Origin of the sequence: Stenotrophomonas sp. PFBMAA-4 (assembly GCF_030053215.1) — a bacterium.
Lineage (GTDB): Bacteria > Pseudomonadota > Gammaproteobacteria > Xanthomonadales > Xanthomonadaceae > Stenotrophomonas.
On the sequence record NZ_JASGBW010000036.1, the window covers coordinates 1 to 50,457 of the forward strand.

General features: G+C 68.1%; 45 protein-coding genes and 1 tRNA gene. 30 read left to right on the forward strand and 16 right to left on the reverse strand.

The genetic code is table 11. The features are described 5' to 3' along the window. From QMZ26_RS18305 to QMZ26_RS18330, 6 genes are all read left to right on the forward strand, one after another. Positions 1-414, forward strand: a 414-nt coding sequence (locus QMZ26_RS18305) for a DUF2345 domain-containing protein (protein ID WP_283222267.1), incomplete at its 5' end; no start/stop codon positions are given. Further along, positions 407-2,026, forward strand: coding sequence for a hypothetical protein (locus QMZ26_RS18310; RefSeq protein WP_283222268.1), 1,620 nt, complete (start codon positions 407-409; stop codon positions 2,024-2,026). The genes QMZ26_RS18305 and QMZ26_RS18310, both read left to right, overlap by 8 nt. A 2-nt stretch (positions 2,027-2,028) precedes the next feature. Then, on the forward strand, positions 2,029-3,138 hold the full coding sequence (locus tag QMZ26_RS18315) for a hypothetical protein (RefSeq protein WP_283222269.1): 1,110 nt from the start codon (positions 2,029-2,031) through the stop codon (positions 3,136-3,138). Between the two features lie 246 nt (positions 3,139-3,384). Beyond that, positions 3,385-3,951: a hypothetical protein gene (locus QMZ26_RS18320; RefSeq protein ID WP_283222270.1), complete on the forward strand. Its 567-nt coding sequence runs from the start codon at positions 3,385-3,387 to the stop codon at positions 3,949-3,951. A 204-nt stretch (positions 3,952-4,155) separates the two neighbouring features. Then, positions 4,156-4,713 (forward strand): hypothetical protein, encoded by a 558-nt coding sequence (locus QMZ26_RS18325; RefSeq protein ID WP_283222271.1) that lies wholly within the window; start codon positions 4,156-4,158, stop codon positions 4,711-4,713. A gap of 82 nt (positions 4,714-4,795) precedes the next feature. Further along, positions 4,796-5,101 carry an I78 family peptidase inhibitor gene (locus QMZ26_RS18330; protein ID WP_200734294.1) on the forward strand — a complete coding sequence of 102 codons (306 nt, stop codon included), beginning with the start codon at positions 4,796-4,798 and terminating at the stop codon, positions 5,099-5,101. 9 nt (positions 5,102-5,110) lie between these two features. On the opposite strand, the gene QMZ26_RS18335 is transcribed toward QMZ26_RS18330, so the two are convergent. The 7 genes from QMZ26_RS18335 to QMZ26_RS18365 all read right to left on the reverse strand — a co-directional run bounded on the left by QMZ26_RS18335 (position 5,111) and on the right by QMZ26_RS18365 (position 12,697). Further along, complete coding sequence (locus QMZ26_RS18335) at positions 5,111-5,776, reverse strand: hypothetical protein (RefSeq protein WP_283222272.1); 666 nt, start codon at positions 5,774-5,776, stop codon at positions 5,111-5,113. A gap of 61 nt (positions 5,777-5,837) precedes the next feature. Continuing rightward, complete coding sequence (gene dld / locus QMZ26_RS18340; protein WP_283222273.1) at positions 5,838-7,544, reverse strand: D-lactate dehydrogenase; 1,707 nt, start codon at positions 7,542-7,544, stop codon at positions 5,838-5,840. Then, positions 7,541-8,680, reverse strand: a complete 1,140-nt coding sequence (gene lldD, locus QMZ26_RS18345) for an FMN-dependent L-lactate dehydrogenase LldD (RefSeq protein ID WP_283222274.1) — start codon at positions 8,678-8,680, stop codon at positions 7,541-7,543. Before lldD ends, dld begins: the two co-directional genes overlap by 4 nt. Positions 8,681-8,698: 18 nt before the next feature. Continuing rightward, positions 8,699-9,463 carry a transcriptional regulator LldR gene (gene lldR, locus QMZ26_RS18350; RefSeq protein WP_200734290.1) on the reverse strand — a complete coding sequence of 255 codons (765 nt, stop codon included), beginning with the start codon at positions 9,461-9,463 and terminating at the stop codon, positions 8,699-8,701. Between the two features lie 53 nt (positions 9,464-9,516). After that, complete coding sequence (lldP, locus tag QMZ26_RS18355; protein ID WP_283222275.1) at positions 9,517-11,175, reverse strand: L-lactate permease; 1,659 nt, start codon at positions 11,173-11,175, stop codon at positions 9,517-9,519. A gap of 189 nt (positions 11,176-11,364) precedes the next feature. Further along, on the reverse strand, positions 11,365-11,814 hold the full coding sequence (locus tag QMZ26_RS18360) for an MgtC/SapB family protein (RefSeq protein WP_079222238.1): 450 nt from the start codon (positions 11,812-11,814) through the stop codon (positions 11,365-11,367). Positions 11,815-11,938: 124 nt separating this feature from the next. After that, on the reverse strand, positions 11,939-12,697 hold the full coding sequence (locus QMZ26_RS18365; protein ID WP_283222276.1) for an SDR family NAD(P)-dependent oxidoreductase: 759 nt from the start codon (positions 12,695-12,697) through the stop codon (positions 11,939-11,941). Between the two features lie 188 nt (positions 12,698-12,885). Here QMZ26_RS18365 and QMZ26_RS18370 point away from each other — a divergent pair, with 188 nt between their 5' ends. Together QMZ26_RS18370 and QMZ26_RS18375 are read left to right on the forward strand one after the other, a co-directional pair. Beyond that, positions 12,886-13,977 carry an alkene reductase gene (locus tag QMZ26_RS18370; RefSeq protein ID WP_108758577.1) on the forward strand — a complete coding sequence of 364 codons (1,092 nt, stop codon included), beginning with the start codon at positions 12,886-12,888 and terminating at the stop codon, positions 13,975-13,977. Positions 13,978-14,074: 97 nt separating this feature from the next. Then, a complete protein-coding gene (locus QMZ26_RS18375; protein WP_283222277.1) occupies positions 14,075-15,031 on the forward strand; it encodes an AraC family transcriptional regulator in 957 nt (318 codons plus the stop codon). A gap of 282 nt (positions 15,032-15,313) precedes the next feature. On the opposite strand, the gene QMZ26_RS18380 is transcribed toward QMZ26_RS18375, so the two are convergent. The 3 genes from QMZ26_RS18380 to QMZ26_RS18390 form a co-directional block, all read right to left on the reverse strand. After that, a complete protein-coding gene (locus QMZ26_RS18380; RefSeq protein ID WP_283222278.1) occupies positions 15,314-17,224 on the reverse strand; it encodes a CocE/NonD family hydrolase in 1,911 nt (636 codons plus the stop codon). 199 nt (positions 17,225-17,423) lie between these two features. Further along, positions 17,424-17,810: a DUF4440 domain-containing protein gene (locus QMZ26_RS18385; RefSeq protein ID WP_283222279.1), complete on the reverse strand. Its 387-nt coding sequence runs from the start codon at positions 17,808-17,810 to the stop codon at positions 17,424-17,426. Continuing rightward, the gene (locus tag QMZ26_RS18390; RefSeq protein WP_283222280.1) at positions 17,810-19,168 is read right to left on the reverse strand and encodes an MFS transporter; all 1,359 of its coding nucleotides are present in this window, start codon (positions 19,166-19,168) and stop codon (positions 17,810-17,812) included. The genes QMZ26_RS18385 and QMZ26_RS18390 overlap by 1 nt, the downstream gene beginning before the upstream one ends. Before the next feature lie 105 nt (positions 19,169-19,273). Here QMZ26_RS18390 and QMZ26_RS18395 point away from each other — a divergent pair, with 105 nt between their 5' ends. Then, positions 19,274-20,179, forward strand: a complete 906-nt coding sequence (locus QMZ26_RS18395) for a LysR family transcriptional regulator (RefSeq protein WP_283222281.1) — start codon at positions 19,274-19,276, stop codon at positions 20,177-20,179. A gap of 239 nt (positions 20,180-20,418) precedes the next feature. On the opposite strand, the gene QMZ26_RS18400 is transcribed toward QMZ26_RS18395, so the two are convergent. Then, positions 20,419-23,214 (reverse strand): glycoside hydrolase family 3 C-terminal domain-containing protein, encoded by a 2,796-nt coding sequence (locus tag QMZ26_RS18400; RefSeq protein ID WP_283222282.1) that lies wholly within the window; start codon positions 23,212-23,214, stop codon positions 20,419-20,421. 334 nt (positions 23,215-23,548) lie between these two features. On the opposite strand from QMZ26_RS18400, the gene QMZ26_RS18405 reads away from it, so the two are divergent. Both QMZ26_RS18405 and QMZ26_RS18410 read left to right on the forward strand, forming a co-directional pair. Further along, positions 23,549-23,983, forward strand: coding sequence for a glyoxalase (locus QMZ26_RS18405; RefSeq protein ID WP_079222247.1), 435 nt, complete (start codon positions 23,549-23,551; stop codon positions 23,981-23,983). A gap of 307 nt (positions 23,984-24,290) precedes the next feature. Further along, positions 24,291-24,995, forward strand: a complete 705-nt coding sequence (locus tag QMZ26_RS18410; RefSeq protein WP_283222283.1) for an AraC family transcriptional regulator — start codon at positions 24,291-24,293, stop codon at positions 24,993-24,995. 9 nt (positions 24,996-25,004) lie between these two features. Here the strand turns inward: QMZ26_RS18410 and QMZ26_RS18415 are convergent, their stop codons facing one another. After that, entirely contained in the window at positions 25,005-25,892 is an 888-nt protein-coding gene (locus tag QMZ26_RS18415) for a sterol desaturase family protein (RefSeq protein ID WP_200734546.1), read from the reverse strand. Between the two features lie 85 nt (positions 25,893-25,977). Between QMZ26_RS18415 and QMZ26_RS18420 the strand changes: the two genes are divergently transcribed. From QMZ26_RS18420 to QMZ26_RS18450, 7 genes are all read left to right on the forward strand, one after another. Then, complete coding sequence (locus QMZ26_RS18420) at positions 25,978-26,928, forward strand: LysR family transcriptional regulator (protein WP_345782697.1); 951 nt, start codon at positions 25,978-25,980, stop codon at positions 26,926-26,928. Positions 26,929-27,020: 92 nt separating this feature from the next. Continuing rightward, the gene (locus QMZ26_RS18425; protein ID WP_283222285.1) at positions 27,021-27,671 is read left to right on the forward strand and encodes a DsbA family protein; all 651 of its coding nucleotides are present in this window, start codon (positions 27,021-27,023) and stop codon (positions 27,669-27,671) included. Between the two features lie 35 nt (positions 27,672-27,706). Then, positions 27,707-28,714: a cyclase family protein gene (locus QMZ26_RS18430; RefSeq protein WP_283222286.1), complete on the forward strand. Its 1,008-nt coding sequence runs from the start codon at positions 27,707-27,709 to the stop codon at positions 28,712-28,714. 436 nt (positions 28,715-29,150) lie between these two features. Further along, positions 29,151-29,771 carry a translesion DNA synthesis-associated protein ImuA gene (gene imuA / locus QMZ26_RS18435; protein WP_283222287.1) on the forward strand — a complete coding sequence of 207 codons (621 nt, stop codon included), beginning with the start codon at positions 29,151-29,153 and terminating at the stop codon, positions 29,769-29,771. Positions 29,772-29,780: 9 nt separating this feature from the next. Continuing rightward, a complete protein-coding gene (locus QMZ26_RS18440; protein ID WP_283222288.1) occupies positions 29,781-31,190 on the forward strand; it encodes a DNA polymerase Y family protein in 1,410 nt (469 codons plus the stop codon). 6 nt (positions 31,191-31,196) lie between these two features. Beyond that, positions 31,197-34,307, forward strand: coding sequence for an error-prone DNA polymerase (locus QMZ26_RS18445; RefSeq protein WP_283222289.1), 3,111 nt, complete (start codon positions 31,197-31,199; stop codon positions 34,305-34,307). Positions 34,308-34,372: 65 nt separating this feature from the next. Further along, complete coding sequence (locus tag QMZ26_RS18450) at positions 34,373-34,879, forward strand: hypothetical protein (protein WP_283222290.1); 507 nt, start codon at positions 34,373-34,375, stop codon at positions 34,877-34,879. 139 nt (positions 34,880-35,018) lie between these two features. Here QMZ26_RS18450 and ptsJ read toward each other — a convergent pair whose 3' ends face one another. Continuing rightward, entirely contained in the window at positions 35,019-36,305 is a 1,287-nt protein-coding gene (ptsJ, locus tag QMZ26_RS18455) for a transcriptional regulator PtsJ (RefSeq protein ID WP_283222291.1), read from the reverse strand. A gap of 74 nt (positions 36,306-36,379) precedes the next feature. On the opposite strand from ptsJ, the gene QMZ26_RS18460 reads away from it, so the two are divergent. The 9 genes from QMZ26_RS18460 to QMZ26_RS18500 all read left to right on the forward strand — a co-directional run bounded on the left by QMZ26_RS18460 (position 36,380) and on the right by QMZ26_RS18500 (position 44,286). Continuing rightward, positions 36,380-37,153 carry a YggS family pyridoxal phosphate-dependent enzyme gene (locus QMZ26_RS18460; RefSeq protein WP_283222292.1) on the forward strand — a complete coding sequence of 258 codons (774 nt, stop codon included), beginning with the start codon at positions 36,380-36,382 and terminating at the stop codon, positions 37,151-37,153. Next, positions 37,150-37,863: a glutamine amidotransferase gene (locus tag QMZ26_RS18465; protein ID WP_283222293.1), complete on the forward strand. Its 714-nt coding sequence runs from the start codon at positions 37,150-37,152 to the stop codon at positions 37,861-37,863. The genes QMZ26_RS18460 and QMZ26_RS18465 overlap by 4 nt, the downstream gene beginning before the upstream one ends. Then, positions 37,863-38,087 (forward strand): hypothetical protein, encoded by a 225-nt coding sequence (locus tag QMZ26_RS18470; protein ID WP_283222294.1) that lies wholly within the window; start codon positions 37,863-37,865, stop codon positions 38,085-38,087. Before QMZ26_RS18465 ends, QMZ26_RS18470 begins: the two co-directional genes overlap by 1 nt. 10 nt (positions 38,088-38,097) lie before the next feature. Next, positions 38,098-38,685 carry a hypothetical protein gene (locus QMZ26_RS18475; protein WP_283222295.1) on the forward strand — a complete coding sequence of 196 codons (588 nt, stop codon included), beginning with the start codon at positions 38,098-38,100 and terminating at the stop codon, positions 38,683-38,685. A 130-nt stretch (positions 38,686-38,815) separates the two neighbouring features. Beyond that, positions 38,816-39,325, forward strand: a complete 510-nt coding sequence (locus tag QMZ26_RS18480) for an RNA polymerase sigma factor (RefSeq protein WP_283222296.1) — start codon at positions 38,816-38,818, stop codon at positions 39,323-39,325. Continuing rightward, positions 39,322-40,248, forward strand: a complete 927-nt coding sequence (locus QMZ26_RS18485; protein ID WP_283222297.1) for a FecR domain-containing protein — start codon at positions 39,322-39,324, stop codon at positions 40,246-40,248. Before QMZ26_RS18480 ends, QMZ26_RS18485 begins: the two co-directional genes overlap by 4 nt. Before the next feature lie 64 nt (positions 40,249-40,312). Further along, the gene (locus QMZ26_RS18490) at positions 40,313-42,784 is read left to right on the forward strand and encodes a TonB-dependent receptor (protein WP_345782698.1); all 2,472 of its coding nucleotides are present in this window, start codon (positions 40,313-40,315) and stop codon (positions 42,782-42,784) included. Further along, complete coding sequence (locus QMZ26_RS18495; protein ID WP_283222299.1) at positions 42,771-43,571, forward strand: ChaN family lipoprotein; 801 nt, start codon at positions 42,771-42,773, stop codon at positions 43,569-43,571. Before QMZ26_RS18490 ends, QMZ26_RS18495 begins: the two co-directional genes overlap by 14 nt. After that, on the forward strand, positions 43,564-44,286 hold the full coding sequence (locus QMZ26_RS18500) for an energy transducer TonB (RefSeq protein WP_283222300.1): 723 nt from the start codon (positions 43,564-43,566) through the stop codon (positions 44,284-44,286). Before QMZ26_RS18495 ends, QMZ26_RS18500 begins: the two co-directional genes overlap by 8 nt. Positions 44,287-44,354: 68 nt before the next feature. Here the strand turns inward: QMZ26_RS18500 and dsbG are convergent, their stop codons facing one another. The 3 genes from dsbG to QMZ26_RS18515 are packed head-to-tail and all read right to left on the reverse strand — an operon-like array spanning position 44,355 to position 47,132. Beyond that, entirely contained in the window at positions 44,355-45,194 is an 840-nt protein-coding gene (gene dsbG / locus QMZ26_RS18505; RefSeq protein WP_283222301.1) for a thiol:disulfide interchange protein DsbG, read from the reverse strand. 30 nt (positions 45,195-45,224) lie between these two features. Beyond that, positions 45,225-46,028 (reverse strand): TlpA disulfide reductase family protein, encoded by an 804-nt coding sequence (locus QMZ26_RS18510; protein WP_283222302.1) that lies wholly within the window; start codon positions 46,026-46,028, stop codon positions 45,225-45,227. 36 nt (positions 46,029-46,064) lie between these two features. Next, on the reverse strand, positions 46,065-47,132 hold the full coding sequence (locus tag QMZ26_RS18515; protein ID WP_200733993.1) for a helix-turn-helix domain-containing protein: 1,068 nt from the start codon (positions 47,130-47,132) through the stop codon (positions 46,065-46,067). A 181-nt stretch (positions 47,133-47,313) separates the two neighbouring features. Between QMZ26_RS18515 and QMZ26_RS18520 the strand changes: the two genes are divergently transcribed. The 3 genes from QMZ26_RS18520 (at position 47,314) to QMZ26_RS18530 (ending at position 50,456) form a co-directional block, all read left to right on the forward strand. Then, positions 47,314-47,712, forward strand: a complete 399-nt coding sequence (locus QMZ26_RS18520; protein WP_283222303.1) for a heavy metal-responsive transcriptional regulator — start codon at positions 47,314-47,316, stop codon at positions 47,710-47,712. Beyond that, positions 47,709-50,291: a heavy metal translocating P-type ATPase gene (locus tag QMZ26_RS18525; protein WP_283222304.1), complete on the forward strand. Its 2,583-nt coding sequence runs from the start codon at positions 47,709-47,711 to the stop codon at positions 50,289-50,291. Before QMZ26_RS18520 ends, QMZ26_RS18525 begins: the two co-directional genes overlap by 4 nt. An 89-nt stretch (positions 50,292-50,380) precedes the next feature. After that, positions 50,381-50,456: transfer RNA gene (locus tag QMZ26_RS18530), tRNA-Ala, on the forward strand. The last annotated feature ends 1 nt before the right edge of the window (position 50,457 follow it).

A 50,457-nucleotide genomic window follows, 5' to 3' on the forward strand; every position in this document is an offset into this window, starting at 1 on the left:
GTGCTGCAGGCCGGCAGCAGTGCGATCACGCTGGAAGGCGGGAACATCACGTTCAGCTGCCCGGGCGAGTTCAAGGTCAAGGCGGGTGAGCATCCGTTCATGGGGGGAGAGAGCTCTGCCCCGTTCATTCCTCCGCTTCCTGGAGGGCTTCAGGACATTCCCGACTGGATCGCGTTGGATTACCGCGATGTGGAGACACAACAGGCCATGGCAGGCACCCCTTACGAAATTCACTTCAAGAACGGCTCCGTCATCAAGGGCGAGCTGGATGATCAGGGCAAGGCCCACCACGAGCCCATCCAGAAGCAGGAAGTGGAAAAGGTTGTGTATGAACCCCGCAAACCTGACCCGGAAGACAAGTGGCCTGACCTGGAGTTGATCGTCTCTCCCCAGCAGGGCACCGGTCATGGGTGATCCGCGCGCAGATCTCCCGAACCAGGCAGCCCCCGTCTCACTCCAGCAGCTTCGCGAAGCACTTGCCTTCATCAGCGAGCAGTACAAGAGCGCTGTAGATGGCGGCAAGAATGTCTTCGTGTGGCTGTGGGAATCAATCCAGGGTGATTTCAACCAGGAACGCACCACCGGACAGATCGTATTTGATACCGCCATATCCATGATCCCCGGCGTGGACCAGGTCTGCGACGTCCGGGACATCATTGCCAACTGCAAGCAGATCAACGACGACAAGAGCAACTCATGGGCGTGGATCGCGCTTGTCCTGACCCTGATCGGCCTGATCCCCACTCTGGGCTCTCTGCTGAAGGGTGTGCTGAAGATCTTCTTCCTCTTCATCCGCCGCTTCGGCTTGAACCATCTTGTCCGCGCCGTCGATGAGGCCATGAGCTGGGTCATCACGCTTCTGCGCCGACGCGAGGTCGCAAAGTATTGGAAAGCCATGCGCTGGGACCGCGTGTTCCATGAGCTGGCAAAGCAGACCCGTGTCGTGCGTGGACTGGTGACCAAAGCACAGCTGCTGAAGGCCTTTGATCGTGCGGTACTGCTGATGCGCAACCTGCTGGGCAAGGTCGCCGATATCCCGCTGGTGGGGCGCCGCGCACAGGAGACCATCGACCTCGTCGTTGGCATCCGGAAGATTGCAGACAACTACATCGGCCAGGTGCTGGCGCCCGTACAGCACATTCTCGATGCCATCATCAAGCGCCTTGAATTCGAAGACCTGGTGCAGCGCCGCGGCATCGTCAACGCGGGCAACTTCCATTTCACCGGCACGCTGCCCGAGGCGCATGCCGTTTCATTGATGCGGCGGGTTGATCCGTCCCCGTCGTGGCTTGGCAAGGGGAAGCCGACGAAGAATCTGCCGTTGGATCCCTCCGACTATCGTGCACGTGTCGACGAGATGGCGGACAAGGGCTTCCCGAAATTGACCAATGGCCAGATCGAAAGCTTCGCCAAAGGCATGCGCGCCGATACCATCAAGGGACCAGCAAAGCTCTATCGCGTGGTCTCACCGGCGAACTTCAGCGCCGGTGCGGACTGGGTTACCGAAGAAGTCTTCAATACGATCATGAAGTCAGCCGACCCGAGGGCCACCTGGCGAAAGAATCTGGCCGTCTGGCCTGACTGGAACCCCAATGGGCAGTTCGTCGTCTATGAATTGAAGGCAGGTGAAGAACTGAAGGTATGGCGCGGCCCGGCATCTGCGCAAGTCAAGAAAGAGCTGAAGGATCACCACCTTGAAGGCGGCTACGAGCAGATCAAGTTCGATGCGGCCTTTGAGTACGACGCTGCCGGAACGCCGGGAAAGAGGACGTTGGCCGACAGTTCGGAGTACTACGCGGTCAATGAAACGACTGGCGCCATGACCAAGAGCAGCATGACCTATGACAAGTGGAAGCTGCTGCCTCCGCATGAGCAGGTGAAATACGTCAGCCTGCGAACCAAGATCAACAACCCCCGCATTCTCGGCCCAATGGACACCGGCTGGGGGACAACCGACTTTGGCACTCAAATGAATGATGTGAAGCTGGGCCTGCCGAACATCTCCGGCCAGAAAATGAACCGCTGAACATGAAAATTCAATATCTGGAACTGAATCCGTGGCACAAGCGCCAAGCCGCCCTTATCCATCATTTCACCTCGATGGAGTACCTGAAGGGCCTGCTGCCGCAGATCGATGGCCTGCTGGCCATGACCGACCAGATGCTTGATGAGCGCTCGCATCTGGATACAGCTGGCAGAGCCATGGCGGGTTGGGAGTCCCAGGATACGGCCTCGCACTTCTCGACGTACGCCTTTCCAGCTCTGATGGAGTTTCGTGAAGGCATCGTCAAGGACATAGCACTGCGCTCAATCGAGCAATACAGTGTCGCAGGCGAGCACCAATGTGCTCGCATGCTGGAGGAGTACGCCTACCAGATGGCGTGGGCGACACCGGAACAGGAAAAATTGTTCCGCGACAGCGCCGAAAGCGTCTTCGCCTATGCACGGGAGATCTCCGGCATAGTCGCTCGCCCCCCCGTCAAGAATGACTTCTCATTTTGGCTGCTCTGGAACAAGGGCGTGATCGACTCACATCGAATTCCCAAATTCCGTGTCCGTACAGATTTTGTCGTGCGGACCAATCAGGTTCCTCCGCGCACGGGTATCTACGTCGCCAAGAACGACCCCATGGCTTCGCTTCAGTTTGCATGGACCGGTGGGTACGGAGAACTCTGCCCGGCCATGGCCCCCAACGATATTGGACGAGCCGTTCTGAAGCAGATCGGTCGAGAGCGCATGTGGGGGGATACCGAAGCCTTCTATCGCTTCCTAGATGCAAACCGGCACCTGGATCCCTACGGCTGGTCCGACGTCCAGGCTGACGTGGCGAAAGTGGCACCCTCAGTCATCGCTTCCGAGTCCTTCGATCAGCAGGATTGCGAATGGTATTTCGTCGAACGCATTGCCGATGAATTCGAGGATATCGACGGCAGCTACGCCGGCACGGATCGACCGGACCGCCGGCCGGACCGAGTCGCCGCCGGCAAGCCGGTGCCTGTGGCCGGCTGGTGGTACACGCCTGCACAAGGCAGTCGGCGCTTCTTCAAGGAAGGCGATGTGTTCCCCGCCATCAACAGCGACTGGGGTGACACCTTCTGGATCTGGGCCGCAGACCAGACACCGCCGGCATTGGGTTGACGTTCTGCTGCCAACCCACCAGTGGAAACGGCAACCGCATGGCCAAACCGGCGGCGCAGCAGCAGGTCACTACTGCGCTTCTCCTTGGTCGTACGCTGAGTCAGACATGACACGCCAAATGGACTCAACGGACGGCAGGCTGCATCGAGGGTGCGGCTACCATCCTTGTGGACACACCAGGACGACGTCGCCATCAGTCAGGCTTGGCCGCAGCGCCTTCCACTTGGGTACCACGGGAGTATGACAATGCCTTCCGTCCTTCAAGCCGCCCCGCTGCTGGCCGGTCTTTGCCTGGCCGCCACCTGCGCTGCCAAGCCGCCTGCCGCCGAAGCCCTGGACCGCGCCTGCGCAGCGGTCGCCCTTGATGATCGGATCGAGCTGCTTCCCCTGGAAGGGAAACACGTCAGCGCCTGCCCGCCCGGCGACGATGAAGGCTGCCCGTACAGCGGCCAACAGGGAAAGACCTCGCTGAGCGATACGCCGGATCTGGACAAGGATGGGCGCAAGGATGCCATCCTGACCTACGCCGGCAGCAGCAATGGCGATATCGACGTGACCGACAAGCTGGTCCTCGCCCAATGCAGGGACGGAACCTACATCCGGCTCCTGGAAGGAAAGTTCACGACACTGACCGCTCCGGCCATGCCGCATGCCACGTGGCCGGTTCTGGAAGCGACGCGGAACTGCCCGCAAAGCCGCGGCGATGCGGTCCGCACCGAAAAGATCCAGCTGAACTTTGATCCCAGCACGGCGACGTATCGCGGCCCGGCCGGACTGGATCCGGCCGTGGCCTGCAGGGCCCAGGATGAATGACAGAAGCGTGGTGCCTGTTCGATGATCGCCGATATGACAGCTCCCTCAATGAAATCGAGTCCGGGCCAGGACGTGATGGCACCCGCCAAGCCTGGCGTTGCGGCGACGTGCCTCCGCGGCTTCACGCTCAGCTGCATGCTCTTGTTGAGTGCGACGGGCTGTGGTTCCCATGACGCGTCATCAGCATTCACGGTCACCCCACCGATGCCCGAAGCGGAGCTGGAAGATCTCCATTCGGGGACGCTGCTGAAGCAGCTGCCCTTCCACGACATCGACGGCGCAGGCCTGCTGCTGCTTTCCCGCAGCGAGAGCACGATGCCCGCCGAAGGTGATGAGGATCCGGTGGAGCAGATCACTCTGCGCGCGGAACTGTACCGGCGTGCGGACCAGGCGGCGCCCTGGACGTCGCGGTGGAGCGTCGACGACCCGATCCAATGCGAAGGCCTGGACCTGGACGCGGGTTATTTCCTGGACCAGGTGACGGCGACCGATCTCGACAACGATGGCCGCGCCGAGCTGACCCTGGCCAGCCACAGCTTCTGTGGCGGCGGGGTGGATCCGCAGCAGCTGCGCATCGGCCTTCGCCAGGGGGAGCAGTACTACGAAGTGCGGGGCGAATCGCTGGTGGAGGTGGAGGGCGACGCGCCCTTCGGCGGCGAGCGCCAGGACGATCCTGCATTGGCATCGGCTGCGCCGGCACTGCGCGCGCACGTGGACAAGGTCTGGGAAGCGATCAAGCGCGGCCCGCCCGGCGCGCCGTGAACGCCGCGCCTTGATCCAACGCATGCCGACAGCGTGGGCGCAGTGCTATGGTGGCGCCATCATGCGCCCTGGAGCCGTTCCGATGACCCGAGTCAGCATCGCCCGCCTCGCCCTTGCCGCCCTTGCCACGCCGCTGCTGCTGTCGGCCTGTGTCAGCACGCCCGGCCCGCAGGTGAAGGGCACGGGCCTCTGCGACGCCAGCCAGCTGGGGTGGGCCGTAGGCCAGCCGGGCAATGAAGAAAACATGCGCCGGCTGTCGCGTGAAAGCGGCGCGGGCCTGGTCAATCCGATCGGCCCGACCACCATCACCACCAAGGACATCCGCCAGGACCGCCTGCGGGTCTACATGGACAAGAACAACATCATCACCGCTGCGCGCTGCGAGTAACCGCGCGCCCTAGAGGGCCTGCGGCAGGCCGGCCACCTTGGCACAGGCCGGCAGCGGCCTGTCGGGCACGTAGCTCCCGCCGACGCTGCGGAACACCCGGTCGGCGGCACACGCGGCACGCTCGCCGCTGCGGTACTTCAACTGCGGCAGGGCATCGGTGGAGGGCTGCACCTCAAGGCTGGCCCCCGCCTGCCACGGCACCACCAGCAGATCACTGTCGGTCTGCACATCATCGGCCAGGTGACGAACCTGGCCCACGTGCAGCCAGGCAGGCTTTCCCTCCTGCTGCACGACCGCGGCGACCAGCACATCCTGCACCTCAGTGCCTTCCACGCGGTGGGCAGGCAGGCGGATGATGTTCGGCCACACCGCAAGGCGTGCGCCTTCAGGCACGGCCACGGTCACCGCACGGTTCAGCGGTTCGCGTGCGCCGTTCATCGCTTCTTCCACCATCAGCGTGGCAAACGGCGTCTCATCGGCCTGCAGCGCCTGCGCGCACCAGGCGCGGTCCTCGGTGCAGTAGCGGGCGCCGTCCGCCGCAGTGTCTGCAGCAGCGGGCACCGGTAACAGTGCTTCCAGGCGGCTGCCGGTTGCGCTGGGCGCGGCCGCCGCAGCAATCAGCGGCATCATCAGCAGCGCGGCAGACAGCGCTCGGGAAACGGGGGCATGGCTCATCAGGCATCCTCTGCGCAGCAGCGCATCCTTGCGAATGCAGCGATGGTAACGCAGGAGATGTTCAATGCCCGTTGCAGTCGCAGCTCCCCCACCCCTTCGCCTTGGAGGTGTGGCCAATACCCGGATTGAACGTGTTGCTCGGGTCGAGCTGCCGATAGAAGCCGGCCAGTGCCGGCTTGGCCGGGTACAGGTGGCCGACGTTGTGTTCGGCCGGGTACTCGGCACCGCGCTGGTCCAGCAGCGCCCACATCGCGTGCTCGATCGCCATCGGGTCTTCGCCCTTGCGCGCGATGTAATCCTGGTGGAACACATGGCAGAGGAAGTGGCCGTAGTACAGCTTGTGCAGCAGGCGCCCGTCGATGTCGGCCGGCAGGGATTCGAACCAGTCCGCGTCGTCGCGGCGCAGCGCGATGTCCAGCGCCACGATGTCCTGCACCTGCGCACGGTGGACTTCGCGGTAGCGCACCGCCGCACCGGCGACCGCAAAGCGATGCAGGAACGCCTTGCGCCCTTCTTCGGCCGTGCAGCGGAAGAAACCACCTTCGTGGTTGGCGAAACACTCGCGCAGCCAGCGCTCGGTTTCCGCGGCATCCTGCGCCGACACCCTCAGCAGCAGGTGATGTTCATAGCGCTGGCGGAACTCGCCCATGCGCGCCGGCAGATGCGAGGGCAGCAGGCCGGTCAGTGCCTGCATCATCCGGTCGGTCACCCCGCGCAGGCCCAGTCGCTCGAACCAGCCATCGACGCGGCTCTTGAGCGCGAATGCGGCCGGCACGCGCGCGGTGCCCAAGCGATCGATCAACAGGAACGTGTCCTTTCCATAGCGCTCGCCAATGTCGTAGGCATCGCGATGGATGTACTCACCCGCAATCGGCAGGCGCTCGAAACCGGTCAGCAGCTGGCGGCGGATGGCGGTGAGCGTGGCGGTGCGGTTGCTGCCGATGTAGAAGACCTCGGCGGCTTCCTTTTCGAACGTATCCAGGCGCACGGCGAATACGGCCAGCTTTCCCGCCGAACCGGCCGCTTCGTAATGGCGGCTGGGATCGGCGTTGAACCGGGCGGGCGTATCGGCGTCGATCCGCCGCACCTCCTCGGCATAGCGTGGATCGGACGCGGCGCGGCCCTCACCGTCACCCACATCGGACGCGCTGTACTGCCCGTCCTGCAGGCGCTGCAGGATCTGCTCCGGGGTATCGCCCAGGGCGATGCCCAGGTGGTTGACCAGCTGCAGTGTGCCCTGCGCATCGACCTGCGCGTACAGTGCCAGCTCGGTGTACGCCGGGCCACGGCGCACCAGCGCGCCGCCGGAATTGTTGCAGACGCCGCCCAGCACCGAAGCGCCGATGCAGGACGAGCCGATCACCGAATGCGGTTCGCGCCCCAGCGGTGCAAGCGTCTGCTCAAGGCGGTCCAGTGTTGCGCCTGGCAAGCACAGCACCTGGCGGCCTTCGTTCAACAGCTGGATGCCGGTCAGGCGCAGGGTGCTGACCAGCACGATCGGCCGGCCGTAGTCGTCGCCGTCCGGGGTTGAGCCGCCGGTCAGGCCGGTGTTGGCCGCCTGCAGGATGATCGCTGCCCCACCCTGCACTGCCGCCTGCAGCACGCGCCACAGTTCCAGCAGCGTGCCCGGGCGCACCACCGCCAGCACAGGGCCATCACCGAAGCGGTAGCCGCGGCGAAAGCGCCGGGTGGCCTTGTCGCCGGTCAGTACGTGGCGACTGCCGACCGCATCGCGCAACTGCGCCAGCACGGCGTCGTGGCCACTCATGGCAGGCTCACCAGCGAGTCACGGCCGATATCGGCGATGCGACGCGCACCGGTCAGGGTCATCGCCACGCGCATTTCCTTGGCGATCAGGTCCAGCAGGTTGGCCACGCCGGCCTCACCCTGTGCGGCAAGCGCATAGACAAAGGCACGGCCCAGCAGCACGGTGTCGGCGCCCAGCGCCAGCATGCGCACCACGTCCAGGCCGTTGCGGATGCCCGAATCGGCCAGGATCTTCAGGTCGCCCTGCACGGCATCGGCAATGGCCGGCAGTGCGCGTGCAGTGGACAGCACGCCGTCCAGCTGGCGGCCACCATGGTTGGACACCACGATGCCATCGGCACCGAACTTCACCGCATCGCGGGCGTCGTCCGGATCGAGGATGCCCTTGATCACCATCGGGCCCTTCCAGAACTCGCGGATCCACTCCAGGTCCTTCCAGGAAATGGACGGATCGAAGTTGCTGCCCAGCCAGCCGATGTAGTCCTCCAACCCGGTCGGGTTGCCGCGATAGGTGGAGATGTTGCCCAGGTCGTGCGGGCGACCCAGCAGGCCGACGTCCAACGCCCACTGCGGATGGGTGATGGCCTGTCCGATACGGCGCAGCGAGGCATTCGGGCCACTCATGCCCGAGTGCGCGTCACGATAGCGCGCACCCGGTACCGGCATGTCCACGGTGAACACCAGGGTGGTCACGCCCGCAGCCTGTGCGCGCTCCAGCGCATTGCGCATGAAGCCGCGGTCGCGCAGCACGTACAGCTGGAACCACATCGGCCGCTGGAGGGCCGGCGCCACTTCTTCGATCGGGCAGACCGAGACAGTGGACAGGGTGAAGGGAATGCCGCGACTGTCGGCCGCACGCGCGGCCTGTACCTCGCCCCGCCGTGCGTACATGCCGGTCAGGCCGACCGGGGCCAGCGCCACCGGCATCGCCAGCGTCTCGCCGAACAATTCGGTTTCCAGGCTCAGGTCGGACATGTTGCGCAGGATGCGCTGGCGCAGCGCGATGTCGGACAGATCGGAAACATTGCGCTTCAGCGTGTGCTCGGCATACGCGCCGCCATCGATGTAGTGGAACAGGAACGGCGGCAGGCGGCGTTGCGCTGCGGCACGGTAATCGGTGGAGGCGGAAATGATCATGGGGTCAACCGGAAGTAATCAGCCATGCGGAGAAGGTAGGCGCGAGGCGCGTGCACGCCGGGCCTCGTTGTCATCGAGGGTGCGCAGCGTGGTGTGCACGAACGCGAGGTGGGCGTGCGCAGCGGCGCGCGCACGTTCGGCATCGCCGGCCAGCACCGCATCCATCATTTCGCGGTGCTGGTCGGACAGCGGCGAGAACGTGCGGGCCGAGGTGTAGAGCTTTTCGCGGCTCTGCGAGATGTTGGTCTGCAGCAGCTCGAACAGCCCGCGCATCACCTGCAGCAGCACCAGGTTGTGCGAGGCTTCGGCGATGGACAGATGGAACGCCGCATCGGCCTCCGCCTCACCGGCCGGATCATCCTTGCCGTGTGCATCCATCATGGTCTGGAAGGCCTGCGCGATGCGCGCGCGGTCTTCGTCGGTGGCACGCAGCGCGGCATGCCAGGCAGTGGCACCTTCCAGCGCGTGGCGGATCTCGAGCACGTCGAAGCGGTATTCCGGATCGCCCTGGAACAGCGGCAGGTACGGCGCCAGCGGCTCGTCCAGCGCCTGCCGGGCCCGCGCGGCCGGCTCGGCCACGTAGGTGCCGCCGCCCACACGGGCAGTCAGCAGCCCCTGGCTGGCCAGCTGCGCGATCGCCTCGCGAAGCGCGGTACGCGAAACCCCAAGCTGCACCGCCAGCGCGCGCTCGGCCGGCAGCCGGTCACCCGGCTTCAGCTGCTGCTCCTGCACCAGCACGCGCAGCTGCGCGGCCACCTTGTCCGAAACCCGTTGCATGCTCATGGCGCCATTGTCGCCCGAAGCATGCAGCGGTGGGTCAGCCTGCCCGACATGGCTCAGGGGATCATCCAGGTCAGCCAGTAGGCCTGGGCCAGGGTGATCAGGCCGACCATCGTGGTGAAGATCAGGCTGTGCTTGACCGTGAAGCGGAACAGGTCCGACTCCCTGCCGGCCAGGCCCACCGCGGCGCAGGCAATGGCGATCGACTGCGGCGAGATCATCTTGCCGGTCACCCCGCCGGTGGTGTTGGCCGCCACCAGCAGCACGTCAGACACCCCGATCTGCTGCGCGGTGGTCGCCTGCAGCGCCGAGAACAGCGCGTTGGACGAGGTGTCCGAGCCGGTCAGGAACACGCCCAGCCAGCCCAGGAACGGCGAGAAGAACGGGAAGGCCTTGCCGGTGTGGGCCAGTGCCAGCGCCAGCGTGGCCGACAGCCCGGAGTAGTTGGCGATGAAGGCAAAGGCCAGCACCATGCCGATGGAATAGATCGGCACGCGCAGCTCGCGCACGGTTTCGCCGAAGGTCTGCACGGCGGCCTTGGCCGGCATGCGCAGGGCGAGGATGGCGATGACTGCAGCGAGGAGGATCGAGGTGCCGGTAGCCGAGAACCAGTCGAACGTGTAGACCGCGTCGTAGCTCAGGGGTGCCGGCACGATCGGCGGCATCTTCTGCACCATCTGGTCCAGCCCCGGCACCGGGATTTTCAGCACCCAGCCCTGCAGCGGGCCGCCTGCTGCGAACAAGGCCTTGAACGGCTTGATGCTCCACAGGGTGACCATGGCGGTGAGGATCAGGAACGGCGACCACGCCTTGGCGATCTGGCCGACGCTGTAGCGCGGTGCGTCCAGCGCCTGCGCGGCGGCCTCGGCACTGGTGGCGGTGTCGAAACGGAAGATGCGCACCGGCTTCCAGCGGCGCAGGAACAGGGTCAGGCAGACCAGCGAGGCCAGTGACGCGGTGATGTCGGGCAGTTCCGGGCCGATGAAGTTGGACGTCAGGTACTGGGCGATGGCGAACGAACCACCGGCCACCAGCACCGCCGGCCAGGTTTCCCGGATGCCACGCCAGCCATCCATGATGGCCATGATCCAGAACAGCACGATGACGGTGAGGAAGGGCAGCTGGCGCCCGGCCATCTGGCCGATCTCGAAGGCATCCAGGCCGGTGACCTGCCCGGCGACGATGATCGGGATGCCCATCGCGCCGAACGCCACCGGCGCGGTATTGACGATCAGGCACAGGCCAGCGGCATACAGCGGCTTGAAGCCCAGCCCGACCAGCAGCGCGGCGGTGATGGCCACCGGCGCGCCGAAGCCGGCCGCGCCCTCCAGGAAGGCGCCGAAGGCAAAACCGACCATGAGCATCTGCAGGCGCTGGTCCTCGGTGACCGACAGGATCGAGGCGCGGATGATGTCGAACTGGCCGGTTTTCACCGAGACTTTGTAGAGGAACACCGCACCGATGATGATCCACGCGATCGGCCACAGGCCGTAGACGAAGCCGTAGCCCGCCGCACCCAGGGCCTGCGCCAGCGGCATCCGGTAGAACAGCAGGGCAACGCCGAGTGCGATGGCCACGGTGAGCGTGCCGGCCAGCCACCCCTTCATGCGCAGCACGGCCAGGGCAACGAAGAAGAACGCGATCGGCAGCAGCGCGATCAGGCTCGACAACCACAGGTTGCCGGCGGGGTCGTACAGGTGTTGCCAGGGCTGCATGGAGGCTCTCGACTGGGGACGGGTTCACCACCGCTTGCGGTGGTTCGTCGTGGCCTTCATTCCTATTGGTCGTACCAATAAGGAAGAGCAGCAGACCACTGGACGCAGATTGAACCGTCGATCGTGCGCAGAGCCTATTAGACCATAGGGCTAGACGGATTATTGGTCATACCATTAACTGCGGAAAACTCACAGCCGTTTCTCCACCCGCCGGATCACCGCCAGCACCAGTACGCAGAGCACGCTCACGCCGATGGCGATCACATACTTGCCGATGCCCACGGCAATGCCGATGGCCGCAGCCATCACCAGTGAACTGGCGGTGGTCAGCCCGCTGACCTGGTCCTCGCGGTTGCCGCGCAGGATGGTGCCGGCGGCAACGAAGCCGACGCAGGCCACAACCGCCTCGATCAGGCGCACCGGGTCGACCTGCAGCAGGTCGCGGTAGCGCTCCTGCTGGAAGTGCTCGGCCACCGAATCACCGAGGCCGACGATCAGCGCCGCCGCCCCGGCAATCAGCATGTGGGTACGCAGGCCTGCGGCGTGCTTGCCCATCTCGCGTTCGACGCCCAGCACACCGCCGAACAGCATCGCTGCGGCCACGCGCAGCAGGATCGATACGTCCTGGGTAAGTTCCATTGGCGCGCTCCGGGCGTTTTCCCGGAGCGTGGCGCGAGGGCCGTGGCATCACAGTGAAGGTGCCAGCACAGCCGGTTCACCCGCCAGCGCCGGGCGATGCCCGGCGCCGCCTGCCCTCAGCGCATCACTGCGCCAGGTAGCCACCATCGATCGCGTAGTAGGTGCCGGTCGCGAACGAGGCGTCATCGCTGGCCAACCAGGCCACCAGCGCGGCCACTTCCTCCGGCGTGCCCAGGCGCTTGAGCGCATGGCGGCCTTCCAGCGTGGCCCGCACCTTGGCATCCATCTTGTCCAGCAGCGGCGTGGCGATGAAGCCCGGGCCGACCGCGTTGATGCGGATGCCATCGGGAGCATGTTCCCATGCAGCGGTCTGGGTCAGGCCAACCACGCCGTGCTTGGCGGCCACGTAAGCGGTGGAACCGGCATAGCCCACCTGGCCCAGGATCGAGGCCATGTTGATGATGCTGCCGCCCTTGCCCGTCGCACGCATCGCCTGGATCTGCGCACGCTGGCACAGGAACACGCTGGTGAGGTTCACGTCGACCACGCGCTTCCAGCCATCGACCGGGTAATCGCCACTGCTCGCGGCCGGGCCGCCGATGCCGGCGTTGTTCACCGCCACGTCGATGCCACCGAGTTCATTCACCGTGCGCTGCACGGCGGCTTCCACCGCCGCTTCATCGGTGACATCCAGGGCGATGCCGATGGCCTGCACGCCCTTGGCCGTGAGGGTCTGCACCGTGGCATCCACCGCGTCCTGTTTCAGGTCCCACACCGAAATGCTGGCACCCGATGCAGCGAGCAGTTCGGCCACCGCCAGGCCGATACCGGATACACCACCGGTCACGATCGCGGTCTTGCCCTTGAGCTGGTAATCGATCATCTGTGTTCTCCACGTGTTGGTAAGGCGTGCGGAGCGCGTCCGCCTGATGATGACGTTACGCCCGCGCGTGTTACGGATATGCCATCCCAGGGCGCCATCGACACGCACGGCCTGCAACGATCCTTCCCATCGCTGCAACGCGTTCGCGCCTATGCTCTGGCCCACACCTCTCCCCTGTGGAACCTTCGATGAGTCCTGCCGCCGATCTGTTGTTCACGCCTACCCGCCTTGGCGACATCGCCGTGGCCAATCGCATCGCCATGGCACCGCTGACGCGCAACCGGGCCCTGCCCGACCGCGTGCCCTCGCCGCTCGCCATTACCTATTACCAGCAGCGCGCCAGCGCTGGCCTGATCATCGCCGAGGCGACGCAGATCAGCCCACTCGGCCAGGGCTACCTGGATACCCCGGGCATCTACAGCGACGCGCAGGTTGCTGCATGGAAATCAGTGACCGACGCCGTGCACGCTGAAGGCGGACGCATCGTGCTGCAGCTCTGGCACGTCGGCCGCATCTCCCACACCAGCCTGTTGCCCGAAGGCGAAGTACCGGTGGCGCCGAGCGCGATCCGCGCCAATGGCAAGACCTTTACTGCCAATGGCTTCGAAGATGTGTCCGCGCCCAGGGCGCTGGCCATTGAAGAGATCCCGGCACTGATCGAGGACTACCGCATCGCTGCCCGCAATGCGATCGCCGCCGGCTTCGACGGTGTGGAAGTACATGCGGCCAACGGCTATCTGATCGACCAGTTCCTGCGCGATGGCAGCAACCACCGCAGCGATGCCTACGGCGGCAGCATCGAGAACCGCACGCGCCTGTTGTTTGAAGTAGTGAGCGCCGTGGCCGAAACCATCGGCGCGGCGCGCACCGGTGTTCGCCTGTCGCCGGTCACGCCGGTCAACGATGCGCACGACAGCGATCCGCAGCCGCTGTTCGACCGCGCGGTGGAGCGCCTGGACACGATCGGCGGCCTGGCCTTCATCCATGTGATCGAAGGCGCCACCGGCGGCGACCGTGACAACCTGGCCTTCGACTACGCGGGCCTGCGCGCGCGTTTCCGTGGCCCGTGGATCGCCAACAACGGCTACGACGCTGCACGCGCCGAACAGGCCGTGGCCAGCGGCTACGCCGACATGGTCGCCTTCGGGCGCCCGTTCATCGCCAACCCTGATCTGGTTGCCCGCCTGCGCAGCGGCGCTGCGCTGGCCGATCTCGACCCCGCCACGTTGTATGGCGGCGGCGAGCACGGCTACACCGACTACCCTGCACTGGGCGCGTAAGCCAGCGTTGCGGCCCGTCGCTGCGGCGGCGGGCCCGCGCTAGAATATCGTTGCGAGCCGACGCCAGCACTTTCCTCCCCAGCTGAGCGGCTTAGCAATGTCCCGATATTTCACGTTTGCCGATTACCGTCGCTTCGGTGATCGGCACGGCTATGACTATCGCGCCGACCCGCGCGACCTGCGCGATGACCAATGGATCGGTCGTGGCGAAATGCACGAACAGACCCTGCGCGGTGGCCTCAGCCTGGTCGCCACGGATGTGTGCAACCGCGTGGGCTATACGGCCACTGCCGAGCAGCGCCCGGGCCTGTCGATCCGGATGATGCTGGATGGGCAGGTGGATGTGCAGGTGCCGCAGCGTGAGGCCTTCAGCCTGCGCGCGGGTACCGCGATGACCAGCCATCACCGCGAACCGGTCGAGATGCGCGGCGTGCATCCGGGCAGCGTGCGCCTGCGCGGTGTAAGCCTGTGCCTGCCCGCGGAGTTCGATGTGGAGCTGCTGCAGCAACCCGCGCTGCAGCAGGCGCTGCACGGACCCGGGGTCGGCTGCCGGCACTGGGCCATTCCGCACACGCTGCTGCCCGCGCTGTCGCAGTTGTTCGACAGCCCCTGGCAGGGTGGCCTGGATGCGCTGTGGCGCGAGGGCCTGGCCCTGCAGATCCTGGCCGTGGGCCTGCAGGCCGATGATCTTCATCCCGCCACACCCCGTGCGCTGCGTGCCGGCCAGCGTGCGCGGCTGGAACGCGTGCGTGCGTTCCTGCGCGAGGACCCCAGCCATGAGCACAGCCTGGTCGAGCTTGCGCAGATCGCCTGCATGAGCCCCAGTTCGCTGCGTCGTCATTTCGTGCAGCAGTACGGCTGCTCGGTGTTCGATTACCTGCACGAGCAGCGCATGCATCATGCCGAGCAGGGCCTGCGCGAGCGCGGCTGGAGCGTGGAGCAGGCCGCGGCGGCTACGGGCTATCGGCACCCGAGCAACTTCGCAGCCGCTTTCCGCAAGCGCTTCGGGTTGGTGCCCAGCCGCTGGCGCACCGGGCCATCGAAGGTAGGTTGACCTGCTCTCGCGCGATTCCCGCTCTGGTGGGTGTCGACCGTTGGTCGACACGCTCTTGCATGGTAGTGCCGGCCAGCGGCCGGCACTACCACCGCCGGGCATGGCCCGGCGCTACCTGGTGGGTGTCGACCGTTGGTCGACACGCTCCTGCATGGCATGCCGGCCAGCGGCCGGCAGTACCATCGCCGGGCACGGCCCGGCGCTACCTGGTGGGTGCCGACCGTTGGTCGACACGCTCTTGCATGGCATGCCGGCCAGCGGCCGGCACTACCACCGTCCGGTTCAATACACCGGCAAATCGATGTAACTGGCCTGCGCGGCGCTGTGCCAGACCCGCTGCGTGGCCTTCTGGTAATCGGCCGGCTTGGCCAGGTAGATGTTCGGCACGTAGGTCTGCGGGTTGCGGTCGTACAGCGGGAACAGGCTGGACTGCACCTGCACCATCACCCGGTGCCCCTTCTGGAATACATGGTTGGCATTGGGCAGGTCGAAGCGGTACGGCAGCACCTGGTTGGCGGCCAGTGCCTTGGGCGCGCTGAAGCTCTCGCGGTAGCGGCCACGGAAGATCGCCAGTGACACCGGCAGCTCGTAGCCGCCCATCTCCGGCATCGATGCCTCCTGGTCGGGATAGACGTCGATCAGCTTCACCACCCAGTCGCTGTCGGTGCCGCTGGTGGAGGCCTGCAGGTGCACCACCGGCGCGCCACCAATGCGAAGGGGTTCGTTCAGCGGTTCAGTGATGAAGGTCAGCACGTCCGGCCGACCGTCGACGAAGCGCTGGTCCTTCACAAGCCAGGTGGTCCACATGTCACGGTCGCCGAAGCGTACCGGGCGCGGCACGAACGGCACCGGCTTGGCCGGATCGGACACGTATTCCTCGAAATCACCCTCGCCCGCCGCCGGTGCCTGGAAGGCCAGCTTGCCACCGGCACGCAGGTACAGCGGCTTGCTGGCCGCAGTGCAGTCCTTCTCGCAGCTGCGCGGCCAGCCCTGCAGGCGGTCCCAGTGGTTCTCGCCGGTGTTGTAGACCAGCACCGGCGGCGTGTCAGCCTTCGGTGCGCCATCCACCAGGTACTGGTCGAAGAACGGCTTGAGCACGTCGCGGCGGAACTGCAGCGCGGTATCGCCATCGAACTTCAGCGCCCCCAGCTCGTTGCCGGTGTAGTTCACCTGGCTGTGCCGCCACGGTCCCATCACCAGGTAGTTGAGGGTGTTGCCGGTGTCACGGGCTTCCATCGCCCGGTAGGCGTGGTTGGCGCCCCACATGTCTTCCTGGTCCCACAGGCCCTGCAGCCACATGGTCGGCACCTTCAGCGGCGTCTTCGCCATCACTGCATCCAGCGCCTGGCCCTGCCAGAACGCATCGTACGCCGGGTGCTCGACCAGCTTCTTCCACCAGGTCAGCTTGTCCACGCCGGTGAAGCGGGCGTAGTCACCGGCCGAGCCGATGCGCAGGAACGTGCTGTAGTCGTCGTAGCCGAGGCTGGGCAGCGGCGTGCCCTTGCCGCGCTTCTCGGTCTGCATGGCGAAGTAGTTGAAGTTGACCTGGCGGAACGCACCGTAGTTGAGCCAGTCATCGCCCATCCAGCCATCGACCATCGGGCTTTGCGGCGCGGCCACCTTCAGTGCGGGGTGCGGGTCGGTCAAGGCCATCACCACGGTGAACCCTTCATACGACGAGCCCAGCATGCCGACCTTGCCGTTGGTTTCCGGCACGTGCTTTACCAGCCAGTCGATGGTGTCCCAGGCGTCGGTGGAATGGTCCACCTTGGTGTTGTTCAGCGGCCCGCGCAGCGGCCGGGTCATCACGTAATCGCCTTCGGAACCGTACTTGCCGCGGATGTCCTGGAACACGCGGATGTAGCCGCCATCGACGAACACTTCATCGCCCTGCGGCAGCATGTCACGCATGCGCGGCGAATCGGTGCGGCTGGCGCGGCCGGCGGCATCGTAGGGCGTGCGGGTCAGCAGGATCGGTGCGTTGTGCGCGCCCTTGGGCACCACGATGACGGTGTACAGCTTGGTGCCATCGCGCATCGGCACCATCACCACGCGCTTGTCATAGTCGCGGCCGACATCGGGGGCCACGAAGGGCTTTCCGCTGATGTCCGGGGTCATCGGCGGGGTATCGGCGGCCAGCACGGTGCTGGACAGGCAAAGGGCGATGGCTACAGCAACGGCACGCACACGCATGGAAACCCCTCCCGGCAGGAAAGACCCAAGCGTACTCCTGCCCCGCCCGGTGAAGTGTGTGCGGGCTTTGCGTTCCGCGCTCTTTGGAGGCAGGACTGATGGCACATGCCAACCGCTGCTGGGCAGCGCTCACCGGACATGGCCCGGCGCTACCGATCCGCGCGCCCGAGGTAGCGCCGGGCCATGCCCGGCGGATCCGTCAGCCCGACTGAACCTCTTGCAGCGCCAACCAGCGCCAACGCCCCTGCTCCTGCCGCAGCACCGCCAGCGACTCGCGCCACGCGACCGCCCCATCGCCCACCGCATGCCCCTCGCGATAGCGCAGCACCGCCAGCGGTGACGGCGCTTCGATCACCTGCACCGCTTCGATGGCAATGCGCAAGCCAGGCCGTGCCCCATGCCCGCCGACGAACAACGCCTGTACCGCCTGCCGATCCAGGCGCCGCCCGGCGATGCCGACCATGCTGAAATCCGCGCAGAAGTGCGCCATCAGATCGTCGAGTGCTTCGGCGCCCACCTCGGCGCGGAACCAGGCCTGCAGCGTGTCGTGCAGTTCGTGGATTTCATGTTCGGCGGTGTGTTGCATCAGGCATGCTCCGGTTGCGCAATGGTCAGTGGCTGCGAGCGGCGCAACAGCGCCATCGGCAGCAGGGTAAGGACAGCGGCCAGGCCCAGCGCCACACCAGTGGCCCGCGCCGGCAACCATTGCAGGGCCAGGGCCAGCAGCAGCGCGATGGCGGCGGTGCCGAGGCAGAAGCTGAGCTGGCGGTTGAGATTCCACAGCGCGCTGGCATCACCCAGCGCTTCACCCTCCACACCGTGGAAGGCCAGCGTCTGTGCGGTGCTGCTGCACAGGCTGCCGCCGGCGCCCATCAACGCGTACAACAGCGCTGCCAGCGCAAACGGAGGCTGCGGCAACAGCGCCATCAACATCAGGCCGCTGGCCTGCAGCAGCATGCCACCGCGCAGCACCGCCGCCGGACCGAAGCGCGCGAGCAGGCGTCGGCTGCCGGTGATGGCCACCGCCGACGCCAGCGCCCACGGCAGCATCAATGCACCGATGCGTGCGGCGCTGTAGCCCGCCTGGTGCAGCTGCAGCGTGCTGGCCAGCTGGCTGCCAATGAAAACGCCCGGCACTGCCAGGTAGACCAGCATTGCCAGCCGCAACCCGCGATGGGACAGCAGCGACCAGCGCAGCAGCGGCTGTGCCTGCCGACGCGCGTGGCGCAGGTGGGCGGTCGCCAGCACCAGCGCCAGCAGCAACAGCACCGCGCCGGCAATCCGGTGGCCGGGTTCGCCCAGCCAGGTCAGCGCCAGCAGCAGCACGCCCAGCGCGCTCATCGCGGTGGCCAGCGCATAGGCCTGCAGGCGGGGCGCAGTGCGATCGCCATCGGCCGGCATCCAGGCCAGTACCAGACCCATCGCCGCCAGTGCCAGCGGCAGGCTGGCCCAGAGCACGCCCCGCCAGGACAGCCACTGCACCAGCAGCCCGCCCAGCGCCGGCGCCAGCGCTGGCACCAGCAGTGCTACCAGCAGGATGCGCCGGGTCAGCGCCCCACGCTGCCCAGGGCTGCATTGCCGGTAGGCCGCGGCCTGCGCGACCGGAATCAGCAGGCCGCCGGCAAGGCCCTGCAGCAGCCGCCATCCCAGCAGCCAGCCGATACCCGGCGCCGCACCGGCCAAGGCCGCCGCCAACGCGAACAGCAGCAGGGCCGCCAGCAACAGTCTTCGTTCACCGCAGCGCGCGGCCAGCCACAGCGCCAGCGGAATCACCACGCTCAAGCCCAGCATGTAGGCCGTGCCAACCCATGCCAGGGTGCTGATGTCCGCCTGCAGTTCGGCTGCCAGCGCCGGATAGGCCACCGTAGCGATGAACATGTTGACCAGGTCCAGCGCGAACACCAGCAGGAAGATCGCCTCATGGCGCAGGCGGGGAGAGGGCATCGGCGGCGCTCCAGCGGGGAAGCGGCCAGCATGCCTTTCGACGATTGTTGGAAAAACACGACGCCAGCTGCAACACTGTCAAATCTGTTTTGACAATGAATCGCCATGGTCAGCCTGGACCGCTTTGACATCTTCCGTGCCGTGGTCGACGCCGGCAGCCTCACCGCAGCCGCCGAGCGCCTGGGCCTGAGCCGCGCAGTGGTCAGCTTCAACCTGAAGCGGCTGGAGCAGGAGCTGGGCGTGACCCTGCTGCTGCGCAGTACCCGCCACCTGGCGCTGACCGAGGCCGGCGAACAGTTCCTGCAGCACTGCGTGCAGGCACTGGAGGCAGCGCAGGCGGCCATCGATGCCGCGCGCCGCGACCAGCATCAGCTGCAGGGCACGCTGCGCCTGACCACCACGCCGGAGTACGCGCAGCTGCGGCTGATCCCGGCGCTGGAGGCATTCCGCGCACGACACCCGGCGCTGCAGCTGCATCTGTCCACGTCGCCAGCACCGGCCGACCTGATTCCGGAGCGCTTCGACCTGGCCATCCGCCTTGGCCGCCTGCCGGATTCAGGCCTGCACGCCAGCGAGCTGGAACGCCACCCACTGTGGGCGGTGGCGGCGCCTTCACTGCTGGCACGCCTGCCCTCTGCCGATGCGGCTGATGATCCCGTGCAGCTGGGCACCCTGCCCCGCCTGGGCTACCCACGCCTGGCCGATGTGCCGGTGGTTGCGCCCGATGGCAGCGACGCGTTGTTTGCCACCAACCCGGGCAATGCCGTGGTGCGCGTGGATGGCGCCAGCAGCCTGCGCGCCTTCGCCCTGGCCGGTGCCGGGGTGACCGTGCTGCCACGCTGGCTGATCGAGGACGACCTTGCCTTGGATCGCCTGCGGCCGGTGCTGCGCCAGCACCGCTTCCCGCAGCAGAGCGTGTACGCGGTCTACCCGCACAGTACGCAGCCCTCGCCGAAGGTGCGGCAGCTGATTGATTTCCTGCGCGGGTGGTTCACCGGCACGCCCGGGTGATGATGGCGTCCGCCGGGCACGGCCTTCTGTAGAGCCGAGCCCACGCTCGGCTCCGTTCTACAACAGCCGAGCATGGGCTCGGCTCTACAGTAGATCTCCGGTAGCGCCGTGCCGTGCCCGGCGAGCGCAGCGGCCACATTCGGGTAGCGCCGGGCCGTGCCCGGCGAGCGCAACGGCACCCCACAAACAGAAACGGCCCCTTTCGGAGCCGTTCCTTCAAGCATCAACAACCCGCAGTATCAGCGCAGCACCTGCTCCACCAGCTGCACGTCCACGCTCTGCAGCGGCTCGGCGGCGTTGCGCGACAGCTGCACCTGGTAGGTGCCACCGTCGATCTTCCACTGGCGGGCCTGCGCATCGTAGTGGGCCAGGGTCTTCGGCTCGGCTTCGATGCGGATGCGGCGCTGTTCGCCCGGCTGCAGCTGCACCTTGTCATAGCCGATCAGGCGGATCGGCGTGGTGTTGCCGGCCGGCAGCTTCAGGTACAGCTGGGCCACATCGGCACCGGCGCGCTTGCCGGTGTTGCGGATGTCCACGCTGGCCACCAGGCGCGAGCCTTCCACGCTCACCTTCAGGTTTTCATAGGCGAAGGACGTGTAGGACAGGCCGTGGCCGAAGGCGAAGGTCGGAGTCAGGCCCTTGGCCGCCATCCACTTGTAGCCGACGTTGGCGCCTTCGATATCGAAATCGAACACGTCGCCGAATTCCTTCTTCGGCTTGAAGCCCAGGCCGTCGATGTGCGGGCGCGGCAGCTGCGATTCGTCCACCACCCAGGTGACCGGCAGGCGGCCGGACGGGTTGGCCTGGCCGGTCAGCAGCGCGGCGATGCCTTCGCCACCGCGGATGCCCGGGTACCAGGCCTGCAGCATCGCCGGCACCTGCGCCAGCCACGGGGTGCGCACCGGGCCGTTGGTTTCCAGCACCAGCACGGTCTTCGGGTTGGCCTTGGCCACCGCCGAGATCAGTGCATCCTGGTTGTCCGGCAACTGCATGTCCGGCAGATCCACCGATTCGGCCGCCCACTGGGTGGCAAACACGATGGCCACGTCGGCCTGCGCCGCCGCCTTGGCCGCCGCGGCGGCGTTGGTGCCGTCCACGTACTCGATGGTCGCGTGCGGACGCGCTGCACGCAGCGATTCCAGCGGCGAGGACGGGTGGAAGATCACCGGACCCGGCCAGGTGGTCGGCATCACGCCCGGCACTGCGTTGGTGCCCTTGGCGGTCACGCCGACCATCGACGAACCACCGCCACCGATCACGCCCTTGTCGGCATGGCCGCCGATGATGACGATGCGCTTCACGCTGTCGGCCAGCGGCAGCAGGTTGCCTTCATTGCGCAGCAGCACGCTGCCCTCTTCCACCGTGCGCTGGGCAACAGCGAAGCCGGCCTCGGCATCGACCTTCTGGTGCTGCGGCGGGTTGTCGAAGTTGCCGTGCAGGAACATCGTGCGCAGGATGCGCGCCACCATGTCGTTCAGGCGCGCCTGCGGCACCACGCCGCCATGCACGGCCAGGCGCAGCGGCTCGTCGAAGAACACCGCCGCGTCGAACACTTCACCCGCCGACTGCTGGTCCAGGCCGGCCAGCGCCGCCTTCGAGCCGCTATGCACGCCGCCCCAGTCGGACATCACGAAACCGGGGAACTTCCATTCCTGCTTCAGCACCTGGTTCATCAGGTAGCCGTTCTCGCAGCCGTAGGTACCGTTGATCTTGTTGTACGAGCACATCGCCACGCCCGGGCGGCCGGCGTCCAGCGCGATCTCGAAGGCCAGCAGGTCCGACTCGTGCATGGCCTGTTCGCCGATGCGCACGTCGTGGAAGTTGCGGCGGGTCTCCATGTCGTTCAGCGCGAAGTGCTTCATCGAGGAGATCACGTGCTGGCTCTGCACGCCCTGGATGAGCGCGCCGACCATCGAGCCGGCCAGCAGAGGATCCTCACCGGCGTATTCGAAGTTGCGGCCGTTGCGCGGGTCACGCTGCAGGTTGACGCTGCCCGACAGCAGGATGTTGAAGCGCTGCTGCCACGCTTCGCGGCCCATGGTCGCGCCGCCGGCGAAGGCCACTTCGCGGTTCCAGCTGGACGCGGTGGACGGGCCGGACGGCATGGCGGTGGCGAAGTCACCCGGGCGAATGCCGCCCGGATTGGTCACACCCACGCCGGCATCGGCCGACTGCTGCGCCGGGATGCCCAGGCGCGGCACCGCAGGCACGAAACCGGCCGAACCCACGGCGCCTTCCGGCAGCGGGCCACCGTCCTTGCCCAGCCCGAAGTAGCTGTGCAGCATCTGGAACTTCTCGTCCTCGGTCATCGCCTTCAGCAGCAGCGCAGCGCGCGCATCGGCGTTGAGGGTGGTGTCCATCCACGGCTGCTCGCCGCCCTTGTCGGCCACGTAGGCCAGGGTCAGCAGGGTCGCACGCAGGGCGCTGCCATCAATCTTGAACGGCGCGCTGCTGGCCGCCTGGAAGCCATCGCTGAAGTAGCTGGCGTCGGCTTCCAGGGCCACGCGGGCCGGGTCGAAGCCGGCCGCCTTGGCCGACTCACCGGCCACCGCACCCAGCAGCACCGCCGGTGCGCCCAGGCGTGAACGGGTGACCAGGGCGGGCAGGCGGGCGGCACCCGCGCCGGCATCGGTGTACAGCGCCACGGTGTGGCGGCCGTCGTCCAGGCGCAGGTAGTTCAGGCCCGGCTGGTCGGGGCCGGATTCGGCGGCGATCGGCAGGCGCGTCAGCACGGCCTGGCCCTGCTGGGTCTGGCCATCATCCTTGCCGGCGGCGATGAAGCGGTATTCGTAGCCCAGGCCATCGGCCAGCAGCTGCAGCGGGTCGACCTGGCCGATGCCGCGCTGCACCTGGCGCACGCTGACCGCGTCCACCTTCAGGGATTTCAGCTGGGCAGCCAGGGCGGGGATCGCATCCTGGGTCGGTGCCTGTTCCAGGGTCAGCACGGTGAAGGCGGCCGTGTCGGCCCAGGCCGGGGCGGCCAGCGCGGCAGACAGCGCAAGGGACAGGGCGAGCGGCTTTGTAAACGTTTTCATCGGCGGGCGTAATTCCGTTGCCAAGGCAATCGGTCCAGGGAAAGTGCCGCCGAAGGGTGCAGCGTTCATGCCGCGCGGGCGTTGCCAGGCAACACACCGCGGGCCAGGGGACGGACCGGTCTGCGCGCGGGACCCTCCTCCCGGCGTGACAACCTGCCTGCCCGGGCCGCATAGCGACCCATCTTGTTAAGATTGTGCGAGGGCATTGATGGCTGTCAACAGGACCTAAGTCACAGGCCGCTGCGACGGCATGGTTATCAGGCCATCACCGGCGGTCATCAGCGGGCCGCAGGGGCGTACCGATAATGGGAGTCCCCGGCGATGGACCGAGCCCATGAACGTACACCGCACTTTCGACCACCTCTGGCGCGACCGCTGTGATACCTCCAGCCAGCGCAGCCCGCGCGTGCTGATCCGCGTGTTCGTCACCCCCGGCGAACTGGAGCGCAGCGTCGCGTTCTACGAGCAGCTGCAGGGCGTGGTGGCCGATGCCGGCTTTCCGTTCCCCGATGCCGGCCTGCGCCTGGCCATGGTTGGCGCCTTCCTGCTGATCGAAGGCAGCGATGACGCGCTGGCGCCGTTCACCTCCACCACCGGCACCCTGCTGGTCGACGATGTCCGGCCCTATCACGACCGGCTGGTGGCCGCCGGCGCCGAGATCATCTTCCCGCTGCAGGTCGTGCCCACTGGCGCGGCATTCAATGCGGTGCACCCCGATGGCACCGTGGTCGAATACGTGCACCATCGCCCGGACCCGCACGGCCGGTGATGGCGCGGCCGGGCTGCCGCCCGGCACCCGCTAACGTCAACGTCAACGTCAAAAGCCTGCATTCCGTGGGATGGCGGGGTAGGTCCGGTTGAGGGGGACGCCGTAAACCCGTCCATGGGGGCTTGGTCGCGCCATCCATGGCGCTCACACCCCCTCAACCGGACCCACCCCGCCTTCGACAGTTTCCTGCGAACTGTTGGAACCTGCTGCTGATGGAACCTGCTGCTGATGGTGGTGGGTGCCGACCGTTGGTCGGCACGAGGGTCGGTTCTCCATGGATTCAATTCCGATGGAGATCCATCCACGCATGGCGTGGATCTACAATGCCTGCATGCCCCACCCCGCCCTGCCCTGGAATGGCACCCTGCTGCTGGATGCACACGCCGCCCTGCTGCAGGGCCATGCCGGTGGCAGCGGCACGCACGCGCACTACGCCCACCAGCTGCTGGTCAGCGACGGCGCGCCCTGGCAGGTGGAGATCGATGGCGTGCCGCACCTCGGCCAACGCCTGTGGCTGCCATCCTTCGTGCCGCATGCCATCCTCTCCGCGCCGCGGGACGGCTGCACCCTGTTCCTCGAACCGGCCCATGCCGATCTCGAACAGATCCAGCAGCACCTGTACCAGCTGCCCGCCGATATCACTGTCCTGCACGAGCGACTGCCGCAGCTGAGCCGCGCGCAGCCGTTGGACCGCCGCGTGCAGGTGGCACTGGAACGCATCGCCCAGCACCTGCCCGGCCCGGTGCCCGCCGCCGATATCGCCGGGGCCGCACATCTGTCAACCAGCCAACTGCACCGGCGTTTCCAGTCCGACCTCGCGGTGACCCTGCGTGGCTGGGTGCTGTGGCAGCGCCTGCGCTCCGCACTGGCACACCACCTGCACGGTCACAGCCTGACCGACAGTGCACACGCTGCAGGCTTCGCCGATCTGGCCCATCTGTCGCGCAGCCTGCGCCGCATGTTCGGCATCGGCGCGGCACAGCTGCAGGGGCTGCAGCTGCGCGCCACCTGAGGCGCATGCTCAACGACGGCGCAGGCCCTCAGGCACTTCAGGCACCTGCCCATGGGGCAGCTCGCGGAACGGCGCCATCAGTTGCCCGGCATAGTCGCGCGGATAATCCGGCTGGCTGCCGATGCCCAGATCGTGCGTGCCCAACCGGTAGCCCGGTGCATCGAACGCAGTACCCAGCAGGCGGTCCCAGACCGTCAGGAACAGGCCGAAGTTGACGTCGCCAGCGGTGCCGTAGCGCATGTGGTGGAAGCGGTGCAGCGGTGCCCAGGCCATTACCCGGCCGAGTACACCCGGGCGCATGTCCACGTTGGAATGCTGCAGCAGCAGCTGGATGGCAATGGCAAAGGCCAGCACCGCCGCCACCGGCATCGGCAGGCCCAGCGCCAGCAACGGCAGCACCCCGCCCACCGCCTCGGCCGCCTGGTGCAGCGGGTGCTTCATCAGGCCGTTGAACCCGTACATGCGGGTGACGCTGTGGTGCACCGCGTGCAGCCGCCACAACCAGCCGATGCGATGGCTGGCGTAGTGCACCAAGGTGATGCCGAGATCGGCGGCGATGATGGCCACCAGCACCTGCAGCGCGAACGGCCACTGCTGCGGCCACGCCTGCCACGGAATGATCGCCGCCAGCAGCGGGACGGCCGCGATCGACAGCAGGTTCAGGCCTTCGTTGACCAGTGCATGCAGGGTGTCGCGCACGCGATCATCGTGGTCGTGGTTGAACGACGGATCGTAGGGCCAGAGGCGTTCGGCCATGAAGGACACGGCAATGGCGAGGGCCAGCAGGGCCAGCAGCCACAGCGGGTCGCCGTGGTGGTGGCCGACCCAGGCGATGGCGGCGGCGAGGAAGCCGAACAGGAACAGCGGGGCGTACAGGCGGAGGAACCAGAGCTTCATGGGCAACCCGAAACGTGAGGGGCCTGCAGGGTGGCGCCGCGCTCGGCGGGTTGGCTTGAACAAACGACGCAACTACGTGGTGGGCATGGCACGGATCTACAATGGCGGTTTCATCGCGCCCGGGACCGGCATGGACTCCTTCAACCTGATGCGCGCTTTCCGTCGCATCGTCGAGCGCGGCGGGCTGGCCCGCGCCGCCGAGGACCTGGGCATGTCATCGGCCGGGTTGAGCAAGCAGCTGCGCGCGCTGGAATCGCACCTGGGCGTGGTCCTGCTGCAACGGACCACGCGGCGCATGAGCCTGACCGAGACGGGCCATACCTACTACCGCGAGTGCTGCCGCCTGCTCGACGAACTGGACGCACTGGAACGCGGCATTGCCGAGCAGCGTGGCGAGGTGGCCGGACGGCTGCGCGTCAATGCACCGCAGTCCTTTGCCTTGAGCACGCTGTCGCCGTTGCTGCCGCGCTTCCTGCAGCAGCATCCGAAGGTGTCGCTGGACCTGGTGATGGAAGACCGCCTGCTCGATGCCGTCGGCGAAGGCTTCGATGTCTCGCTGCGGCTGCGCGCCGAGCTGGATGACTCGCGGCTGGTGGCGCGCCGCCTGGCCTCGCTGCAGCAGGTGCTGTGCGCGGCGCCATCCTACCTGCAGCAGCACCCCGCACCCGCGGCGGTGGATGACCTGCAGGCGCACAGCGTGCTGGCCTACAGCCTGTCCGACTCACCCGGCAGCTGGCCGTTGCTTGGCCCTGATGGCCAGGTGACGATCACCCTGCCGGCGCGCGTCACCGCCAACAACAGCCTGATGCTGCGCGATCTGCTGGTGGCCGGCATGGGCATCGGCGCCCTGCCCTCGTTCCTGGCGGCGCCGGCACTGGCCCGTGGCGAACTGCAGCAGGTGTTGCCCGACCACCAGTATCCGCCGCGCTTCGTGCATGCGGTCTACCCCACCTCGCGCCACCTGCAGCCCAAGGTCCGTGCCTTCATCGATTTCCTGCACGCCGAGCTGCCTGGCTGCCCCGGCCTGGATTCGTAACCACCAGCGAAAACTGAGCTGCCTGCGGCGTGCTGTTTCGGGCATGCCGCGCTGCCTACTCTGCCGCCTCCCCTCTCACCGATGGCAGGCAGATGTCTTCCGCTCCTTCCCCCGCCACCGCAGCGCCGGTGGTCGATTTCTTCCACGACGTGGTCTGCGGCTGGTGCTTCGTGCTGGCCCCGCGCCTGCAGCAGGCCTCCGCCGAACTCGGCATCCAGGTGCGTCATCGCAGCTTCGTGCTGCAGGACTCGCGCGCGCAGATGATCGAGGTGTTCGGCTCGATGCAGCGCGCCAAGGCAACCATCCTGCGCCACTGGACCGACTGCGCCGCGCATGAAGACAGCGCGCGCATCGATATCGAAGGCATGCGCGCACAGGATTTCGAGTATCCCTCCGGCTGGCTCGGCGCACTGGCCTGCCAGGCTGCAGGGCGGCTGGGCGGCAATGAGGCCCATGGCGCGATGTTCGATGCCGTGCAGTGGGCGCACCTGCACCAGCACCGCAACATCGGCGATGCCGAGGTGCTGCTGGATATCGCCGAATCGCTGGGCCACCCGCGCGGCGCCTTCGCCGGCCACATGCGCAGCGACGAAGTCCGCCGGCGCGTGCAGGCCGACCGCAGCGAAGCCGCTGCCCTAGGCATCCGCTCCATTCCCACCGTAATCGGCGGCAACGGCCTGCGCCTGCAGACCCTGCCGTTGCCGCAGCTGCGCCAGGCCCTGGCCCCTCTGGTCGCGGCCTGAGCCGCACCTTCCCCCACCCTGCAAGGAGATTCCCCATGACCCCACGTCCCCTGGTCACCGCGCTGGCCCTGCTGCTGGCCGGCACCGCCGCCTCCACCACCGTGCACGCGCATGAACGCGTTCCCTCCGGCCAGCAGGTCGGTACCAGCCCCTGGGGGCCGGAGGATGAGATCGGCCGCCTCAACCTGATCACCGAGGCTTCACGCGCGGCGATCCTGTCGCGGGTCAGCGGCGGCAAGGCCTATGACCTGGCTACCGAGTACTACGTCGGCATGCCCAGCTGGCAGGACGCCGGTGACCCGCACTACCAGTTCTGGATGACCCATACCCCGCGCGGCACGGTGATGGACGACCCGATGGGTGTGGGCGAGACCATGAACCTCACCCGCAGCTACACCGGCACCGCATTCTCGATGTACAGCCACACCGGCACCCACATCGATGCGCTGAACCACTTCGGCATCCACGGGAAGATATGGAACGGCTTCGAGGCCGACCAGCATCTCGGCGACCGCGGCTGGAACGTCACCGGCATCGAGAAATTTCCGCCACTGATCGCGCGCGGCGTGCTGATCGACGTGGCCGGGGCCAAGGGCATGGACATGCTGCCGGACAGCTACCGGGTCACCCGCCAGGACCTGAAGGATGCGCTGGCACGCCAGAAGGTGAAGCTGCAGCAGGGTGACATCGTGCTGATCCGCACCGGCCGCATGCGCCTGTTCGAACAGCCGAAGGCGTACATGGCCAACCCGCCAGGCATGGGCCTGGACGCGGCGCGCTTCCTGGTCGAAGACAGCGGCGCGATGATCGTCGGTGCCGACAACCTCAGCTTCGAGACCTTCCCCTCTGAGGTATCCGACGATTACGTGCCGCTGCACACCTACCTGCTGGCCCAGCAGGGCGCACCGATCATCGAACTGGTGGCGCTGGACGAACTGGCCCGCGACAAAGTCTACGAGTTCGCCTTCATCGGCGGCCCGTTGAAGATCCGCGGCGGCGATGCCGCGCCGCTGCGTCCGGTTGCGCTGCCGGTCCACCCGTAACCAGGCAGCACCGATGAGCGGGTAGCCGCCGGCCCGGGTCGGCGGCGGCGCACTTTTGCCCTATCCACGCATTGCGTGGATCTACTGATTCGGTCGCCTTTTGCCCATCCACGCATGGCGTGGATCTACCGATTCGGTCGCCTTTTGCCTATCCACGCATGGCGTGGATCTACCGATTCGGTCGCCTTTTGCCTATCCACGCATGGCGTGGATCTACTCATCGGCCTGATAGATCCACGCCATGCGTGGATGCTTTACCGCTTCAGCAACCTGAAACCCGACCCTCCAATTTCATTAGTAATTCTACTCACAAGGCGAGTAGCATGTCTGGTCCCAGCCCCTGATGCCGGTCTGCCGACACTCGCTCCATGCCAGCCGTTTCCGTTCATTCCTGTCGCTTCCAGCCTGATTGGCCCCTCCCCCGGGGGACCAGCTGATGGGTGCCGTCGTCGCGCTCGACCGCCTGCTGGACGGCCGACAGCTGTGGCGTGGCCCGGCGCGCAACGGGCCGGCCAGCGACCACCTGGCCAGCGGCCACCCGGCGCTGGATGCCCGCCTGCCCGGCGGCGGCTGGCCCGCCAGCGGCCTGTGCGAGGTACTGCAGAACGCCCCCGGCGTGGGTGAACTGGCCCTGGTCTGGCCGGCGCTGGCCAGGCTGAGCCAGCGCGACCGGCCCATCGTGCTGGTCGCCCCGCCCTACCGCCCGCACGCCCCGGCCTGGGCCGCGGCCGGGCTGGACCTGGCCCAGCTGCAGATCATCCACGCCACGCCGAAGCAGGCCCTGTGGGCGGCCGAACAATGCCTGCGCTCGGCCGCCTGTGCGGCGGTGCTGTGCTGGCCGCAGCCGCAGCAGGCCGATGACCGCTCGCTGCGCCGCCTGCAGGTTGCCGCCGACAGCGGCCAGTGCCTTGGCTTCGTGTTCCGCGAGGTGCGCGCTGCGCGCAATCCCTCGCCGGCCAGCCTGCGCCTGCAGCTCGACCACGGCCAGGTGCGGGTGCTGAAGTGCCGCGGCGGCTTGCCACCGGCGCAACCGCTGCCGCTGGCCGTTGCCCACTGAGGCCGCGCCATGCACTGGGCCTGCCTGTTGTTACCGCAGCTGGCGCTGGACAGCGTGCTGCGCCTGCAGCCGGACCCGCAGCGGCCGCTGGTGCTGCTGCAGGGGCCGGCGCAGCGCCGCGTGCTGCGCGCGGTCAGCCCGGCAGCACGCGCGGCCGGCCTGCGCCCGGGCATGCTGCTGTCGGCCGCACAGGTGCTGGTGCAGGACATGCAGCTGCACGACTACGACCCCAGCGCCGAGCAGCAGACCCGCCAGCTGCTGGCCAGTTGGGCCTACGCCTACAGTTCGCAGGTCAGCCTCGATTTTCCGCATGCGCTGGTGATGGAAATCGGTGCCAGCCGTGCCCTGTTCGGTGACTGGCTGAAGATCGAGAAACGCCTGCGCGATGGCCTGCACGAGCTGGGCTTCCGCCACCGCCTGGTGGCTGCGCCCACCCCGCATGCCGCGCGCGTGCTGGCCAACGTGCACGACGGCCTGGGCATCGATGCGCAGCAGTTGCCGGCCCTGCTGGCGCCGCTGCCCTTGTCACGCTGCGGGCTGCCCGCCGAGGCGGTCACCGTGCTGGGCCGCTCCGGCCTGCGCACGCTGGGCGCGGTGCTCGAACTGCCGCGCGACAGCCTGGCCCGGCGCTTTGCCCCCGATGTGCTGCAGCAGCTGGATGCGCTGCGCGGCCTGCCCACCGCGCCACTGCGCTACTACCAGCCTCCTGACCGTTTCGATGCACGCATCGAATTCGAGTACGAGATCGAATCCAGCCAGGCGCTGCTGTTTCCGCTGCGCCGCCTGCTGCTGGACCTGGCTGCGTTCCTGTGTTCGCGCGATGGCGGCGTGCAGCGCTTCGACCTGTATTTCGAACACGACCTGCTGCCGGCCAGCGTGCTGACCATCGGCCTGCTGGCGCCCGAACGCGATGCCGCGCTGCTGTTCGAGATCGCCCGCAACCGCATGGAGGCCTTTGCCCTGCCTGCCGGCAGCCGGGCGCTGCGCCTGCAGGCCGAACACCTGCCGCCGTTCGTGCCGGCCGCACGCGATCTGTTCGACACCCGCCCGGCGCAGGCAATGCCGTGGAACCAGCTGCGCGAGCGGCTGCGGGCGCGCCTTGGCGATGATGCCGTGCAACCGCTGGCGGTGCAGGCCGACCATCGCCCGGAATGTGCCAGCGGCACCCAGCCGGCGGCCAAGCCCCCTGCGTACTGGCCGCTGCGCCCCGGCTGGCTGCTGGAGGCACCGCAGCCACTGCGCGACCCGCGCCTGCGCATCGTCGCCGGACCGGAGCGGATCGAATCGGGCTGGTGGGACCACGCCGATGCGCGCCGTGACTACTACGTGGTGGAGACCGCGCACGGCCAGCGCGGCTGGGCCTTCCGCCCGCGCAACGACCCGCATGCACCATGGATGCTGCACGGCTGGTTCGGTTGAACCGCCATGCACGCCGCCTCCCCTGCCTATGCCGAACTGCACTGCCTGTCGGCCTTCAGTTTCCAGCGCGGCGCGTCCACCGCCGACGAGCTGTTCGCGCGCGCCGCCGGCCAGGGCTACCGCGCCGTTGCGATCACCGATGAGTGTTCGCTGGCCGGCATCGTGCGGGCCTGGCAGGCGGCGAAGACGCACGGCGTGGCGCTGGTCGTCGGCGCCGAATTCCAGGTCGAGGACGGGCCGAAGATCGCCCTGCTGTGCACCGACCAGGATGCCTATGCCGGCCTGTGCCAGCTGATCACCACCTGCCGGCGGCGCGCAGGCAAGGGCGAATACCGCTGCCTGCGCGAAGACCTGCACGGCCTGGCCGACGGCCTGCTGTGCCTGTGGCTGGACCGGCAGCCCGATGCCAGCCACCTGCAGACGCTGCGCACCGCCTTCAACGACCGCCTGTGGCTGGCGGTGGAACTGCACCACGAACACGACGATGTGCGCCGCCTGCAGCAGCTGCAGGCCTTCGGCGAACGCCACGCGTTGCCGCTGGTGGCCAGCGGCGATGTGCACATGCACGTGCGCCGCCGCCGCGCCCTGCAGGACACGCTGACCGCGATCCGTCACCGCTGCAGCGTGGCCGAAGCCGGCTGGCGGCTGTTTCCCAATGGCGAGCGCCACCTGCGCCCACGCAGCGCGCTGGCCAGGCTGTATCCGCCCGAGCTGCTGGCCGAGACCCTGCGCATCGCCGAGCGCTGCCACTTCACCCTGGACCAGTTGCAGTACACCTACCCGCGCGAGCTGGTGCCCGAAGGGGAGACCCCGGACAGCTGGCTGCGTGCGCTGGTGGAAAAGGGGATTCCCGAGCGCTGGCCGTGGGGCATCCAGCCGGCGCAGCGCAAGCAGATCGAGCACGAACTGGCCTTGATCGCCAAGAAGAACTACGCCTCCTACTTCCTCACCGTGCAGGACATCGTCCGCTTCGCCCGCGAGCAGAAGATCCTCTGCCAGGGGCGCGGCTCGGCAGCCAATTCGGCGGTGTGCTTCGTGCTCGGCGTCACCGAGATCGACCCGGCGCGCAGCAACCTGCTGTTCGAGCGTTTCATTTCCGATGAACGTGATGAGCCGCCGGATATCGACATCGACTTCGAACACGAGCGCCGCGAGGAAGTGCTGCAGTACGTGTTCAACCGCTATGGCCGCGAGCGCGCCGCGCTGACCGCCGTGGCGATCAGCTACCGCGGCCGCAGCGCGATCCGCGATGTCGCCCGTGCGCTCGGCCTGCCGATGGACCAGGTGAACGAGCTGGGCGCGGCGATGGATCATTGGGGCGGCAACATCCCGCTGCCGGACACCCTGCGCGAACGCGGCTTCGATCCGGACACGCCGCTGATGCGCCGGCTGCTGTCACTCACCGAAGAGCTGATCGACTTCCCCCGCCACCTGTCGCAGCACCCGGGTGGCTTCGTCATTTCCGAACACCCGCTGTCCACCCTCGTACCGGTGGAAAACGCGGCCATGGCCGGGCGCACCGTCATCCAGTGGGACAAGGATGACCTCGATGCCACCGGCCTGATGAAGGTCGACTGCCTGGCGCTGGGCATGCTCACCGCCATCCGCAAGTGCCTGGCCATGCTGCAGCAGCACGGCCTGCACGCAGGGCGCATGGATGCGATTCCAGACGAGGACGGCCCCACCTACGACATGATCTGCGCCGCGGAAACCATCGGCGTGTTCCAGATCGAGTCGCGCGCGCAGATGGCGATGCTGCCGCGCATGCAGCCACGCACCTTCTACGACCTGGTGATCGAAGTGGCGATCGTGCGCCCGGGGCCGATCCAGGGCGACATGGTGCACCCCTACCTGGAGCGCCGGCGGATCCTTCGCGAACAGGGCCCGGAAGCCTTGAACGACCCGGAAAACCCACTCTATCCGCCACAGCTGGAACGCGTGTTCGCGCGCACCCTGGGCGTGCCGCTGTTCCAGGAACAGGTGATGCAGCTGGCCGTGGATGCCGCCGGCTACAGTGCCGGCGAGGCCGATGCACTGCGCCGCTCGATGGCCGCGTGGAAACGCCATGGCGGCCTGGAGCCGCATCGCGAAAAGCTGTTGACCGGCATGCTCGACCGCGGCTACAGCCTGGAGTTCGGCGAGCGCCTGTTCGAGCAGATCAAGGGCTTCGGCAGCTATGGTTTTCCCGAAAGCCATGCGGCCAGCTTCGCCCTGCTCACCTATGCCAGCTGCTGGCTGAAGTGCCACCACCCGGCTGCATTCACCGCCAGCCTCATCAACAGCCAGCCGCTGGGCTTCTACAGCCCCGACCAGCTGCTGCAGGACGCGCGCCGGCATGGCATCACGGTGCTGCCGGTGGACGTACGCCACAGCGACTGGGACTGCACCCTGGATTTCAGCAAGGGCCCGGCGGCGATCCGGCTTGGCCTGCGCTTGGTCGATGGCTGCAGCGAAGCCGCCGTGCAGGCGCTGATGCGCGAGCGCGCGCGGCGCGCGTTCGACGATGTCGGCGACCTGTGCCAGCGCACCGGGCTGGACCGCCGCCAGCAGGGGCTGCTGGCCGACGCTGGCGCGCTGCGCGGGCTCAGCGGGCATCGGCATCGTGCGCGCTGGGATATTTCCGGCGTGGAAAACCGGCTGCCGCTGTTCGACCAGGCCCGTGCCACCGCCGAGGCACGCGTGGCGCTGCCGCTGCCCAGTGCGTGGGAAGACATGCAGGCCGATTACCGCAGCACCGGCACCACGCTCGGCCGCCACCCGATCAGCTTCCTGCGCGCGCAACTGCGCAGCCGCGGGTGCCTGGACGCTGCACAGCTGGGCGGCCACGGCCATGGCCGCCGCGTCCGAATCGCCGGGCTGGTACGCATGCGGCAGCGCCCGCAGACCGCCAGCGGCGTCACGTTCCTCACGCTGGAAGACGAGACCGGCATGGTCAACGCCGTGGTCTGGCGGCACGTGGCCGACCGCCAGCACCGCGTGCTGGTCGATACCCAGCTGATGCAGATCGACGGCCGCCTGGAACGCGTCGATGGCGTGCAGCATGTGATCGTGCAGCGCATGCTGTGCCTGGACGAACTGCTGCAGGGCCTGCGCAGCCACAGCCGCGATTTCCATTGACCGGGCGGCCCTACCCATCCGCTTTTGCATCCGCTATCGTCGGCACATCCAAGGAAGGACGAACGATGGCCCGCGCACTGATGCTGACCACTCTGGGGGTTTCGACCCTCGCCCTGCTCGTTTCCGGCTGGACCGCCTGGAACCTGCATCACAGCCAATCGCCACAACGGGTGATCGAAGCCCGTGGCCTGGTCATCCACGATGACAAGGGCCAGGCGCGCGTCATCCTCGGCGCTCCCGTGCCCGACCCGCTCAGCAAGGGCAAACCGCGGAGCCCGCGTGCCACCGCACTGTCGGGCATGATCCTGCTCGGGCCGGACGGTTCCGAACGCGGCGCCTATGGCACCAGCGACCGAGGTGGCGAAGCGCTGCTGACCCTGGACGATGCCAGTGGCACCACTGAAGTATTCAAGGTCGTGGCCAACCCCGATCGCGGTGCCAGCCTGATGGTGCGCCACCAGAACAACACCGGCGCCATGCTCACCTCGTGGCAGGGCAAGCCGGAACTGGTGTTCCTGGACGACACCGGCCAGACCTACTACGTGCGGCCGGGCGCCAACGCAGCGCCCTGATCGCCCGGAAATGTTTCTGTAGAGTCGAGCTTGCTCGACTTCCGCTTCTGTAGAGTCGAGCCATGCTCGACTTCTGTTGGCAGAAGCCAGTCGAGCAAGCTCGACTCTACAATCCAAACGAAGTCGAGCAAGCTCGACGCTACAAGCCGCACACCGCCACCAGGTCATCGGCCAGCCTGCGCAGCTCGGTCGTCCCCAGCGCCGCGCAGGTGATGCGCAGCCCATGTGCCGGCGCCGCCACCGCAAACACTTCACCCCCGCGCACGTGCCAGCCGCGCGCTGCCAGTGCCAGCACCTGCGAGTGGCTGTCATCCGGCAGTGGCAGCCACAGGTTCAGCCCCTCCATCGACAGCGGCGTCTGCATCCCGCGTTCGCGCAGCTGTGCCTGCAGCGACTGCAACCGCTGCTGGTACCGCTCGCCCGCCGCCGTGATCTTCGCCCGCTGCGGCGCCGATTCCAGCACGGCACTGGCCGCATCCTGCAGCAGATGGCTGACCCAGCCCGTACCGGTAGCCAGGCGCAGGCGCAGACGGCTGGCAGTGGCGGCGTCGCAGCCCAGCCACGCCAGGCGCAGATCCGGCCCCAGCGCCTTGGACAGCGAACGCAGCAGCGCCCAGCGGCGGTCATCGGCCGGCAACACCGAGTGGTAGGGCTGCTGCGAAAGCAGTGCATAGTGATCGTCGATCAGTACCGCCACCTGCGGGTAGCCCGCCAGCAGCTGGCGCAGCGCCCGCGCCCGTTTCGCATCCAGGCTGGCGCCGGTGGGGTTGTGCGCGCGCGGGGTCAGCAGCACCGCCCGTGCACCGGCCTCCAGCGCAGCGCGCAGCGCCTCCACCTGCATGCCGTGCGCGTCCACCGCCACCGGCAGCACCGCATGCCCGCCCGCCGCCAGCACGTTCAGGCTGCCGAGGAAGCACGGATCCTCCACGGCGATACGGTCGCCCGGCAGCAGCCACGCCGCCAGCAGGCGCTCGATGCCATCCACCGCACCATGGGTGAGTTCCAGCGCATAGCCGGCCGGGCAATGCGGGTCCAGCGAGGCACGGGCCAGGCGCTGCATCCGCGCATCCACCGTGTCCGCCCCGTACAGCCGGGGGGCAGCAGCCTGCAGGCGCAACGCCGGCAGCAGGCGCGGGTCCGGGTTGCCGCCGGCCAGATCGCGCAGAGCCAGGCCTGGCGCGCTGCCCTCACGGGCCATGGCCTGTGCCGGCCCGCGCACCACCGTGCCGCGGCGGCCGGCAGTGCTGGCCAGGCCGGCACCGTCCAGCCGCTTGTAGGCGGCCGCCACGGTATTGCGGTTCACGCCCAGCCGCTCGGCCAGTTCACGCACCGGCGGCAGCACGCTGCCCGCCGCCAGCTGGCCACTGCCGATTCCCTCACGGATGCTGTCGAAGATGGCCTCGGCGCTACGCCCGGTGATTTTCATTTTGTCCTATGCCAAACTAAGCCTTGTCCTGTGCCAGTGTATCCCACCCTGGCCACCCGCACTGGAGGTCCCCCATGCCCCTTGCCGCCGCCGACTGGCCCGTCGCCCAGTCCGTCGAACAGATCGCTGCCAACCTGGTCACCGTGCGCCAACGCATCGCCACGGCCTGCAGCCGCGCCGGCCGCGACCCGGCCAGCGTACGCCTGCTGCCAGTCAGCAAGACCGTCGATGAAGCCCGCATCCGCATGGCCGTAGCCGCCGGTTGCCACGCGCTGGGCGAGAACAAGGTGCAGGAAGCCCAGCGCAAGGCCAAGTCGATGGCCGACCTCGGCGTGCACTGGTCGGTCATCGGCCACCTGCAGACCAACAAAGCCCGCTATGTCGCCCGCTTCGCCAGCGAATTCCAGGCACTGGACAGCCTGCGCGTGGCCGAGGCACTGCAGCAACGGCTGCAGCTGGAAGACCGCGTCCTGGATGTGTTCGTGCAGGTGAACACCTCGGCCGAACCCAGCAAGTACGGCCTGGAACCGGATGCCGTCGCGGCCTTCGTACAGCAGCTGCCCGCCTTCGACCGCCTGCGCGTGCGCGGGCTGATGACCCTGGCCATCTTCACCCCCGAGATCGAACGCGTACGCGCCTGCTTCGTGCGCCTGCGCGAACTGCGCGACCAGCTGCAGCAGACTGCACCGGCAGGCATCGACCTGTCGCAGCTGTCGATGGGCATGTCCGGTGATTTCGAGGTCGCCATCGAAGAAGGTGCCACCGTGGTCCGCGTCGGCCAGGCTATCTTCGGCGCGCGCGCGACACCGGACAGCTTCTACTGGCCCAGCGCCGGGGAGCCCGCATGACGACCGCTGCCGGCAGGCACGCCGTCGTGCTGCAGCACGTTGCCTTCGAAGACCTCGGCACGCTGCAGCCCCTGCTGCACGCGCAGGGCTGGGCCGTGCAGGTACTGCAGGCCGGCGTCGATCCGCTGGAGCCCGCCGAACATGCGGACCTGCTGGTCGTGCTCGGCGGCCCGATCAGCGTCAATGACACGGCCCTCTACCCGTTCGTGGCCGACAGCATCGCCCTGCTGCAACTCCGCCTGCAGCAGCAGCGGCCGACGCTGGGCATCTGCCTGGGCGCGCAGTTGATGGCACGCGCCTTGGGCGCCACGGTCGCGGCCAGTGGCGGCAAGGAAATCGGCTTTGCCCCGCTGCTGCTGACCGAAGACGGCCAACGCTCGCCGTTGCAGGCCCTGCAGGGCATCCCGGTGCTGCACTGGCATGGCGAAGCCTTCGAGCTGCCCGAGGGCGCGCAGCGCCTGGCCAGCACGCCGGCCTGCCGCCACCAAGCCTTCGCGGTCGGCCTCCATGCCCTTGCCCTGCAATGCCATCCGGAACTGGATGCCCGCCAGTTCGAGCGCTGGCTGATCGGCCACACCCTCGAACTGGCCCAGGCCGGCATCGACCCCAACGACCTGCGCGCGCAGGCCCGTCGCTATGGCGCGCCGCTGGCCGCTGCAGCCAACGCCATGTTCGCGCAGTGGTTGCAGCACCTGCCGGAGACCCCGTGATGCACTACCGCCTGACCATCCACCGCCACGGCCAGTACTGGGGCCGGTTCGACTGCGAGGGCCCAGGCGCCCTGCAGCATCTGGACGCCCTCGCCGCGCGCCTGCCCGCCGAAGAAGGTTTCCAGCTGCAGCGCCTGAAGGGCGTGGGCGAGGAGCGCATCCTGTCCAGTGGCGCCGATGGCCTGCGCGTGCTGGCGGCACAGATCCAGTACCGGCCGCTCTGAACGGCCTGGCGTGGCCATTGGCCCGGCCGTCATGGGCGGCGATACTCGACCGATGCTCGACGTACCCGCCCATCTGCGCGACATCGCCACGGATCTGCAGCACCGCCTGCGCCGCATCGAGGCAACGCCCCACCCGAACCTTGCCCAGCACCAGATCCAGCTCGACGGAGAAGCGCTGCGCTTCCCCTGCCGCCTCTATGCCGATGGCACACGCTTGATGCGCCTCGCCTCCTTGCTGCAGGGCGACGCGCGCCTGCTGTGCCTCTGCCTGGCGACGCGCCACCCGGACGGCCATCTGCGCCAGCACGCGCTTGAAACGCTGGGCGCGGCATCGGCACCGTGGGTCCTGGCCTTCCACCTTGCGCTGCTGGGCGAGTACGTCGAGGAGATCGCCGTAGCCGTCGAACAGCAGGCGCAGCAGATCGGCCTGGCTGCCTACCTGCCCCTGGTCCGAGCGAACCCTGCCTTCGTGGATCGCTGCATCCAGCGCGCAGCGAGCTACTGGAACGCCTACTACCGATCCCGGCACTCAACGCTGCGCACGTTCCCGGCGCACCGCCTGCTGCTGCAGCTGCGAAGCGCCAGCCGCAGGTCCTGACCGGGCGCCCGGCCGCACCCGGCCAGGCCAGACCAGGTCGCGATGATGCAAATGATTCTTCTTTACTGTAAGGTGCAGCCGCTGCCCTTGCCGCCGCGGGCTGTTCCTCCACACTGCCCCCGCCCGCCCTGTGTCCACGCCTGTCGAACCGACGGATGTCGCGCATCTGTGCGCAGCCCATTACCGGCCGCTGCATGCCCACGTCTGCCGCAAACTCCCGCAACGCAGCGACGCCGATGACGTCGTCCAGGAAACCTGGCTGCGCGTCATCAAGGTCGCGGCCAGCGGACTGCTGGGCAACGGCCGCGCCTACCTGTACCGCGTCGCCCACAACCTGATCGCCGACCACTACCGGCAGCGCGCGCGCCGTCGCGAAGAAGCACTGGACGACGCCCAGCTGCTGGCCATCGCCGACCCCGCGCCGCTGCCCGAACAGCGCCTGCTCGACGCCGAGCAGCTGCGCCATCTCGACGCGATCATCGCCGCCCTGCCGGCGCGGTCACGCCAGGTCTTCCTGCTGGCCCGGGTGGAGCAGATGGGACTGGCCGAGATTGGGCGCCTGCTCGGCATCACCCGGCAGACCGCGCACGGCCACCTGCTGCGTGCCTTGGTCGCCGTGCAGCAGGTACCGCAGGCGTGAGCCACGACGCCATTGCCCAGGAAGCCGCCCGCTGGTGGCTGGATGGCCACGACGGCCACCGCGACGAGAATGCCTTCGCCCGCTGGTATGCGGCCGACCCGCGCCACGCCGCGCAGTACCAGCACCTGCAGGCGCTCTGGCAGGCCGGCACGGGCCTGCCCAGCATGCAGCGGCAGCAGCAGCGGCGGCAGCGTCGCCGCCTGCGCGACGCCGGCATCGCGGTCCTGCTGCTGTGTGCGCTGGGCCTGTACAGCCGCCATGTGACCCCGCCCGCCGCGCAGGTGGTGCGCACGGCCGCCGGACAGATCCGTGACGAAATCCTGCCCGATGGCTCGCACCTGCAGCTTGCGCCCGGCAGCGAGGTACACGTGCGCATCGATGGCGCGCGTCGCCAGCTGCAACTGCAGCACGGCCAGGCCTGGTTCAAGGTCGCCACCGACACCGGCAGGCCCTTCCAGGTGCACACACCCCATGGCACCGTCACCGCGCTGGGTACCGCCTTCGATGTCGCCGTGGGCGAGCACGCCAGCAGGGTCGTCGTCACCGAGCACACGGTGCGGGTGGACAGCGGCCCGGGCCACGCCAAGGCGCAGGAAGGCCAGCAGATGCGCTTCGATGGCAACGGCACGAGCGCAGCGACCGACATGGAAAGCGGCGCACTGGCCTGGCGCGAGCGACGCCTGCACTGGGTGTCGGCACCGCTGGCCAAGGTCGCGCAGGGCCTGGATGCCTGGCACGGCGGCCACACCTGGATCATCGGCGCCGCACTCCGCCAGCAACCGGTGACCCTGCTCGGCAATGCCGATGGCGCTGCCGAAAGCCGTGACCAGCTGGCCACGCAGCTGCACGTGCGCGTGCTGCGCCTGCCCGGTGACGTGCAGGTCTGGGTGGCGCCGCACGACGAGCCGCACGATGCACCCTGACATCGGCCCTGCCGCCGCGTCTACCCAGGTGAACGACGCCCTGCGTCATCCCCTGGAGCCTTCGATGCTGTGCCACCGCCCCCTCGTTCTTGCCCTCTCGCTGGCGTGCGCCGGCGTCCTGCCACTGCTGCCTGCACCCGCCCGCGCACAGGCAGCGACACGCCATTACGATCTGCCCGCGCAGCCGCTGGCCCAGGCACTGGATGCCTACAGCCGCCTCACGGGCGTGGATCTGGTGATGGCCACCGCACTCCCCGCTGGCCATGTGGCCCCCGCCCTGCAGGGTGACTTCGATGACGCCCAGGCGCTGACCCGCCTGCTGGCCGGCAGCCCCCTGCGGTCGCGCTTCATCGATGCCCGCCATGCCACCCTCGAACCCGCGCCGCCCCAGCGCGACGACGGCAGCCGCCGTACCGGTCCGCTGCGCGTGCAGAGCGACACCTCGCGCGGGCCGGCTGCCGGTGCCGGCACCAGCCAGTACGTCGCCCCCCTCGCCGACGGCTTCACCCCCAAGGTCGGCAGCGAGCGCGTTGCCATGGCCGAGCGCCAGGACGGCAACAGCCTGCTGCGCTCGATGCCCGGCAGCCACACCTTCCACTCCCGCAGCCAGCCGGGGCTGCAGGTCAACATCCGCGGCATGACCGGCGCCGGCCGGGTCAACACCATGATCGACGGCGTGACCCAGACCTTCCGCAACAACGCCGGGCATGGCTCCGGCGGCCCGTTCGCCTATGTCGATCCGTTCCTGCTGGCCGGCGTTGACGTGCAGCGCGGCGCGGTGGCCGGTGCTGACGGCGCCGGCACGCTGGCCGGCAGTGCCAACTTCCGCACGCTGGACATCGACGACCTGCTGGCCGAAGGCCGCGACTGGGGCCTGCGTGCCGGTTACCGCCACGGCAACAACGGCTACGGCGATGGCCGTACGTTCGCCGGCGCCTGGCGCCACAGCGAGGACGGTGGCGACCGCCAGTTCGGCCTGCTGGCAGCGGCCAGCAGCAGCCGCAGCGGCGAATACGCAACCGCCAATGGACAGAAGAACAGCGCCGACCCGGCCAGCCAGCAACCCAGCAGCTGGCTGCTGAAGGCGCGCCTGCAGCCCAGCGACCAGCACCGGCTGGACCTGAGCCACATGCACTATGAAAACGACTTCTACCACAACTACCCGTGGCAGATTACCGCGCGCAACCAGCGCGCCAGCTACCACTACACGCCCTACACGCCGTGGCTGGACGTGCGTGTCACCTTCGCCGGCAACAAGACGCATCTGTACTACCCGCCGGTGGAGGATTCCAGCTACATCGGTCGACGCACGCACAGCAGCCTGAGCAGCTGGACCGCAGACAACACCAGCCGCTTCGAGATCGGCCCTGTGCAGGCGCGCTGGAACACCGGCATCAAGCACCAGTCGGACATCTTCGTGGCCGACACGCCCACCCTGCGCGGTGCCAACCCGCAGGGCCGCAGCCAGCTGGACAGTGTGTTCAGCACGCTTGAACTGCAGCATGACCGCTACGCATTGACCGCTGGCCTGCGCCAGGAACGGTATGGCATCAGCGGCCACATCCCGGTCTGTTCGGACGTGCCGGGCCAGTGTGCGGACATCGGCGGCGGCGACATCGACGTGCGCCGCACCCAGCATGCGCTCAGCCCCAGCCTCGCGTTCTCGGTGCAGGCCACCGACTGGCTGCAGCTGTTCGTTGAAGCCTCGCGCACCTCGCGCGCGCCGCGCGTGCAGGAGATGTTCTTCGAGAAGATCCCGCTGGAAGGCATGAGCGATGCCGATGGCGTGGGCGCCAACCCGTTCCTGCGCCGCGAGCGTTCGCGCAACCTGCAGTTCGGCGCCAACCTCAGTACCGACTCGCTGCTGGTCGACGGCGACCTGGCCCAGCTGCGGGTCACCCGCTTCGACAACCGCATCCGCGACTACATCAAGCCGCAGTACCTGCTGGTGGTGCATCCGCCGGAAGTGGCACCGCGGGTGGTGGCCATCGACAGCGACGAGCAGTTGAGCGCCTGGACCGACGTACTCGATGCCGATGACTTCACCACCACCACCCGCTGGATGAACCAGCCCGGCATCGTGCGCATGCGTGGCATTGAACTGGAAGCCCACTACGCCAGCGAGCACTACCACGCCACGTTGAGCTGGACCCGGTCGCACACCAGCGCGCCCACCATCGAATACGTCAACCTGGAAGACATCACCGCCCTGCCCGACCGCTACTGGACGCTGGACGTGGGTGGCAGCTGGTGGCAGCAGCGCGTGCAGGCCGGCGTGCGTGCCGAGTACTCCGGCCCCACCGAGGAAGGCTACGACTTCTTCCAGACCCGCAAGACCGGCGGCACCGGCGTGCTGCTGGATTTCTACGCCAGCTTCAAGCCCCAGGCCAATACCACGCTGTGGCTGAACATCGAAAACCTGCAGAACAAAGCCTATGACAACAATGCCTCGATCGACAGCATCTTCAGCCCCATCCTGGATCGCGGCAACGGCCGTGGACGGACGGTCTCGATGGGCGTCAATGTGGCGTTCTGAGCGCCGCTGGCTGCTGCTGTGCCTGCTCGCGCTGGCGGGCATGGCCGGGGCGCAGCCGATGCCGGGACGCGTCGTCGACCTGGCCACTGGGCAGGCGCTGGATGAGGCGGGCTTCACGCAGCGCGTGGCCGGGGCGCAGCGCGTGCTGCTGGGCGAGCGCCACGATGTCGAGGCCGATCACGCCGCGCAGCGCTGGCTGCTCGCGGCCCTGCAGCGGCAGCGGCCACAGGGCGCGCTGGTGCTGGAGATGATCGCGCAGGAACGCCAGGCGCGCCTGCAGCGCGTGCAACGCTGGCTGGCCAAGGGCAACCGGGCCGACGGCAGCCGCCTGCAGGAACTGCTGGGCTGGGACAGCCGCTGGCCCTGGCAGGCCTATGGCGGCCTGGTGCAGGACGCCTGCGCTGCAGGCATTGCCCTGCACGGCGGCAACCTGTCGCGCGCCGAAGTCGATGCGCTGCTGGCATCGGCTGAGCCGGTCCGGTTCCCGGTAGCCGACGCGCGGCAGCGGTTGTCCGCAGTCGTGCTGGCCCAGCATGCCGGGGCCGCGCCGATGCTGGAGGGCATGCTTGCCGTGCAGCAGGCACGCGACAGGCGCATGGCCCAGGTACTGGCGACGTCGCCCGCACCCGCCCTGCTGGTCGCCGGCCGCTGGCACGTGCTGCGCGGCACCGGCGTGCCCGGCTACCTGCCGCCGGCCACGCCGGCGCTGGTGATCGCCTTGGCCGCGCCGGGCGAAACCCTCGACGTTGGCGACGCCGATCTGCTGTGGGTGACCGCCGATGAGTGAGCGCAGCGGCCACTGGCAGGCCGTCGCCATCAGCGTCGGCCTGCACCTGTTGCCGCTGTTGCTGCTCGTGCACTGGGTGGCAACCCCGACGGCACTGCCGCCGCCGGAGCAGGACATGCGCATCAGCCTGCGCCTGTTGGCACCGGCCGCGCCGCCGCAGCCGGTGGAGGAGCGCCACGCCGATACGCCCCGCCCGGCGCAGCAGGCCAGTGCGCCGCAGCCCAGCAAAGCGCCACCGCCGCCGCTGCCCACCGCTGCGCGCGAGGGCGAACGTGCGGCCAGCGAAACCGGCGGCAGCGGTCGCCAGCCGCTGCTGGTTGCCCCGCCTGCCGCAAGCACCAACGCCGCGCCGGCCACGGCCTCGGTCGCCGCCGCACCGCCCACACCGGACGCCCCCCCTGCGGACCTGCAGGCCGGCGCCGCCAGCGACCAGTGGGAGGCCCGGCTGATGGCGCGACTGCAACGCTATCGCTTCTACCCCGCCACCGCGCGCGCACGGCGCCAGCAGGGCACGGCCTGGGTACGGGTCAGCCTGGACCGCACAGGCAGCCTGCTTGCCCTGCGCCTGGAGCAGTCCAGCGGCCAGCCACTGCTGGATGAAGCCGCGCTGCAGACCTTCCGCCGCGCACAACCACTGCCGCCCATTCCCGATGAGATGAACGCGCCGCAGGAACTGGTGGTGCCCGTGGAGTACTACCTGCACCAGGCCGGGTGACAGAACGCAACAGGCCCGCACGTTGCCATGCGGGCCTGCTGTCATTCGATTGCGGTGCGGGAACGTCCTCAGCGCGGGCCGAGCACCTTCTGCAGATCATCGCCCTGCGGCAGGCCGGCGCGGCGTTCGACGCTGCCCTGCTCATTCTGGAACAGGATGCCCGGCGTGCCCTGGAAGCCCATTTCCACCATCAGCACCTGGTTTGCATCCAGCTTGCCCGCCACTTCGCGGCTGATGCTCGGCAGCGGCTTGATGCCACCCCGGTCGAACTGGTGTTCGTTGTCCAGCAGCGCGGCGCTGGGGTCGCTCGCGGACAGGATGGCTGCGGCCTTGGCCGGGCTGTCCTCGCGGATCACGCCAACCATGATGTGGCGAAGCTGCACCTTGCCTGCATCCACCCACGGACGAGCCGCTTCCCAGAACTTGTGGCAATACGGGCAGTTTGCGTCACTGAAGGTATAGACCACGCGCGGTGCATCGGCCTTTCCGTCACGTACCCAGGCACTGCCTTCCAGCTTGGACCACATCTTGGCCGACATCGGCGCGGCCACCAGCTTCTCCACCGCCTCGGCGGCCACGTCGTTGCCCTCGGCATCGAACAGGCTGCCCACCAGCACATGCTTGCCATCGGCGGTGACATAGGCCGCCGCCGGCTGCTGGCCGCCGACCACGCCGGCAAAGCCGCGCAGGCCGCCCGGCGCATCGAACTCGGAAATGACTTCGAAGCCGTGCTTCTCGATGCCCTTCAGCACCGCAGGACGCTCACCCTTGCCTGCCGCTGGGGCCGCCGCAGCAGTCCCGGCAGGCGTCTTGGCCGGCGGCGTCTGTGCCTGGCTGCAGGCGGTAATGGCCAGCAGCATCGGCAGGATCAGGACCGCAGGCGCGGTGCGCAGGGAAATCGACAGCATGTGAACTCCAGAGGGAAATGCCCGCGCAGGCTACCGCAGCCTGCGCAGTTTGTGTTCAAGACCGGCGTGGGTCAGTTCCCCCAGGTGCAGATCCTGCAGGCGCCCCTGCGCATCGAAGAACAGGGTCGAGGGATAGGCCCGCACGCCCAGCACGGTCGAGGCAGCGGCAGGCTCATCCAGCAGCACGCCGCGCAGCGCAAGGCGCTCCGCGGTCAGGAACTGCTGGACCTCATCGAGGCTTTCGCCCTGGTTGAGAAAGACGAACTGCAGCTCAGGGTGTGCCTGCTGCGCCTGGGCCAGAACCGGCATTTCGCGCCGGCATGGGCCGCACCAGCTTGCCCAGAGATTGAGCACCACCGGCTTGCCATGGAACTGCGACAGGTCCAGCGGCTTGCCCTGCAGGTCCACCACCTGCACCGCCGGCAGTGACAACGTGTTGGCCTGCCACTGCGCCAGCCCGTAGCTGCCCAGGCCCCACAGCACTGCGCCTGCGAGGGCGCTGCACAGGACCGGAACACGCAGCGAAGGATGCCGGCGCAGGCTCCAGAGGCCCCACCCAAGCGCTGCAACCATCACCACGGGCACGTGATAGCCGCCATCGGCAATCTGCAACATGCTCCACGGCGCTTCGCGATAGAAGGCGAAATTGGCGACGATGAAGGACACGCGGCCACAGAGCAGGCCCACCAGCAGCATGTCCAGCACCCGGCCCGCGCCTGAGGGCCGCTGCGGCACGGGCTGGCGCGACGACCAGAGCCGCGCGATGCCCATCGCCAGCAGCAGACAGACCAGGATCACCACAACCGGCATCGGCACCGGCCCCACACTTGGCATTGCATCACCTGCACGACATTCCAGAGGCCTGCATGGTCAGGCGGCGTCGAGCGTCGGCCCGGTGACCGGTACGACCGGCAAGGCACGAGTGGCCATCGCAGCGGGCGCCGGCAGTGCGCGTTCTCGACGCTTGCAGCTCACGTGACGGCGGTAATTGGCCGGCGTCATGCCGACAATGCGCAGGAACAGGCGTCGGAACGCACTCTGGTCCGCATAGCCCACGCCCCAGGCCACCTCGTCGATGCTGGCGCCCTGTTGCAGCAGAGTCTGCGCCTTCGCCACCCGCAGCCGCTGGCAGTACTCGATCGGACGCAGCCCGGTGGCCTTCAGGAAGCGACGCTGCAGGGTGCGCGGCTCCAGACCGGAGACCTCGCAGATGGACGGCAGGGTCGCCCCGCGGGCCGACGTGGTGTGCAGCCAGCGCTGGGCCTTGAGCACGTCACGGTCGCCGTGGGCGAAATTGGCACTGAACCGTTCCAGGTCCTGCTGCACGCCCGCCGGCACCACAATGCCCAGCTGCTGCGCCACCGCACTGGCCACGCCCTGCCCGTGCAGGCGGTACAGCAGGCGCAGGCCGAGATAGCGCCACGCCTGCGGGCCGGCCACGGTCAGCAGGTCGCCATCATCGACCAGCGTGCGCTCGCTGGGCGCCCAGCTGGCGGCCTGGCCCTGCAGCCCCGGGTGCCGGCGCAGGTCGGGGCCCGCCACGGTACGCCCGGCCAGCAGACCCGCCCGTGCCAATACGCCCACGCCGTCAGCCGCCGCCGACAGCAGGCTGCCACCGTCGTAATGTGCACGCAGCCAGTCCAGCAACACTTCCTCGGCCCGCACCGAAACCACGGGGCTGACCTGGCCCGGCAGGGCAATCACCGCAGGAATCGCCGCATCCAGCATGTCGGCACCAGTGACCCGGTTCACGCCGCGGTGGCTGGCGGGCACGATCCAGCGGGTGACCAGCACGCGCGCGCTGGGGCGCCGCTGCTGCTGGGCAAGACGGTTGGCCACGTGGGCCATTTCAGCCAGTACCGAGGCCGCGGAAGGATCTCCTCCCGGGTATTCGACCACGGCAACCTCGACGAAGCCCTCGTTCTTCAGTCCCTCCACACTCCCCTCCTCCATTCGTTCAGGCCGTCGAGCGGCCAGTTCAGGCGAAGGGTAGGAACTGCCCCAACAGCGGGGCTATGAAGAAAGTTGCAAAGTGACCTGAATGGGGGAAACGGATAAACCCTTTACTCTTGACCAGACTCCAGGGTTGACAATAGCCCCAGTCATCCAGGAGTGCGCCATGAACATTGGACAGCTGGCCCGCGAGGCCGGGGTGCCGATCGACACCGTCCGCTACTACGAACGCCAGCAGCTGCTGCCCACCGCAGCACGCTCCGCCGGCGGCTACCGCATCTTCGGCGAGCAGGACCTGCGCCGCCTGCGCTTCATCCGCCGCGCCAAGGCGCTGGGCTTCAGCCTGGAGGAAATCGCCGAACTGCTGACGCTGAGCGATCGCCACCAGCAGGACATGGCCAGCGTGCGCGATACCGCACAGGCCCGCCTGCTCGACATCGAGCAGCGCATGGCCGAGCTGCAGCGCATGCACGCCGCGCTGTCACAGCTGGTCGACGCCTGCCCGGGCCATGGCGACCTGAAGCAATGCCCCATCCTCGCCGCCCTGACCGAGGACAACGCATGAACAGCGGGCACCCGCACCACGGCGCGGCAACGGGCGGCGGCAGCTGCTGCGGTGGCGCGAAGAAGGCGCCACTGGCAGTGAAGGATCCGGTCTGCGGCATGGACGTGGACCCGGCCACCAGCACCCACCACGCAAACCACGATGGCCGTGACTGGCATTTCTGCTCGGCACGCTGCCGCGAACGCTTCCTGGCCGACCCTGCCGCCTTCGACGGCAGCACGCCCGCAGCCAGCGCCACAAAGAAGGCCGGTGGCTGCTGCGGCGGGCATGCGGCGCCCGCCGCTGGCACCGCCACGGTGAAGGACCTGGTCTGCGGCATGGACGTGGATCCTGCCAGCACCGCGCACCACGCCCACCACCAGGGCCAGGACTACCACTTCTGCAGCGGCGGCTGCCGGCAGAAATTCATCGCCGACCCCCAGCGCTATCTCGATCCGTCGTCCTACGTCGCACCGGAGGTGCCTGCAGGCACGCTGTACACCTGCCCGATGGATCCGGAAATCGTGCAGGAAGGCCCCGGCACCTGCCCGATCTGCGGCATGGCGCTGGAACCGATGATGCCCAGCCTGGACGATGGCGAGAATCCGGAACTGACCGACTTCCGTCGCCGCTTCTGGGTCTCGCTGCCGCTGAGCGTGGCAACGATGGCGCTGGCGATGCTGGCGATGACCCCGTTGCTGCATGCACTGTCGCCCACGCTGCGGGTGTGGATCGAAGGCGCGCTGGCCACGCCCGTGGTGCTGTGGGCCGGCTGGCCGTTCCTCGAACGCTGGGCGCAGTCGATCCGCAACCGCAGCCCCAACATGTGGACGCTGATCGGCACCGGCGTCATCGCCGCCTACGGCTACAGCGTGGTGGCCACGGTCGCACCGGGCGTGTTCCCGCCTTCTTTCCAGCAGCACGGTCACGTGGGCGTGTATTTCGAGGCGGCGGCGGTGATCATTTCGCTCACCCTGCTTGGCCAGCTGATGGAACTGCGCGCACGGGCCAAGACCTCGGCGGCGATCAAGGCGCTGCTGGGCCTGGCACCGAAGACCGCGCGGCGGATCGATGCCGATGGCAGCGAGCATGACGTGGAGCTGGCGTCGGTGAAGGCCGGTGACCGCCTGCGCGTGCGCCCCGGCGAGAAAGTGCCCGTGGATGGCCGCGTGCTGGAAGGCCGTTCTACGCTGGACGAATCGATGCTGACCGGCGAACCCGTGCCCGTGACCAAGCAGGCCGGCGACAGCGTGATCGGCGCGACCCTGAATGGTTCGGGCGCGCTGGTGATCGAAGCCGAGCGCGTGGGCGACGACAGCATGCTGGCGCAGATCGTGCAGCTGGTGGCACAGGCGCAACGTTCGCGCGCGCCGATGCAGCGCATGGCTGACAAGGTGGCGTACTGGTTCGTGCTGGCGGTGCTGGCCGTGGCCGCGCTGGCGCTGTTCGGCTGGGGCCTGTTCGGACCGGAGCCGTCGTGGACACATGGCGTGCTGAGCGCGGTGGCGGTGCTGATCATCGCCTGCCCCTGTGCGCTGGGGCTGGCCACGCCGATGTCGATCATGGTTGCCACCGGGCGCGCCGCGCAGCACGGCGTGCTGTTCCGCGATGCCGAAGCGATCGAAGCACTGGGCAAGGTCGATACGCTGGTGATCGACAAGACCGGCACGCTCACCGAGGGTCGGCCCGCGTTCGATGCCGTGCATGCCAGCGATGGTTTCGAGGATGGGCGGGTGCTGCAGTGGGCCGCCAGTCTCGACCAGGGCAGCGAACACCCACTGGCCGAAGCCATCGTCGCCGCTGCGCGCAGCCGTGGCCTGCCGCTGCTGGCGGTGGAGGAGTTCGATTCGATCACCGGGCTGGGCGTGCAGGGTCGCGTGGAGGGCCGCGCGATGTGGCTGGGCAACACGGCATTGATGGCTGGGCAATCAGTGCAGGTGGCCGCCCTGCAGGAACAGGCCGATGCCCTGCGCCGACGCGGTGCCAGCGTGATGTACCTGGCGGTGGACGGCCAGCTCGCCGGACTGCTGTCCGTGGCGGATCCGATCAAATCCACCACCGCCGAAGCCATCGCCGCACTGCACCGCGACGGCCTGCGCATCATCATGGCCACCGGTGATGGCCTGCTGACCGCACAGGCGGTTGCATCCACGCTCGGCCTGGACGAAGTACACGGCGAAAGCCGTCCCGCCGACAAGGCCGCACTGGTGCAGCAGTTGCAGGCACAGGGTCGCGTCGTGGCGATGGCCGGCGATGGCATCAACGATGCCCCTGCCCTGGCCAGTGCGAACGTCGGCATCGCCATGGGCACCGGCACCGACGTGGCAATGTCCAGCGCACAGGTCACGCTGGTGAAGGGCGATCTGCGCGGCATCCTGCGTGCGCGCCAGTTGTCGCGTGCGGCCGTGCGCAACATGCGCCAGAACCTCGGCTTCGCCTTCCTCTACAACGGCCTGGGCATTCCGGTCGCGGCCGGCGTGCTGGTGCCGTGGGGCATTTCGCTGTCGCCGATGCTTGCAGCGGTGGCGATGAGCCTGAGTTCGGTATCGGTCATCAGCAACGCGCTGCGCCTGCGCACACAGCGCCTGCCGCCCGGCTGACATCGGCGACGCAACGGACGTGAAGAAAAGTGCAACAAACGCTTGCCAACCCCCGGGGGCACAGCTATTATTTCGCTCCTCAGCGACGTGGGGCCATAGCTCAGCTGGGAGAGCGCCTGCATGGCATGCAGGAGGTCAGCGGTTCGATCCCGCTTGGCTCCACCAC

What these genes read in the sequence shown, in the direction of transcription:
- QMZ26_RS18310 (WP_283222268.1), top strand. Translation starts at nt 407, where the DNA reads ATGGGTGATCCGCGCGCAGATCTCCCGAACCAGGCAGCCCCCGTCTCA.
- QMZ26_RS18315 (WP_283222269.1), top strand. Translation starts at nt 2,029, where the DNA reads ATGAAAATTCAATATCTGGAACTGAATCCGTGGCACAAGCGCCAAGCC.
- QMZ26_RS18320 (WP_283222270.1), top strand. Translation starts at nt 3,385, where the DNA reads ATGCCTTCCGTCCTTCAAGCCGCCCCGCTGCTGGCCGGTCTTTGCCTG.
- QMZ26_RS18325 (WP_283222271.1), top strand. Translation starts at nt 4,156, where the DNA reads ATGCCCGAAGCGGAGCTGGAAGATCTCCATTCGGGGACGCTGCTGAAG.
- QMZ26_RS18330 (WP_200734294.1), top strand. Translation starts at nt 4,796, where the DNA reads ATGACCCGAGTCAGCATCGCCCGCCTCGCCCTTGCCGCCCTTGCCACG.
- QMZ26_RS18335 (WP_283222272.1), bottom strand. Translation starts at nt 5,776, where the DNA reads ATGAGCCATGCCCCCGTTTCCCGAGCGCTGTCTGCCGCGCTGCTGATG.
- dld (WP_283222273.1), bottom strand. Translation starts at nt 7,544, where the DNA reads ATGAGTGGCCACGACGCCGTGCTGGCGCAGTTGCGCGATGCGGTCGGC.
- lldD (WP_283222274.1), bottom strand. Translation starts at nt 8,680, where the DNA reads ATGATCATTTCCGCCTCCACCGATTACCGTGCCGCAGCGCAACGCCGC.
- lldR (WP_200734290.1), bottom strand. Translation starts at nt 9,463, where the DNA reads ATGAGCATGCAACGGGTTTCGGACAAGGTGGCCGCGCAGCTGCGCGTG.
- lldP (WP_283222275.1), bottom strand. Translation starts at nt 11,175, where the DNA reads ATGCAGCCCTGGCAACACCTGTACGACCCCGCCGGCAACCTGTGGTTG.
- QMZ26_RS18360 (WP_079222238.1), bottom strand. Translation starts at nt 11,814, where the DNA reads ATGGAACTTACCCAGGACGTATCGATCCTGCTGCGCGTGGCCGCAGCG.
- QMZ26_RS18365 (WP_283222276.1), bottom strand. Translation starts at nt 12,697, where the DNA reads ATGATCGATTACCAGCTCAAGGGCAAGACCGCGATCGTGACCGGTGGT.
- QMZ26_RS18370 (WP_108758577.1), top strand. Translation starts at nt 12,886, where the DNA reads ATGAGTCCTGCCGCCGATCTGTTGTTCACGCCTACCCGCCTTGGCGAC.
- QMZ26_RS18375 (WP_283222277.1), top strand. Translation starts at nt 14,075, where the DNA reads ATGTCCCGATATTTCACGTTTGCCGATTACCGTCGCTTCGGTGATCGG.
- QMZ26_RS18380 (WP_283222278.1), bottom strand. Translation starts at nt 17,224, where the DNA reads ATGCGTGTGCGTGCCGTTGCTGTAGCCATCGCCCTTTGCCTGTCCAGC.
- QMZ26_RS18385 (WP_283222279.1), bottom strand. Translation starts at nt 17,810, where the DNA reads ATGCAACACACCGCCGAACATGAAATCCACGAACTGCACGACACGCTG.
- QMZ26_RS18390 (WP_283222280.1), bottom strand. Translation starts at nt 19,168, where the DNA reads ATGCCCTCTCCCCGCCTGCGCCATGAGGCGATCTTCCTGCTGGTGTTC.
- QMZ26_RS18395 (WP_283222281.1), top strand. Translation starts at nt 19,274, where the DNA reads ATGGTCAGCCTGGACCGCTTTGACATCTTCCGTGCCGTGGTCGACGCC.
- QMZ26_RS18400 (WP_283222282.1), bottom strand. Translation starts at nt 23,214, where the DNA reads ATGAAAACGTTTACAAAGCCGCTCGCCCTGTCCCTTGCGCTGTCTGCC.
- QMZ26_RS18405 (WP_079222247.1), top strand. Translation starts at nt 23,549, where the DNA reads ATGAACGTACACCGCACTTTCGACCACCTCTGGCGCGACCGCTGTGAT.
- QMZ26_RS18410 (WP_283222283.1), top strand. Translation starts at nt 24,291, where the DNA reads ATGGCGTGGATCTACAATGCCTGCATGCCCCACCCCGCCCTGCCCTGG.
- QMZ26_RS18415 (WP_200734546.1), bottom strand. Translation starts at nt 25,892, where the DNA reads ATGAAGCTCTGGTTCCTCCGCCTGTACGCCCCGCTGTTCCTGTTCGGC.
- QMZ26_RS18420 (WP_345782697.1), top strand. Translation starts at nt 25,978, where the DNA reads ATGGCACGGATCTACAATGGCGGTTTCATCGCGCCCGGGACCGGCATG.
- QMZ26_RS18425 (WP_283222285.1), top strand. Translation starts at nt 27,021, where the DNA reads ATGTCTTCCGCTCCTTCCCCCGCCACCGCAGCGCCGGTGGTCGATTTC.
- QMZ26_RS18430 (WP_283222286.1), top strand. Translation starts at nt 27,707, where the DNA reads ATGACCCCACGTCCCCTGGTCACCGCGCTGGCCCTGCTGCTGGCCGGC.
- imuA (WP_283222287.1), top strand. Translation starts at nt 29,151, where the DNA reads ATGGGTGCCGTCGTCGCGCTCGACCGCCTGCTGGACGGCCGACAGCTG.
- QMZ26_RS18440 (WP_283222288.1), top strand. Translation starts at nt 29,781, where the DNA reads ATGCACTGGGCCTGCCTGTTGTTACCGCAGCTGGCGCTGGACAGCGTG.
- QMZ26_RS18445 (WP_283222289.1), top strand. Translation starts at nt 31,197, where the DNA reads ATGCACGCCGCCTCCCCTGCCTATGCCGAACTGCACTGCCTGTCGGCC.
- QMZ26_RS18450 (WP_283222290.1), top strand. Translation starts at nt 34,373, where the DNA reads ATGGCCCGCGCACTGATGCTGACCACTCTGGGGGTTTCGACCCTCGCC.
- ptsJ (WP_283222291.1), bottom strand. Translation starts at nt 36,305, where the DNA reads ATGAAAATCACCGGGCGTAGCGCCGAGGCCATCTTCGACAGCATCCGT.
- QMZ26_RS18460 (WP_283222292.1), top strand. Translation starts at nt 36,380, where the DNA reads ATGCCCCTTGCCGCCGCCGACTGGCCCGTCGCCCAGTCCGTCGAACAG.
- QMZ26_RS18465 (WP_283222293.1), top strand. Translation starts at nt 37,150, where the DNA reads ATGACGACCGCTGCCGGCAGGCACGCCGTCGTGCTGCAGCACGTTGCC.
- QMZ26_RS18470 (WP_283222294.1), top strand. Translation starts at nt 37,863, where the DNA reads ATGCACTACCGCCTGACCATCCACCGCCACGGCCAGTACTGGGGCCGG.
- QMZ26_RS18490 (WP_345782698.1), top strand. Translation starts at nt 40,313, where the DNA reads ATGCTGTGCCACCGCCCCCTCGTTCTTGCCCTCTCGCTGGCGTGCGCC.
- QMZ26_RS18495 (WP_283222299.1), top strand. Translation starts at nt 42,771, where the DNA reads ATGTGGCGTTCTGAGCGCCGCTGGCTGCTGCTGTGCCTGCTCGCGCTG.
- QMZ26_RS18500 (WP_283222300.1), top strand. Translation starts at nt 43,564, where the DNA reads ATGAGTGAGCGCAGCGGCCACTGGCAGGCCGTCGCCATCAGCGTCGGC.
- dsbG (WP_283222301.1), bottom strand. Translation starts at nt 45,194, where the DNA reads ATGCTGTCGATTTCCCTGCGCACCGCGCCTGCGGTCCTGATCCTGCCG.
- QMZ26_RS18510 (WP_283222302.1), bottom strand. Translation starts at nt 46,028, where the DNA reads ATGCCAAGTGTGGGGCCGGTGCCGATGCCGGTTGTGGTGATCCTGGTC.
- QMZ26_RS18520 (WP_283222303.1), top strand. Translation starts at nt 47,314, where the DNA reads ATGAACATTGGACAGCTGGCCCGCGAGGCCGGGGTGCCGATCGACACC.
- QMZ26_RS18525 (WP_283222304.1), top strand. Translation starts at nt 47,709, where the DNA reads ATGAACAGCGGGCACCCGCACCACGGCGCGGCAACGGGCGGCGGCAGC.